A 56,729-nucleotide genomic window follows, 5' to 3' on the forward strand; every position below is an offset into this window, starting at 1 on the left:
GAACCGGCATCTCCCACCCGGCAAAATCAACCATCTTGCCGCCCAACTCAACGTGAAGCCCAAAAAGCGGCGTGCGTCTAATCTCGGTCATCTTGGATACCTTTTCGTATCTTTCGGTTTGGAACGCATTCCCGTCAGTCTGCCTCAAGTAGTCAATATTGCAACGATTCCGGTCAACTTGCGAACCGGCGCGCCGCCTGTGGGGCAAGTCTGTATACGGGCGTATGCATCCATTTCGTTCCTATAGGAAACTTTTTTCCGTTAGGCAACATTTGTCATTTGGCCTCCGCAAGGGTTTGCCGGTCAAAGCTTTGAACGCGACGATAACACCAGGCAAGCCGACTGCAATGGCCTGAAAAAACGGTATTTTGCCTGCACCTTATCGCGCCTGTCCGTCAAGTGACTGCACTGCGAGATCCAGCACCCTCAGCCCGGCGACAAGATCGCTTTCGGCGGTATCTTCGGCAAAATCGTGGCTGATACCGTTGATTGAGGGCACGAACAGCATCGCAACGGGCATCAGGCGCGACACGTTTGTGGCATCGTGCAACGCGCCCGACGGCATCCTGCGCCATTTGCCGGGGGCCACCTGTTCGGCCCCATGTTCCAGCGCCGCGCGCAGCGTCTGATCCATCGTGACGGGTTCCAACCCGAGCAAAGGGCCGTAGGTCAGCACCAAGTCCTGTTCGCTGGCTATTTCCTGCGCTGTGGTACGGATAATCTCCTCCATCCGCGACAGCCGATCCGGATCGCCATCGCGCCACTGCATCGAGAACCGCGCCCGACCCGGCACGATGGACGACGCATTGGGGTGAAGATCGACCCGCCCGATGGTCCAGACGGTTTGTGGTGTCACCACGTTGCGAAACCGTTCGTTGAGGCGCGTGTTGAACAGTGACAACGCCTGAAACGCATCCCGGCGCAAATGCATCGGTGTGGTGCCCGCGTGATTCTGCTGCCCTTCGAAAGTGACCGACATGTCCCGGATGCCGACGATATCGGTCACGACGCCGATCTGCTCGTTCGCTGCGTCCAGTGAGGGGCCCTGTTCGATATGCATCTCGACAAAGCCGCTGAACCGCGCGGGATCGACAAAACCCTGCGACAGATCCGCCAAGGAAGATCGGGCCTCGCCAAAGCTGACGCCAGAACCGTCGGTCAACACATCGGCCTTGTCCAGCGGCAGACCGCCGGACCAGACCGCCGAGCCCGTGGTCACACCGAACCGGCCTTCTTCGTCCTGAAAACTGACGACCGAGATCGGCTGGTCGCTGGACCGCGCGATTTCCAGCGCGGCAATCACGCCGAGCGCACCGTCCAGCCAGCCGCCTTCGGGCTGGCTGTCGGAATGCGACCCCATGAGCAGAGAGCGGCCAGGCGCCAGCCCGAAGAGGTTGCCGACCGGGTCGAAAAGCGGTGTCAGACCCGCATCGGCCATACGGTCCGCCAGCCATTGGCGCGCCGCGATATCCGCTTGGGAATAGGCCGGGCGGATGACCCCTTTGCCCACACCTGAGGCACCGAATTCACGCAGCTTGTGCAGATCCTCCAGAAAACGCGTGTGGTCGACGGCCATGAATCCCTCCGGGCGTGGTTGGTCAGGGCGACCATAGCCAGAAACCGGACAGCTGCGAATGTTTTTCCGGTGAGATCAAGAAACCCCTCTGGTCCCGGCAGGGAACCTGCCCTAAGACTTCGGCGCAAGAGGGAGCGACATGTCACATATCACATTGGTGCGCCACGGGCAGGCAAACACGACGGCGCGCGACGAAGCAAGCTATGACAAGCTGAGCGATCTGGGCCATCAACAGGCCCGCTGGCTGGGCGCGCATCTGCGTGACACCCGCAGCCACTATACACGCGTCTATTGTGGCACCCTGACCCGCCACACCGAGACGGTGACCAGCATGGGATTGACCGATCCTGTCAGCGACGCACGGCTGAACGAGATCGAGTATTTCACCCTTGCACAGTTGTTCGAAGAACAGCACGGCGTCGAAATCCCGACCGATCGCGAGGGATTTGTCGAACACCTGCCCAAAACCTTCGCGGCCTGGGCCAGCGGAAAGATCGAGAACGCGCCGGAATCCTTCGACGCGTTTGAAGCCCGCGTCCGCGATGCATTGCACGAGATCGGGACCGAGGGCGGACCGGCCATTGTCGTGACCTCGGGCGGGTTGATCTCGATGGTGGTGCGGCAGGCGATGGGGTTGGACATCCCGTCGATGGCGCGGGTGGCCCTTGCCATCATGAACACGTCGATGCATCGTCTGCACCCGATTGGCGCACAGCTGAGCCCGGTCCTGTTCAATGCGGTGCCGCATCTGGAAGCACCCGACCGGCAGTTCGCGCAAACCCACCTCTAACCAGATCGGAGATCCCTGATGCAGCTTTATTATGCACCCCGAACCATCTCGGTCGCTGTTGCGATTGCTCTGGAAGAGGCCGGGCTGGACTATGAAGCAATCAAGCTGGACTTTGCCGATGGGGAACAGACAAAACCGGCCTACAAGCAGATCAATCCCAAGGGGCGCGTTCCGGCGCTGGTGGTCGATGGCGGCATCCTGACCGAGACCGGCGCGTTGCTGGAATATATTGCGGTCAAGGCACCCGAGGCCGGGTTGGTACCAGCTGATCCGGTCATGGCCGCCCGCATGCGTGAGGTAATGTTCTATCTGGCCTCGACCATGCATGTGAACCACGCCCACAAGCTGCGCGGGCATCGCTGGGCCGACAAGAAGTCCAGCTGGAAAGACATGACGGACAAGGTCGCGCAAACGATGACTGCATCTTGCGACTATATCTCGTCAAACGGGTTGCGCGGGCCGTTTGTTCTGGGGGACGCGTTCTCTCTGGCCGATGCCTATCTTTATGTGGTTTGCAGCTGGCTGGAAGGCGACGGCGTCGATGTCTCGGCCTTCCCCAGGATCATCGCCTTCCGCGAGGCGATGGAGGCACGGCCTTCGGTTCAGGCGGTGCGCGCTGCCGGGATGCTCTGACAAAAGGAAGTAAGATGACACATCTCTGGGTCAGGGCGGAACAGCGCCCGAACGAGGAACGGGTGGGGCTGACACCCGAAGGGGCCGCGGCACTGATCGCCGCAGGTCTCCGCGTGACAGTCGAAGAAAGCCATGTCCGCGCCATTCCGATTGATGGCTACAAGGACGCTGGCTGTGCAATCGCGGCTGAGAATTCGTGGCCCGAAGCCCCGCTGGATGCGATCATCTTTGGCCTCAAGGAACTGCCCGAAGATGGCACCCCCCTGCCCCATCGCCACATCATGTTCGGCCATGCCTATAAGGGCCAGCATTCGGGTCGCGCGCTGCTGGAGCGGTTCAAGGCCGGGGGCGGTACGCTTTATGATCTGGAATACCTGGTGGGTGAGGATGGCCGCCGGGTTGCCGCCTTTGGCTATTGGGCTGGGTATGCAGGCGCTGCGGTAACGCTCAAGACATGGGCGGCGCAACAACGGGGCGAGGAATGCCCGCCGGTAGGGGTGTATGCAGGCAAAGACGTTCTGAACGCAGAATTGCTGGCCGAGTTGGACGCCACCGGAGCCCCACGCCCCCGCGCCATCGTCATCGGCGCTTTGGGCCGCGTGGGTACGGGGGCCGCAGACCTGTGCGACGCGATGGGCGTCTACGTCACCAAATGGGACATGGCGGAAACCGTCAGCGGCGGGCCGTTTCCCGAAATTCTGGACCACGACCTGTTCCTGAACTGCATTTTCGCGCGCCCCGGAACCCCGGTCTTTGTTCCGCGTGAGGCGTTGACTGCCCCGCGCAACCTGACCGCCATCGGCGATGTCGCCTGCGACCCGGACAGTGATTACAACCCGGTGCCGGTCTATGACCGTGCAACCACATGGGACGCGCCTGCTTTGCGCGTGGCAACCGATCCGGTGATGGACGTGATGGCCATCGATAACCTGCCGTCGATGCTGCCGGTCGAAAGTTCGGAAGATTATGCGGCACAGCTTCTGCCGTCGCTTCTGACCCTGACCGATCTGGACAGCGGCGTCTGGGGTCGGGCAGAAGCGATTTACAAAACACATATCGAAGGGATCTGAGCGATGACGATTCACTGGTGTGGCACCGGCCTGTCGGCCATCCCCGGCCTGCGCCGTCTGATCGAGGGTGGTCGCAAGGTCACCGTCTGGAACCGGACGATCGAAAAAGCCAAGGCCGAGGTTGGGGACCTGACCGACGATATCCGCGCCTTCGACATCGACGCACTGGGTGATGTGCTTGAGAAGGGCGACGTGATCGTGTCCATGCTGCCGGGCGACTGGCACGTACCACTGGCGGAACTGGCGATTGCCAAGCAGGCCAATTTCGTGTCGTCGTCTTACATCGCGCCCGAAATGCGCGCACTGGACGACAAGGCGCGCGAGGCCGGTGTGGCGCTGGTCAACGAAGTTGGTCTGGACCCGGGCATCGACCACCTGATGGCGCATGCGCTGGTCGATGACTATCGCGCCTCGGATGTGTTCGATCCGCAAAACCACCTGAGCTTTATTTCGTATTGCGGTGGCATTCCCAAGATCCCGAACCCGTTCCGCTACAAGTTCAGCTGGTCGCCGTTGGGTGTGCTCAAGGCGCTTCGGTCGCCATCGAAGTCGATCCGCGACTATGCCCCGCTGGGCGTTGCCCGCCCGTGGGATGCGATCAGCAGCTATATCGCGCCGCTGCCAACGCCGGAAAGTTTCGAGGTCTATCCCAACCGCGACTCGATCCCGTTCAAGGCGCAGTACCAGTTCGAGGATCACTGGCCCGTCAGGAAATTCGTTCGCGGCACCCTGCGCCTGAACGGTTGGGCGGATGCGTGGTCGGACGTGTTCCGTGAAATCGAAACCCTGTCGGGCCCGGAAGGGGATGCGCGTCTGAAAGAGATGTCCGACCAGTTCTGGAGCGAAAACGCCTATGACGAAGGTGAGCCCGACCGCGTGGTGCTGTGTGTTGGATTGAAAGCCGAGAAAGACGGCGTCGAAGTCTGGCACAAGACCTATGTCATGGACGCCTGGGGCGACGAGCGCGGCACAGCAATGGCGCGTCTGGTTTCGATCCCGGTTTCACTTGCCGTCGAGGCCGTTATGAACCGCGCCATCCCGGCAGGTGTTCACGCAGCCCCAAGCGACCCAAAACTGGTACAAGGCTGGATGGCCGAGATCGACCGACTGGCCCAGCACTTACAGATCGTGGATCATACGGCCTGATCGCACCCAAAAAGCCATTCCAGAGTTTCTGGAATGGCTTTTTGAACAACATGATCGAGTGGGATCACAGGTTTTCAAACAGCGGGTGCGGAACTACCGATGTTGCCCTGCTCGCCACTTACCTGGGCCAGTTAACGGCGGGCAGGATTTGCCCGACGCAATCGCCAAAGCCGATCTGGAAGCCTTCGCCCTTGGCCGCACCGCGCAGGGTCAGGGTGTCTCCGTCTTCGATGAAAGTCCGGGTTTCGCCGGTATCGAGCGTGAAGGGCTCGCGACCAGCCCAGCTCATCTCCATCAGAGAACCGTATTCCGTCTTGGTTGGGCCTGAGATCGTGCCAGACCCCAGAAGGTCGCCCACATTCATCGCACAGCCGCCGATGGCGTGGTGGCAGAGCTGTTCGGCGGCCGAGTAATACATGCGGGAGTAGTTGGTTTCGCCAACGACGCTCGCCTTCTCGGCTCCATCAGGCTGCATCAGCACCTGAAGCTCAATGTCGTAAAGGCCGTCCTTTGAGCCGTCGAGGTAGGGCAGAAGCTTTCTCTCGCGTTCGGGCGTTGGCACACGGAACGTTTCCAACGCGGCGGCGGTCACGATCCAGGGGCTGATCGAGGTGCCAAACGCCTTGCCCTGAAACGGTCCAAGCGGCTGGTATTCCCAGCCTTGGATGTCACGCGCGGACCAGTCGTTCAGCAGCACATAGCCGAAGATCATGTCGTCGGCTTCATCCACGGTGATCGGCTGGCCTAACTCGGACGGTTTGCCAACAATGGCGCCCATTTCCAGCTCGATATCCAGACGCATCGAGGGGCCAAAGCTGGGCATCTCGGCGTCGGGCGCTTTGCGCTGACCGTTCGGGCGGTGAATCGGCGTACCCGAGATCACAACCGAGGACGCGCGACCATTATAACCGATCGGAATGTGCAGCCAGTTGGCCGGCAGTTCGGGCGAGCCGCGCAGGATCGCGCCCATGTTCGCGGCGTGCTGACGACCGGCATAAAAGTCGGTGTATTCGGACACAAGGAACGGCATGTGCAGCTCGGCATCGGCTTGGGCGACCAACAGAGGCTCAACAGTGTCACGTTCGGTCGAAGCCTCGCCCAGCAGCTGTTCCAGACGGGCGCGCAGGGCGGCCCATGCGTCCGATCCCTGCTCCATCAATTCATTCCAGAAGGGCACGTCGAAAACGGGTTCATCACCAATCTCGATCAGGCCAGCTTCTTCGGCAGCGTGCATATCAAGGATCATATCCCCGATGGCCACGCCACAGCGCGGTGCGCTGTCTGAGGTCGAAAACACACCATAAGGCAGGTTGTTCAGGGGAAAGGGGGTCTCGGCAGAGTTCGCGCTGTCCACCCATGACTTTTTCAGTTGGCTCATGTGATCCTCACTCGGCATCCGGCTGTACCTCGGGTCGCGCATCGGCGAAGGCGGACAGGGCCAGACAGGTTTCTTCGATTTCGGTCAGACGCGCAAAGGGCGTCATGTCCACACCCCAGCGATGCCCGTTGTAAAGCTGCGATACAAGGCAGATATCCGCAAGCGATGGCATGTCGCCAAAGGCAAAGCGGGTGCCTTGGGGCAGCATAGCCTGAAACGCGGTCAGACCTTCGTTCATCCAGTGGACCATCCAGTCCACACTTTCCGCTTTGCTGTGCCCCATCCCGTCCAAATGTTGAACAACGCGCAGGTTGTTCACCGGATGGATGTCCAGCGCAATCACATGCGCCGCCGCCATCACCTTGGCCCGCGCAATCGGGTCGTCCGGCAGAAGCGCCGGGTCGGGATAGGCGCGGTCAAGATAATCAAGGATAGCCAGAGATTGGGTCAACTTGGTGCCATCCTCAAGCTCTAACACAGGGACGCCCTTGCCGGGGTTCATCGCTTGATAGGCTGCGCTTCTTTGCTCGCCTTTCACCAGATTGACCGGGCAGCTTTCGAACGGCACACCCTTCAGGTTTAATGCAATACGCACCCGATAGGATGTGGTCGATCTCCAATAGGTATATAACTTAAGACCCATCATTTCTTACCCGGAGTCCCGTCGAACTTCTTCTCAAGGCTGTCCCAGCAGTCGCTCTGTCCGTCGTCAGGGTTTTTGGGACCAAAGGCTGCCTAAACTAGAGGAGGGTTTGGCTCATCTGGTTGGTTTGATTATGCGGCCTGTTTGCGATGATGCAAGCGCCGGGCTTCGAATGTGTTTTGTTTGATCCTTTCGCTTTTTTAGAGAATGGCTTTGTCTCGGCCGAAGTAGACGTCGGCGGGCGTGACGTTGTTGATACTCTCGTGGAAGCGCTGATGATTGTAGTGATCGACGAAGGCCGTGATCTGGGCTTCAAGATCACCGGGTAGGAAGTAGTTTTCCAGCAAGATGCGGTTCTTGAGGGTCTGGTGCCAGCGTTCGATCTTGCCTTGAGTCTGCGGATGATACGGCGCACCGCGAGAGTGCTTCATCCCTTTGTCCTGCAACCATTCAGCCAAGTCACCGGACACTTAACTTGAGCCGTTGTCGCTGAGCAGACGTGGCTTGTGAACGACATGAACTTGATCGCAACCCGAAGCCTGCAACGCCAGATTCAGAGTATCCGTCACATCCTGCGCCCGCATGTTCGTGCAAAGCTTCCAAGAGACGATATAGCGGCTGTAATCATCCAGAACCGTGCTGAGATAAAACCAGCCTCATCCCAGCACCTTGATGTAAGTGAAGTCCGTCTGCCAGAGTTGGTTGATGGCCGTCGTCTTATGCTGGAACTCATCTGCTGCCTTGAGCACGATGAACGCCGGGCTGGTGATCAGGTCATGCGCCTTGAGCGTGCGATAGACCGTGGATTCCGACACAAAATAGCGTTCCTGATCGGTGAAGGTCACCGCCAACTCGCGTGGCGACAGCTCTGTCTCCTTTAGCGCAAGATCCACAACCTTACGCTTCACGTCGGTGGGAACGCGGTTCCAGACGTGCTTTGGCTTGGGAGATTGATCCGCGAGACCAGCTTCGCCACGTTGCAGGTACCGGTCATACCAGCGGTAAAATGTGGTGCGGGGAATGCTCAGTTTGGCCAGTGTCCGACGCGCCGACAGATGACTTTCTTCCACCAGCCTAATGATCTCCAACTTCTCTGATGCGGCATACCTCATTCGTGGTCGTCCCCATCCCCGAGCATGCTTTTTTTGAGAAGACGCAGCTCAAGCGTCTGTTCAGCGACCACTTCCTTGAGGTCTTTTACCTCACGGCGCAACTCTTTGACCTCGTCCGTGTTCGCAGCCCGGGCTGTATCGCCAGCCAAGCGCTTCTTCCCGGCCTCCATGAAGTCCTTGGACCATTTGTAATACAGGCCCTGGGATATACCCTCGCGACGGCACAGCTCCGCGATACTGTCCTCGCCACGCAGCCCATCAAGCACGATCCTGATCTTCTCTTCGCTGGAATACTGCTTGCGTGTTGCCCGCTTGATATCTTTGACGATCTTCTCGCCAGGGCTCCTCGTTGTCTTTCTCATCGTCCACTCCTTGGTGGTTACGATGACCCAGAAACTCTCTCTTATCAAATTGGCCTAAATGGTCCCATATGCGCTGACGTTAGACACATGGCCCCGACGGTTGTAACGGGGGTTCACCCCACCGATCGGCTGGCAACGGATGAAGTGTTTGGCCCGGTTCTTGCGGTCATTCCCTTTGACACCGAAGAAGAGGCAATCAAAATTGCCAATGGAACCGATTACGGTCTGGCATCCGCAGTATGGACGTCGAACTTGTCGCGCGCCCACCGCATGATCCGGGCCATTCAGGCAGGGGTTGTCCATGTAAACACCTATGGAGGGGCCGACACAACGGTTCCATTGGGTGGCGTCAAGCAGTCAGGCAACGGTCATGACAAATCGCTGCACGCCTTTGACAAGTATTTCGAGCTGAAAACAGCTTGGATCAAACTTTGAACCTGAAAGGCGGCCTATGACCAATCGAACTATTCTTGTCGTTGGGACCTATGACACCAAAGATGATGAACTGAACTTCATCTCTGACGTGATCCGTGAACAGGGTGGATTGGTGAAAACCATGGACATCAGTGTGCTTGGCGACCCCAGTCACCCCACTGATTACTCCAAGCATCAGGTGGCAGAGGAGGGTGGCCACACAATACAGGAAGCCATTGATGGCGGTGACGAAAACCTTGCGATGCAGATCATGGCCAAAGGTGCAGCCCTGCTGGTTGCACGGCTGCACCATGAGGGCGTGTTCGATGGCGTTTTGGTTTTGGGCGGTTCAATGGGGACCGATCTGGCCCTTGATCTGTGCTGTGCCTTGCCCATTGGTGTGCCTAAATACATCGTCTCAACTGTCTCTTTCTCGCCGATGATCCCGCCCGAGCGGCTGCCGGCAGACGTTCAGATGATCCTTTGGGCTGGTGGTCTTTACGGGCTTAACTCGGTCTGCGAAGCCTCTCTCCGGCAAGCTGCTGGCGCGGTTCTGGGAGCCGCACGCGCTGCCCGTCCGATGAAGAAAGACCGCCCTCTAATCGGGATGACATCCTTCGGCAAAACAGTCTTGCGCTATATGGTGCACCTGAAGCCCGCCCTTGAGGCGCGCGGGTTTGAACTGGCCGTTTTCCATGCTACGGGCATGGGAGGGCGCGCATTTGAAAGCCTTGCTTCAAAAGGTGAATTCGCCGCCGTTTTGGACTTTGCACCGCAAGAAGTCGGCAACCACATGTTGGGATCAGCCATCAGCGCCGGCGAAGATCGCATAACCAATGCGGGCAAGGCCGGTGTGCCGCAGATTGTTTCGATTGGGTGTTATGATCTAGTCGATTTGGTAGGCTGGCATCCCGTTCCTCCAGCGTTGGCGGATCATGACCTTCATAACCACAACCGACTAATTACTGCGGTCAGCATGAGCGCCGAGCAAAGGCGCGAGATGGCACGCACCATGTGCGCAAAACTTTCTGAAGCAACCGGCCCGACTGTTCTGCTTGTGCCGCTCAGAGGCGGTAACGAATGGGACAGGGCCGGGGCGATTTTGGAAGATGTAGAGGGACTTGCAGGATTCATCGAAGAGCTGAGAAAAAACTGTCCGGAAAACGTAACACTTGTGGAAATTGACAGCCACATCAACGATGTCGAGTTTTCAGACAAGACCTTGGAGATTCTGGATACCTGGCGCTCTGATCATGTGATCTGATTGGGTTGCCCGACTATTCAACGTGAACGTCACAATCTGAACGAGCGCCCCAGCAAAAGCTGCGATATCCGCGCTCGGAGAGAGTTCGTTGTTTTGAAGGATCGCAACAAGATTTGCGTAAAACCGCTCTTCAACTTGCTCGACAAAGCTGCGCGCAATGTTACATGCCGCCCCAAACGCTGTTTTAGTCACACCGACAATTGAAAGGACCGCATGACTTTGCCTTGCCCGCCTGCCATTAGGCTGGCGATTGCGCCGTCACGAACTTCCAGTTCAACCTGAATCAAACTGGGCGAAGGGGTGTCCATGAACATGCCCTGTTCAATCAGAAACCCGTGCTGACGGCGGTGACCCAGGTCGTGCAGGACACAGGCCAGCGGCCCTGCGGCCATTCCCGTCGCGGCCTCTTCATCAATGGCATATCGGGGGGCGAACATGCGTGTAGTAGCGTCGCGCCCGTCCGAGCATTGGGCCGTTGTGAACACATAATATCCTATCAGGTCCAGACGGTCGCTGATCGTTTTGATCTGCTCGAAATCGGGTTTGATCGAAGCCAGAGTTTCCCTGTCGGCTACTCCGATCACGATAAAACTGTTGCCGGTATTGACCAGAGCGGGCGGCATTTCGTGATCCAGATTGCTCGGGGACAACCCCAAAGAGCCCAAAACGTCCTGCAAACTGACACCCTGAGAGGTCCAATCTTCTGGCGTTTCATATCTAGGGGCCAACTGTTCCATAAACGCGGCACCATCCTTGATCAGAATCCGGCGCGGGCCGTCCACAGTTTCTTTTGAAGTTTCAGGATCAGGAATACGGCCAAGTGCATCCAGATGGGAAAAAGCGGCAATGGTCGCATGGCCGCAATGCGCGATCCTGCGGTTCGGGGTGAAAAAGTCCAGTTTGAAACCCTCGGTCGCGGATTGCGAGACAAAAGCGGTTTCGGACAGGCCAACCTGTGACGCGATCTTCAGCATCTGCGCCTCGGTTAACCCGTCGGCATCCAGAACAACCCCAGCAGGGTTGCCCCCTAGCCCGTTGTCCACAAAACCGTGCACGATCTGGACAGTCACGTTTTGGCCGATGGCTTGGCTTACATTCACGGCATTTCTCCCATTTCCTGCGGGCGCTTTTGCCTTAGCGGAGTGATTGTGTCTTTGCCTGAGACATAGTGTGTTTCAATTGTTGGCAGAATATTATTAAGCTTGAATTTATTATTCACTATTTTGGAATAATTACATGGACAAGTTTCGCGCGCTTCTGGTCTTTTCGAAGGTGGCCGACCTGGGTGGCTTTGCTGCTGCTGCGCGCAACCTGAACATGTCGCCACCGGCTGTGACGCGCACCATTTCGATACTGGAGGGCGAGTTGGGCGTCCGTTTATTCGTAAGAACGACACGATCTGTCATGTTGACCGAGAGCGGGCGCAGATTTCTGGAAGATGCCAAGCGGATTCTCGTTGATCTGGAACAGGCAGAAAACGCTGCGGTCGGGACCTATGCGGAACCCAAAGGGTTGCTCAACCTCACTTCGTCTGTGTTGTTTGGCAGATTGTTCATCACACCAATTCTTGCTGATTTTCTGGGGCACTATCCCAAAATCGAGGCGCGAACGCTGTACGTGGACCGGATCGTGAATTTAATAGACGAAGGTGTGGATGTTGGCGTCAGGATAGGTCCGCTTGCGGATTCCAGCCTTATGGCCGTGCGTTGCGGTTCTGTCAGACAGGTTGTTTTTGCAGCACCCGAATACCTTGAAAGAGCAGGCAAACCCGAAAGCCCGGATGACCTGAACAGACATGTCCTGATCAATTCCCTAGCCCTGTCGCCTTCAGGCCAGTGGCAGTTTGACCACCTGGGCAACCCGAAACTTGTGCGTGTTCATCCACGGATCAGCATGAATACCAACGATGCTGTAATCGAAATGGCACTTCGCGGTCAGGGTCTGGCCCGGCTTTTGTCCTATCAAGTCGCACCATATCTGGCGGACGGACGGCTAAAGGCTGTGTTATCTGATTTTGAACCGGCTCCTGCACCGGTTCACATCGTGCACCACGAAGGGCGGATGGTGTCCGCAAAGATTCGCGCATTTGTCGATTTTGCCGCAAGCCGCCTGAAACGTGAGGCAGCACTGGAATACTGAAGCGTCGAACTTCGACCTGCCACTCTTACTGCAGCTTGGGGAGGTTTCTGTGTCGGCAGGCGGCCGAGGGCGTCGCACTTTTCCTAAGACGTATATGCAATCGTAGGAACGACTTAGGAATAACAGCGAGAGGAACTGAGGAGTTGGTGTCTGACGCCTAAATACTCGAACTACTCAAATACAAGCCGGTGAGTTTCGATTGAAAGCTGGAATGGCGAAATCATTCCGGCCGGTGAACGCTATCCCAACAACACAATGCAAACGAAACGAACAAAAGGCACGTATGTCCTTGCTCTGGTGGTTTGAGCTTCATTTGCCCACGCAGGATCACGTCAAATCACCCAGTGGGGCCAAAACTTTCGGTGTGAATATGTTCCGGAGAGATGCCGCGGCGTTCCAGATCGGCCTGGATCTCGGCCATGAAACTGACAGGGCCGCACAGAAAGTAATGCGCGCTGGCATCGTTGATCAGTTGCTCCAGAAGCGCCCCATCGACACGGCCATGCGAGTCATAGTCCATTCCGAACTCATCCTCTGGCGTTGGTTGGCTATAGGCCACATGCGTCGTGATCCCCGGCCGCCTGGAGGCCAGATCGTGAACTTCACCGGCCATTGGATGGTGCTGACCGTCCCGAGCACCGTGGATGAACCAGACAGGGCGGTTGCCGCGCTCGTCTGCGACCTTATTCAGAATGCTCAACATCGGTGTGATACCAACACCTGCGCTGACCAGAACCAATGGGCACCGGTCGCAAGTCATTGTGAAATCACCCGCAGGCCGACGGCTGTTGATGATTGCGCCTGGCTCCAAATGATTGTGCAGAAACTGCGATGCGATCCCTTTTGGCTCACGCTTGACTGTAATCCGATAGCGATGATTGTTCGGTCCGTTGCTGAGCGAATAGGTCCGGCGCACCGGTTCGGCGATCCCTGGAATTTCAAGCTCGATTGGCAGGTATTGCCCGGGCTCGAACCCAGCCAAGTGGCCACCGTCGCGAGCTTCGAAAACAAACGAGGTGACATCGACGCTTTCACGGATCTTTTCGATCAGGCGGAGCGACCGGACAGAATCTGCATCCGAAGTCCATCTAAGGCTGACTGCCGCGCGGATTTCCACGACCTCGTCAATCTCCAGTGTCACCAGCCGCCGCGCCCCGGGGAAATTTGTGATCTCATCGCTGGCCCAGTCGATCGAGGCGACGCCGGTCAGTTGCAGCAAGCTGCCGCTTTCGAAATCGATGAACAGAAATCCCGCCCTTGGGTCGAGCAACAGGTTGCCGATAGTGTTGAAGTGGTTATTGCCGGCATAGTCGGGAAACCGCAGCCGCCGGTTGTCCAGAACCTGCACGAAACCACGGTCGCCACCGCGATGGGACGCATCCATCCCGTAAGTCGGGCTTTCGCCCTCTTCGCGATAGCCGCTGGCGATAAAGAAAGTATCGGCTGTTTCGATCCACCGGACCTGATCCGACGTCAAGTATTGGCCGCGTGTTGTCGGTCCGGGCCTCGAGTCATCAACCCGGTGCCACGCGCGTTCACGGATATACTGCGGGCAGTTGCCAAAGGTCTGGTCAACATGAAAATCAAAACCGGTCGGAGTAACGTGTCCGGCGCGGCCATTGATGCGGTTGCGCCGACGCGTGGCCAGTTCAATACCAAGGATGCCAACATCACTTTTGGGGTGAAGGGCACCGTGCAATGCATCGCCTTGGGCTGGCAAGGCAGTAATGGAAAGCGTTTTGTTATCTGGTGCAGAGACGAACCCGTCTGGCCCTTCCAATAACGTAACCCAGGGCCGACCTTGCGCATCGCGCGCAGCCATCACGAGAAACGGCAGGGCGGTATGAAAATCCCGATGCTGTTCGGGCATGTGGTCGCGGACAACTTTCCGTGCCCAGTGTTCGATGTCGCGGACACCCAGCCGCGCCTGCGCCATGTGTTCACCCCGATGAAAAGGGGAAGTGCTGCTGTCGCTGGGTTCGATGGAAATCATGGGGTCTCTCCTGGGGCGGCACGGTTTGGACGCATGCGCCCGGTCCTGACGGCCGGGCGCGCTCTGGTGTCAGGCGGCGAGGCCGACCTTGGTGCTTTGCATGGCCACAAAGCCGGGCAACGCCTCAACCCGGGCCAGCAGGGCGCGGATATTGGGATAATCATCCAGTGAAACGTTTCCCTCAGGCGCATGGGCCGTATAGCTGTAGATCGCGACATCAGCGATGGATGGGCTGGTTCCGACCAGCCAGTCGCGTCCGTTCAAATGCGCCTCAAGCCGGTCAAAGGCGGATTTGGCGATGGCCTTGGCACGTTCTGCATCCAGTTGAGCGCCAAAAACGGTGATCAATCGTGCTGCCGCAGGGCCGTGGGCGATGTCGCCGGCGGCCAGCGACAAGAACTTCTGAACTTCCGCCTCGCGCACCGGATCAGTCGGCAGCCAATCAGGCGCGTATTTCCGCGCAAGGTACACGAGGATAGAGTTGGAGTCGGCGATCGCGATTTCACCGTCCTCAATCACCGGCACCTGCCCGGCAGGGTTCAGGGAAAGAAACGGCTCTTTCTTGTGTTCGCCAGACAGCAGGTCGACATCGATCAGCTCGTGATTGATGCCGCCAAGCTTGGCGAATAGTTCCACCCGGTGTGAATGCCCGGACAAGGGATGACGGTGGATACGGATTGCGTTTGGCATGTCTGTTTCCTTTCGGAGGAGTTTCTTGGGAGCGAGCTGGCGATGTTCGTCAGCGGTCACTGGCTAGAACATGGCAAAACCTTTCTTAGTTATAATCCTGCGTTTTATTCAGTAACTATGAACAAATTGGGTATAATTGACCAAACACCAACCTGACGAAGGAGCGCTGCGTTGGATACAATTGACACGATGCGGGCATTTATGGCGGTTGCTCATGAGGGATCGTTCACTGCCGCGGGGCGGCGGCTGGGCCTGTCTACCAAACTGGTCAGCAAGTATGTTGCCCAGTTGGAGGCCAAGCTATCGACGCAGCTGTTCAACCGGACAACCAGAAGCGTTTCGTTGACGGACGTCGGCATCGCGTACCTTGAACGCTGCCGCCCGATCGTGGAACAAATCGACGAGCTGGAAGACCTTGTTCAGGAGCGGCAATCGGCACTGGCCGGGCCAATCCGAATAACCGCACCAACCGGGTTCGGCAGCATCAACCTGACTCAGGCTTTGGCTTCGTTTCTGCGGGCGCATCCGAAGGTCGATATCGACCTTAAACTGTCGGACTCGCGCGTGGCGCTTGTTGAAGAGGGGTTCGATCTTGCCATACGGATCGGGGTGTTGCGGGATTCGACCCTGATTGCGCGGAAGCTGTCCGATATGCCGCTGATCGTCTGCGCGTCGCCTGATTATCTAGCGGAAAGGGGGCGTCCGGGTGATCCGATGGCACTGGCCACACATAACTGCCTGATTGACGAAAATCCGGCCGACGCAACAGCATGGAGGTTTCGAGCCGGGACAAGGGATATTGTGGTCAAGGTGGCGGGAATGTTTCATGCCAATGCCCCGGCGGCGATTGCCAACATGGCGATCGCCGGGCTGGGTATTGCGCGTTGCCCGCACTATGTGATTGCCCGCAGTCTGGAAGAGGGTACCCTAGAGCACCTGTTTCAGGACTATGAAACGGAAAACTTCGGCCTCTATGCGCTCTATCCACCCAATCGTCACCTGACGACCCGGGTGCGCGCGTTGATTGATTTTCTGGCGCAGCATTTTCGATCAGGCTGACATCCAGCAACTGAAACGGATCCACAGTCCAGCCACAACCGTGGCGGTTGTTCCGCAAATTCTTGAGAACGTTAGGCAGAACTTTCGTTTTGGTGCATGAGATGAAGAGTATTTCCTGCTTTGTCGAAAGCGCGGTAGAGATACATCCACTTTCCATGGACATGCACACGGACCTATATGGCGTCCATGCGCCAAGAATTCAGTGTAGGACGCTTCATCGATTGCGCGCGGTACGATCACCGGTGAAAACCGCTTGACCCACATGTTCTATGTAGCATGGTCCACGCGCAATCCCCGTTCAGCAATGATTTCCTCAAGGCCGCGACAGAAAACTGTCTACCTCAGTAGAAATACACGGCTTACAAAGCCGCACCTTTGGGAAAGTGGCGGCTTTTCAAGAGGATCACATAGAAACCTATTCGCAGCGGCTTCGAAGGCAAAGAGAAACCGAATACAGACTTTCACCAACCTCGCTCGAAAGCTTGACACCCCCGTCGCTGTTAGTCTGCCTTGGCGGGCAATATCCGGCGCCGCCAGACGCAGGCACCGGGCAGCGATGATGTCGCGCGGTCTACATCAGATCGTTTTCCACGTCTTCCGCAGATATCCCCAGTGCGTCCAGACCATTCTCAAGGTGGTCAGACATGTGCGGTGTTCCGATCAGGTAGTCTGCACAAGGGGTCGATGCCTCAGACTTGGCGGTGGCGATGGCCTCGGCCAGATCTTCCGCAAAAAAGCTCTCGCGCCCGATCCACATGATGGCGACCAGTTCGGCCTGCTCGTCTTCGCTCATGCGGTCGATGAACGCCCGCAATTCGCCCTCGGCCCGGTTCAGCTCGCGGCCCATCATGGCGACCTGGGCGACTTTTCTTGCCGAGATTTCCAACATCTCTTCGACTCCTCGTGTTCGCGGTTGTTACGCCATCACAACCACTGGCAGGCGCCTGCGTCTTTGATCTTGAACAAACAGGCTGGTCACTGCCCCACACGCGATACTGGATGATCAGGCACAGGTTCCTTGCGAAACGGACGGAAGGCAGCTTTTTTCAGCCACAACCTGAAGGCCTGCCATAAGATCAGCGCAAAAGTGCGCCGCGAACCGAATGGGCGACGCAGAAAAGACCAAAGGATCACCCGGCTGGTCAATGGCTGGCGCGGTCCGGTCAGTGTCGCGATCAACCCGCCACCCGCGCGCGTGTAGTCGATCCACACACCAACCCGATCCGGGCTGTAGTCGAAGCGGAACGTATAGCTGCCTTCAATCTTCTGGAAGGGCGAGACATGCATCACCTTTTCGGCCGCCAATCGGTCGGTTGGTTCGATGGTTGAAAAATCCGGCTTATGGCACAGATAACTGTGGCGCGTTCCAAAGGTGTTCGTCACCTCGGCCACCACGGCGTAAAGCTGATCATCGCGGTCAAAGCAAAACCAAAAACTGACGGGATTAAAAACGTGGCCCAGCACCCTTGGCTGGGTCAGCAGCATGACCTGCGCGGGTTGCGGAATGTCCATCTCGGCAAATCGCGCGCGCAGCCAGGCGGCACCATGGCCTTGACCTGGCTCTCCTCCGTGATCGCGGGTTCGCCAGTTGGTGACATTTGTCCGGTCCATTGAAAACAGAAAAGGCGTGGTCAACCGGGCTTCGGGATCAAACAGGATGTAATCGACAGAATACCGGAAGGCGTTGTCGATTGCCCCCTTGCGGCCGTGATAGGTGTGGCCTGCAACATGATCTATCGTTTTTACCATCCGATATCTTCTGGTCCTTGCACAACCGCCAGAGCAGTCGTGATTTCTTTTTTGCCGCTGGTGTTCATATTACGAGACTTGGCCGGGAGCGGATCAAAATGTTCCGATAAAGTGATCCGGCTTGGGACATGCGCCGTAATATGGTTATGTTTACCGAGACCAACACAGCGACCTTGGACGGACCAGCGGTTGAAACACCCGCCCCTCAACCTTGGCGCGTCCACAAACGCATCAAGGGTAGGCGGGTGAACGAAATCAACAGCAAGCGCGAGACCAGGGCCGAATGGGTGGACCACGTCAGACGCATCCGGGATGCGCAGGATCAGGCGGCATTTGCCGAGCTGTTCCAGCACTTCGCGCCGCGTATCAAGGCGTTCCTGATGAAGTCAGGGGCTGATGCCACCATGGCAGAAGAATGCGCGCAAGAAGTGATGGCGACCTTGTGGCACAAGGCCCACCTGTTCGACCCGACGCGTGCCACCGTGGCCACATGGGTGTTCACCATCGCTCGGAACAAGCGCATTGACGTGCTGCGCAAGCAACGCCGCCCTGAACCCGAAGATCTGGGTTGGGGGCCCGAGGCTGAGCCTGATCAGGATGACGTCATCGCGCTGCAACAGGAAACTGCGCAACTGCGCACCGCCTTGAAAGCGTTGCCGGATGCACAGCGGGACCTGATTGAGAAGGCATATTTCGGCGACCTGAGTCACCGGGAAATTGCGTCACAAACCGGGTTGCCGCTGGGAACGATCAAATCACGCATACGGCTGGCGCTGGACCGCTTGCGCCACGCGATGAACTGAGATGAGTAAGATGAGCAAGTTGATCAAACATCACCTGACAGATGACCTGCTGATGGCCTATGCCGCAGGCGGTCTGCCCGAAGCCTTCGATCTGATGGTCGCCACGCATCTGTCCCTGTGCGACCACTGCCGCGCGCGCGCAGAAAGCTATGACGCCGTTGGCGGGCATGTTCTGGACGAGCAGAGTGAGGGTGTCAGCATGAGTGAAACTTCACTGGCGGCCACGATGGCTTTGATCTCCCAAGGTGCTCCGGCGCCCAAGCCCGTTCGCCCGGGATGTGCAGTTCTGCCGGCCCCGTTGCAGGATTACGTGGGCGGAACAGTCAAGGACATCCGCTGGAGGTCGATAGGTATGGGCGTCAAACAGGCGATCCTGCCGACCACCAAAGACGCCACCGCCCGCTTGCTTTTCATTCCGGCCGGTGCTGCCGTGCCGGATCACGGCCACAACGGCATGGAGCTGACAATGGTTCTGCAAGGGGCTTTCTCGGACGAGGTTGACCATTTTGCCCGTGGCGATGTTGAAATCGCCGACGAGGATCTGGAACACACACCTGTCGCGGATATCTCGGAAGACTGCATATGCCTAGCGGTTACGGATGCGCCGCTGAAGTTCAACAAGCTGATGCCGCGCCTGTTCCAGCCCTTTCTGCGTATCTGAACCCTTGCAGGCGCTGGCCCATCAAAACCGGCCCGGTGCCGGTTCAGTTCTTCAACAGGATGTTCAGCCTTCGTGACGTGCCAGCGGCACAACCTCTGTTTCAGTATCGGGCGCGATTTCTTCGAAGTCGAAATTATCCAGCCGCTGCGCCCGGCGGCCGGCCTTTTCGGCACTAATCTTGATTTCCGAGATATCCTTGGCCGCCTGACCGAAGTGACGGTCGAGGTTTGAAACGCGGTCGCCCAGACGGTCCACATCCTTGTGCAGCAATCCCAGTTCTTTGCGGATCGCACCGGCCTGTTCACGCATGCGCGCATCTTTCAGGATCGCCCGCATCGTGTTCAGCGTGGCCATACAGGTGGTGGGCGAGACGATCCAGACCCGGGCAGCAAACCCTTCGCGCACCACATCGGGCAGGCGGGCGTGCAGCTCGGCATAGATCGCTTCGGACGGGACGAACATCAGGGCACCGTCAGCGGTTTCCCCGTCGAGGATGTATTTCTCGGAAATCGCCTTGATATGCACTTTCACGGCAGCGCCAAAAGCCCTCAGGCATCTTTCAACATCTGCCTTGCTCTGCGCGGCGGCAAGTGCCTCGAAATCCTCAAGCGGGAATTTCGCGTCAATCACGATCGGGCCGGGCGGGTTCGGCAGATGCACCAGGCAATCCGCGCGCCTGCCGTTCGACAAGGTGGCTTGCAGCGAATAGCTGTCCGCGGGCAGCGCCTTGGACACGATATCGTTCAGCTGAATCTCACCAAACATCCCGCGCCGCTGCTTGTTCGACAGGATATCCTGAAGGCTGAGAACATCGCCCGACAGTTTCGTGATATTGTCCTGCGCCTTGTCGATGGCGGCCAGACGTTCCTGCAGCTGCGTCAGTGATGTCGCCGTCTGTTTTGACGAACCGTGCAGGGTTTCCTTCATCCGTTCCTGCATCTCGGCCAGCGCGCGAGCCGATTTCATCGCGTTATCCGCTAGCCGGTCATTCATCTGCTGCTGAACCGAGGACAAGCGTGCCTCGACCGTCTGGATCACCTGCACCTGCGCGTTGGCCTGCGTGTCCGAGACATGCTGCAAGCCGCCGCGCAACTGTTCCTGCCCCTGCCCCAGCTGCTGCACATGCTGACCCAGAAGCGCCATCTGCCGCGCCAGCGGTTCCGCCATCCGGGCCGAGCGATTGGCTGCGCGCAACGACAGGAACAGCAGCAGCAGGATCAGCGCGACTGTTCCGCCCGCAACCAGAATCACGGGATCATTCAGCGCTATTTCAATACCTGCAATCTGGATCATGGGGTTCAGTATGTTCTCGTTTTGTTTCTGTCTTCTTAAGGCCTGTTTGACACCAAATCAACTGCGCCCGAACAGGCGTTCGATATCGCTTAGCTTCAGTTCCACATATGTGGGTCGCCCGTGATTGCACTGGCCGGAATGCGGCGTCGCCTCCATCTCGCGCAGCAGGGCGTTCATTTCCTCGGCCCGCATCCGGCGGCCGGACCGGACCGAGCCGTGGCAGGCAACCCGGCTGAGGATCGCCTCGATCCTTGCCTGCACCATCTGTGTTTCGCCCTGATCGGCCAGTTCGTCGAGGATATCCAGGATCATCGCGCGCGCATCGACCTCGCCCAGAATGGCCGGGGTTTCGCGCACGGCAATTGCGCCTCCGCCAAAGGGTTCGATGGTCAGCCCCAAACGGGACAGATCATCACAGACCGCCATCAGACGGGCGCAGTCGCCTTCGGACAACTCAACAATCTCAGGGATCAAAAGTGCCTGCGCCGCGACGCCTGTCTCGGCCATCTGTGTTTTCAGCTTTTCATAGACCAGCCGTTCATGCGCGGCGTGCTGATCAACGATCACCATTCCATCGGCAGTCTGGGCGATGATGTAGTTTTCATGCACCTGCCCGCGCGCAGCGCCCAGCGGAAGGTTTTGCGCATCAGGCTCCTGACCCTGTGATACGGGTGCAACCGGGGTCGGATCGACAATGCTGCCGCTGTAATCATGCGCCAGTTCCGCAAAACCCGGAGCCTGCGCCCGGTACGCGGCCTGGCGCGCTGCGGGCGACGGGCGATCCATCTGATAGACCCGCGCTGGTGCAGACTGCGCAGGCTCCGGTCTCATTGCACCCAGGGTCGCATTGGCCACGGTCGATGACGCACGATGCCCTGCCTCGGCCAAAGCGTGGCGCAGGCTGGACACGATAAGCCCGCGCGCAACGCCGGGATCGCGGAACCGGACCTCGGACTTGGCAGGGTGAACGTTCACGTCAACCAATGTCGGGTCGCAGTCGATGAACAATGCCGCGGCCGGGTGACGGTCCCGGCTGAGGAAATCGAAATAGGCCGCCCGCAAAGCGCCGGTCAGCATCTTGTCGCGCACGGGACGCCCGTTGACGAAAAGGTACTGCGCCACCGCAGCGCCACGGGAATAGGTCGGCAGGGCCGCATAACCAAAAAGCCTGAGACCGTCGCGCGTGGCATCGATCCGCAGCGCATTCTCGGCAAACTCGCGCCCTATCACACGGGCAAGACGGGCGTGCAGGGCATCAAACAGGTCGCCATTCTCGCGATCCGCGCGGAAGATAACACGGCCTTCGCCACCGCCCGAGACATCGCGCAGGGTAAATGTGACGGATGGTTCGGCCATAGCCAGCCGTTTCACCATGTCCGTGATCGCCTGCGCCTCGGCCCGGTCGGTGCGCATGAATTTCAGCCGTGCGGGGGTGGCGAAAAACAGATCGCGCAGTTCGACCACCGTGCCCGCGCGCAGGGCGGCAGGCTTGACCGAACCCATCTTGCCACCCGCAACATGGATCTGCGCCGCGTCCGCACCGGGCACGCGACTGGTTATGGTCAGGCGTCCGACAGCCCCCAACGAGGGCAAAGCTTCGCCTCGAAACCCGAAGGTGTGGATATTCAGCAGGTCCGATCCGTCGATCTTTGATGTGGCATGGCGCGACAGGGCAAGCGGCAAATCTTGGGCCGGGATGCCGCACCCATCGTCGGTCACGCGGATCAGTGTCTTTCCCCCGTCGGCGATTTCGACGGCTACACGCGCGGCCCCAGCATCAAGCGCATTCTCGACCAGTTCCTTGACCGCCGAGGCCGGGCGTTCCACCACTTCACCCGCCGCAATACGGTTGATGGCAGCATCGTCAAGCTGTCTGATCACGGGGCGATTTTCGCTGATATTGGGGTTTGTCTGCGCCATACCCCTAGACCTAGCACAACCGCGCACGATTCTGCCACCGGTTTGAGCATGTCTTCTGATCGGAAAGGGGCGCCCGGATGGCCGTGAATGAATCCCCATTCCGTACCATCCGGGCCTACCAGAGTGAGTGGTGTGTTCAGCTAATCAATGGGCAGCCTCTAGCACGAGACTTCCCAAAAATCTGCTTAAGATTAACCTTAACGGCATCTGGGCAGAGTTTGGCCGATGACGCATGGGCATCTGCGGCAGGAAAATGCCGTCTCAGGCTGATGTCTGAACACCAACACGTGTGCGGCATGGGCCAAACATGGCCGCCAGTGCCAGGATCAGCCCGGACATCGTTGCGATCATCCCCGCCGCACTGACCGCATCCGCTGCACCCAGCCACAGGGGTCCGTAGCCTGCCAGCACATACCCTGTCACGGCAGAGGTTATAGCGATCACGACACTCCAGCCAATCTGCGCCTCAAGCCGGTTGGTCAGCATCCGCGCGGCTGCCGGAGGGCAAATAAACATCGCGATCACGATGATCGAGCCCACAGCGTCAAAAGCGGCAACCGCCGCGATGGCTGCAGTGATGACGAGCGCCATACCCAGAAGTCCCGTGCGAATACCAATCGTGCGGGCGAAACCTTCGTCAAAGGTGGAAATTTTCAGCGGCCGCCAGAACAGCCATGTGAACAGCATCACTCCGACCAGTGTCAGCGCTATACGGGGCAGTTCCGGGGGCAATCCGGCAAGGGCCTGAGCGTCCAGCACCGAGGACCACCCGGTCGCGTCCAGCCAGATCAGGCTTTCGAGATTGCCGTAAAGCGCGTGTTCCACATCCAGATGCACGGTTGACGTATCCGTCTGCTCTAGCAGCAGGACGCCTGCCGCGAACATGGTGGTAAAGACCACGCCCATGGCGGCCCCGGGTTCGATCTGCCCCAGTCGGCGAATGGCCTCGATCAGGACAACAGCCAGAACCGCGGCCCCTGCCGCGCCCAACATCATCGGCCAAGTGGATATGGCCCCTGTCAGCAGAAACGCAACAACGATACCCGGCAGCACCACATGGCTAATCGCATCGCCGATCAGCGCCTGTTTTCGCAACACAAGAAAGTTGCCGGGCAAGGCACAGGCGATGGCCGCACATGTTCCGATCAGCAGCGGCGTCAGAGACAGCGGGACGAATTCTTCACCACTCATGCCGGTATCCCCTGCGGCCCGCCAATCTGGCGGTCGATCTCATCAATCTGGTCCCGTGTCAGAACAGACTCGATATCGCGCAATCCGTCATAGAGCGCAGCTGTCGCCTCGTGCGCCTGATCGGCACGCACGATTTCCCATCGCTTTTCATCCCGCAGGGCTTTGGCCGCGCGGGCCTTGCCGGTGTCCGTCGCCACGCCATCCGCCCGGACCAGCCCGGCACGCCGCAGCAAACGCAAGGTCAGGGGCTCATAGATCTTCTGCCCTTGCGCCATCGCCAGAAGTCCCTGACGAATATGCACCCGGCGCTGAAACCGCAGATGCCGCAGCACCGCCGCCAGAACGCCGCGCACTGGGGCGAAGAAGAGGGAGGCGAGGAAAAAGGCAAAGCTGACCAGTACGATGATCGGGCCGGTTGGAAGATTGGGCGCAGATGCGGATATGGCAGCGCCGATATATCCGGCCAGCCCACCGGCCAGCCCGGCCAACAGAACAACGCGTTCCGAGCGGTCAGACCAGAACCGGGCGGTCACTGCCGGAATGATCAGCAAAGCCACGATCAGGATCAGGCCGACGATTTTCAGGCCGACCACGGTCACGGCCATGACCAGCCCCATCATGGCCAGGTCGATACGATGCACTGGCAACCCGCGCGCCGCTGCGTATTCGGGGTCGAATGCGACAAGGGTCATCGGACGACGGATGATCAGCACCAGAGCCAAGGTCAAGGCGCCACCAAGTGCGATGATCACCGCATCGGCCCACAGCATTCCAGCGGTCGAACCCAACAGGAAACCTTCCAGCCCGGCCTGACGGCCAACCCCCATGGTTTGGATGACCGTCAGCAGCACGATCCCAAAGCCGAAGAACACAGACAGGACCGCACCGATCGCGGCGTCCTCGGCCAGTCGGGTGCGCCGTGTCAGCCAGTTCATGCACAACAGACCAACCCAGGCTGAAATGGCGGACCCCACCAACAGGCCCGGCAGGTTGCGCCCGTCCCCACCCAGCGCGACCAGCACCATGAAAGCGATACAGACGCCCGGCAGGGTTGCATGGCTGATTGCGTCGCTGACAAGGGCGCGCTTGCGCAGAAACAGGAAGGTCCCTGTCACGCCCGCCGACACGCCAAGCAATGTCGCACCGATGGCAACCAGCGTGGCGTTATAGCCAAGCTGAAGGGTCAGAGCATCCCAAAGCATGAACTATCCCAGCGCGCGTGAAATCTGATCGATCTGGGCCGTTGCCAACCTGCCACCATAGGCCGATTGCAGCGTTTCCGCCGTGAAGGCCTCGGCCACCGGCCCTTCGGCCACCTTGCGAGTGTTGATCAGGAAAACGTGGTCGAAATAGTCGGTCACGGTGGCCAGATCATGATGCACGACAACGACTGTCTTACCGGCCTCTTTCAGGGATTTCAGCACCGCGATGATGGCTTTTTCGGTAGCAGCGTCGACACCGGCAAACGGCTCGTCCAGCAGGTACAGATCTGCATCCTGAGCCAGAGCACGCGCCAGAAACACACGCTGTTGCTGGCCACCGGACAGCTGGCCAATCTGGCGATCCGCGAAATCGCGCATTCCGACACGGTTCAGGCAATCCATCGCACGGGCCTTGTGGCGCGCGCGCAAGCGGCCCAACAGGCCCAGTTCACGCGACAGACCCATCAGAACCACGTCGATCACCCGTGTCGGGAAATCCCAGTCCACGCTGGCACGCTGGGGAACATAGGCGACACGTGCGCGTTGTGAATTCAGCGGCTGACCAAATACGGTCACCTGCCCCGACAATGGCGTAACGATGCCCAGCGCCGCCTTGAGCAGCGTTGACTTTCCAGCACCGTTCGGCCCGATAATGGCGGTCATCGCGCCGGGCGTTACTGTCATATCAACCGAAAAGACCGCTGGCTTCTGCCCGTAGGAAACCGTCAGGCCCCGCACAGCCAGAGGGCTGTCATCCAGATTATGTTCCTGGATCGTCACACCTTCGTTGCTGATCAGCCCCAGCATCTTTCAGAACCCCGCTGACAGTTTGCCGTCCATGCCGCGATCGGGAACATCCCCGCCCAATGCGCCTGCGATGACGGTGACATTGTGATCAAGCATCCCGATGTAAGTGCCTTCGTAGGTGCCATCCTCGCCCATGGCGTCCGAGAACAACTCGCCCCCGACCTTCACCTCGTGCCCTTTGGCTGTGGCCCCTTCGATCAGCGCGCGGATCGACCGGTCAGAAACCGAGCTTTCGACGAAGACCGCCGTGATCCGGCGATCAACCAACAGGTCAACCAACTCTCCGATCCGGTTCAGGCCCGCCTCGGATTGGGTCGAGATGCCCTGAATGCCCAGTACCTCGAACCCGAAACTTTCGCCGAAATAGCCAAAGGCGTCGTGGGCGGTGACCAGAACCTTGTTGTGGTCCGGTACCGAAGACAGGGTTTTCTCGGCATAGGCCGTCAGACGGTCTATGTCGGCCAGATGGGCTTGTGCATTGGCCGCAAAAACCTCGGCTGCTTCGGGGCGGGCTTCGGTCAGCGCACGCTGCACTTCCACAACAACTTCGCGCCACAGCGCGGGTGTCATCCAGACATGCGGATCATACTTGTCGGCATAATCATCATGCGCACGCAGCATGGACTTATCTACGCCCTCTGCAACCGCAATGACGGTCCGTTTCCGCTCGAGATCATGAAAGAAGTCTTCCATTTGCGCTTCGAGATACAGGCCGTGCCACAGAACCAGATCTGCCCGAGTCATCGCCACGATATCGCTGCGCGTCTGGCGATAGGCATGGGGATCAACGCCGGGGCCCATAAGCCCTCTGACCTCAACCAGATCACCGCCGACCTGACGCGCTGCATCTGCAATCATGCCCGTCGTGGCGACCACTTTCAGCGGTGCCCCGGCAAAAGCCATAGCTGGCACCGAAAGGGCCAGAGCCAATAGTGCAAGGCAATGCCGACGAATCATTTCCAACCTCGACTTGGATACGTGTTGGATCAAATATGAGAACCATTCGCAACTAAGTCAACGCTAATGAGAATTATTCGCAAGAAAACCTCGATTATTTGTCCAAATGGTCAAAAATATTCGATCGTTGCGCCGGAACACCTTCCATTCCCGGCCCACCCGTGCGATTTTGTCGCAAACCTCCCAAAGGACGTAACCATGGATACGCAGAGCTCAGAAAGCCCCGTGCGCACCGCGCATCTGCCGCAAGTGACCGAACCCCGGAACCCCGGAATGGAACTGGATCTGGACTGGGTGCGCGCCATTCAGGCCAATACTTCCGCGATTGAACGGCGTGCGGCCACATTGCCGGGCCGCCGTTCGGTCAAGAAGGAATATCAGGCTGCGTGGCTGCTGAAAGCCATCACGATGATCGACCTGACCACGCTGTCGGGCGACGATACAGTGGGCCGGGTGCGCCGTCTGTGTGCAAAGGCCCGTCAGCCGGTTGCACCTTCGGTCCTTCAGGCGCTGGACATGCCACCGATCACGACCGGGGCGGTTTGCGTCTATCACGACATGATCGAAACCGCTGTAGACGCCCTGAAAGGCACTGGAATTCCGGTCGCTGCCGTGTCCACCGGCTTTCCCGCCGGACTGTCCCCGTTCCATCTGCGCGTGGCCGAGATCGAGGAAAGCGTGAAGGCCGGGGCCGAGGAAATCGACATCGTAATCTCGCGCCGTCACGTGCTGTCGGGGGACTGGCAGGCCCTTTATGATGAGATGAAGGCGTTCCGCGTGGCTTGTGGCGATGCCCATGTCAAAGCCATTCTTGCGACCGGAGAATTGGGTAGCCTGCGCAATGTCGCGCGCGCCTCGCTGGTGTGCATGATGGCCGGGGCGGATTTCATCAAGACCTCGACCGGCAAGGAAAGCGTCAACGCCACCCTGCCCGTGTCGTTGGTGATGATCCGCGCGATCCGCGACTATTATGACCGCACCGGATATCGGGTCGGCTACAAGCCTGCGGGTGGTATTTCGAAAGCCAAGGACGCGCTGGTTTATCTGTCGCTGATCAAGGACGAGCTGGGTGACCGCTGGCTGGAACCGGATCTGTTCCGCTTTGGCGCCTCATCGTTGCTGGGCGATATCGAACGGCAGTTGGAACACTATGTCACCGGGGCTTACTCGGCTGGTTACAGGCATTCGATGGGCTGAGCCCGCGGATATGTCTGGACAGTGAGTATTTGGGAAAAGATGAAGTCATGACAGTCAAAGAGATTTTTGAGACCATGGAATACGGCCCCGCCCCCGAAAGCGCCGCCGAGGTGCTGGCCTGGCTGGTCGATCAGGGCGACAAGTTCGGACACTATATCGACGGTGCTTTCACCAAGCCGGGCAAAGGGTTTGACAGCCGCAACCCGGCGACCGGGGAGGTTCTGGCCAAGCTGACGCAGGCCAAGCAGGCCGACGTGGACGCCGCTGTTGCCGCCGCGCGCAAGGCTCAGCCGAAATGGGAGAAACTGGGCGGCGCGGGCCGTGCGCGGTATCTCTATGCAATTGCGCGACTGCTGCAAAAGCATTCGCGTCTGTTTGCGGTGCTGGAAAGCCTCGACAACGGCAAACCGATCCGGGAATCGCGCGACATCGATATTCCGCTGGCGCAGCGGCATTTCTATTACCACGCCGGTATGGCGCAGCTGATGGAAAGCGAGCTGCCCGACGCTGAAGCGTTGGGTGTGTGCGGTCAGATCATTCCGTGGAACTTCCCCCTGCTGATGTTGGCGTGGAAGATCGCGCCTGCGCTGGCAATGGGAAATACGGTGGTTCTGAAACCCGCTGAGTATACCTCGCTGACGGCGCTGTTATTTGCCGATATCTGCACACAGGCCGGTCTGCCGAAAGGTGTCGTCAACATCGTCACCGGAGACGGTGCCGTGGGCGAGATGATCGTGGCCTCGGACGTGGACAAGATTGCCTTTACCGGCTCGACTGTTGTGGGCCGCCGCATCCGTGAGGCCACTGCCGGATCTGGTAAGGAACTGACATTGGAGCTGGGTGGCAAATCCGCGTACATCGTGTTTGATGACGCCGATATCGACTCGGCCATCGAAGGGCTGGTGGATGCGATCTGGTTCAATCAGGGTCAGGTCTGCTGTGCAGGTTCGCGCCTGCTGGTGCAGGAAGGCATCGCCGACCGTTTCCACGACAAGCTGCGCGCCCGGATGGACACGCTGCGCGTCGGCAATCCGCTGGACAAATGTATCGACGTGGGCGCGGTTGTGGACCCGGTTCAGTTGCAGACCATCAAAGGAATGGTCGAAAGCAACACAGCGGGCCATGTGCATCAAGCTGCCTGCGATCTTCCCGCAAACGGCTGCTACTACCCGCCGACACTGATCTCGGGGCTCGAGACCTCGGACCCGTTGATGCAGGAAGAGATCTTTGGTCCGGTGCTGGTGTCTTCGACTTTCCGCACACCAGAAGAGGCCGTCGAGCTGGCCAACAACACCCGGTATGGTCTGGCGGCGACCGTCTGGACCGAGAATGTGAACCTTGCGCTGGATATCGCGCCCAAGCTGGTTGCGGGCGTCGTCTGGGTGAATGCCACCAATCTGTTTGACGCTGCTGCCGGGTTCGGCGGGGTCCGCGAAAGCGGCTTTGGCCGCGAAGGTGGTTGGGAAGGGCTGACCGCCTATACCAGACCCAAGGGTAAGGCCAAGCCGCTGGCAAAGGTCGAGGCAGCCATGGGCGAAGGGGCACCGGTCGACCCGATTGACCGCACTGCCAAGTTGTATGTCGGCGGCAAGCAGGCGCGACCCGATGGTGGTTATTCGAAACCGGTTTGGGGCAAGTCCGGCCTGCTGGGCCATGTGGGTCTTGCCAACCGCAAGGACGTGCGCAACGCGGTCGAGGCTGCGGCAGGTGCCAAAAGCTGGTCCAGAACCACCGGCCATCTGCGGGCCCAGATCCTGTATTACATCGGCGAAAACCTCTCGGCCCGCGCCGGTGAATTCGCGGCGCGGATCGACGCCATGACCGGCAGGAAAGACGGCGCGAAAGAAGTCGAGGCTTCGATCCAACGCCTGTTCACTGCCGCCGCCTGGGCCGATAAGTATGACGGCCAGGTCCATGGTGTTCCGATCCGGGGCGTGGCCATCGCCATGAAGGAACCCGTTGGCGTGATCGGTGCGCTTTGCGCGGATGAGGCACCGCTGCTGGGTCTGGTCTCGGCCATGGCGCCTGCGATTGCGATGGGCAACCGGACGGTTCTGGTGGCTTCTGAGCCCTACCCGCTGGCGGCGACGGATTTCTACCAGATCCTTGAGACTTCGGACGTCCCTGCCGGTGTGGTCAACATCCTGACGGGCAGCCATGCGGAACTGGCGAAACCGCTGGCCTCGCATCTGAATGTCGACGCGGTCTGGTCGTTTTCGTCCACCGACCTGTCGAAAGAGATCGAGGTCGTTTCAGCCGGGAACCTGAAGCGGACCTGGGTCAATAACGCGACGGCATTTGACTGGAGCATGGACCATTCCCGCCGCTTCCTTCAGGCTGCAACAGAAGTGAAAAACATCTGGGTGCCCTACGGCGAGTAGGGCTCCCGCCAAGGGAGCGTTTACTTTGGTACTACCGACTGAGAAAACCAATCGGACTTCTATCGCTCGTTTGGTGATTTTTTCTTTGGTCGGCGCATTTGCGTGCTTGGTATTCTTACTCGCAAATCGCGAAACTCTTGTGCTTCCGATGATTGAGGAGATGCGCAACGAACTCAGTCAAGAGAATGGCGCTCACCCAGTAGATCAAAGATAAAGGGCGTTACATGGATTTTTCAGGACAAACCGTCATCGTGATTGGCGGAACCAGCGGTATCAATCGCGGCATTGCCGAGGCTTTTGCGGCCTCGGGTGCCAAACTGGCCGTGGCCAGCCGGTCGCGGGAAAAGGTCGATGACACCATCGCCGCGCTGAAAGCCGCAGGCGCACAGGATGCGATTGGGGCTGCGTTTGATGTGCGTGATGCCGACGCTGTGGCGGCGGGACTGAAGCAATTCCATGACGCCTTTGGGGATTTCGATGTGCTGATCTCGGGCGCGGCGGGCAACTTCCCGGCGCTGGCGTCCGAGATGTCGGTCAACGCGTTCAAGACCGTGATCGATATCGACCTGATGGGCACGATCCACGTGATGAAGGGGGCGTATCCGTTCCTCAAACGCCCCGGTGCCAGCATCATCAATATCTCGGCCCCGCAGTCCTACCTGCCGTACGAAGGCCAGTCGCATGTTTGCGCCGCCAAGGCGGGGGTGGATCAGATCACCCGCACGCTGTCGATGGAATGGGGTGTCGAAGGGATCAGGGTGAATTCGGTTGTGCCGGGGTTCATCGAAGGCACCGAGGGTGCGAAACGCCTTGCGCCCACCAAAAACGCCCACGAAGAACTGCGCCGCGACGTGCCGTTGGGCCGCTGGGGCCAGCCGCAGGACGTGGCCAACGCCTGCCTGTTCCTCAGCTCGGATCTGGCCAGCTATATCAGCGGCACGGTTCTGGCCGTGGATGGGGCACTTTATCAGCGCGGATCGGGCAAGTTCGGCCAGATGATGGGCGATATGCTGCGGAGTATGAAAAAGGGGTGAGTCGCATCTCACCCCTTGCAGTTCAGTTGGTAGTTTCCAGCCCAACCGGCTTTCCAACGACAGTGAAATGCAGGCCGTCCGGGTCCAAAAGTTCGGATGCAACGCGGTTCACGTCTTCCAGTGTGACCGCGTTCACCTTGTCATTGCGGGTGGCGATATAATCGATGGGCAATCCTTCCATCTGCATCCCCACCATGATCCCGGCAATCTGCCCGTTGCCATCAAAGCGCAGCGGATAAGCGCCAGTCAGATAGGTCTTGGCATCGTCCAGTTCCTTCTGCGTCACCCCTTCGGTGGCGGCATGCGCCCATTCGTTGCGAATAACCTCTATCGCCTCGGCAATGCGGTCATTGGCCGATGACACCGACCCCAGGTAAACCGAGGCCAGATCCTTGGGCACAAGATAGGTTCCAACCCCATAGGTCAGGCCACGCTTTTCACGCACCTCTTGCATCAGACGGCTTTCGAACCCGCCACCGCCAAGGATGTGGTTCAGGATATAGGCGGCAAAGAAATCAGGATCGTCCCGATCTATTCCGGCATGGCCAAACAGCGCCACGGATTGCGGGGTGTCAAACTCGACAACACTGATCCCGCCGGAGATGGTCACGTTGGCCTTGCCCGGGATGGGCTTGCCCGTTTCCGGCAGGTCGGCGAGCAATGTGTCAAGCAATGCGCCCAGTTCTTCGGCCGTGATATCGCCGACGGCCCCCACATAAAGTCGATCCTTGGCAAAAACGCTTTCATACGCCGCTACCACATCATCCCGTGTCAGCGCCGAGACGCTTTCGATCGTGCCCTTGCCTTCGGAACCATAAGGGTGATCGCCATAGGCCATCTGGGCAAAGCTGCGGCCTGCAATCTCGTTCGGGTCGGTTTGATCTGATCGCAGCCCGGACAGGATTTGTGCGCGCACACGGTCAACCGCGTCCTGATCAAAGCGTGGTTCGTGAATCGTCTCACGCAGCAGGTCGGCAACCTCATCCCGGTTTTCGGTCAGAAAACGTGCGGAAATCGAAACCGTGTCGTCACCGGCGTTATAGCGGAACGATGCGGCCAGCGCCTCAAGCTCGCGCGCATAGGTCCGCGCGTCCATTTCACCGGACCCTTCCTCGATCAGCCCGCTCATCAGATAGACGGCGCCGCGCTTGTCCGGGTCGTCCAGCGACGTACCGCCACGAAAGCGCAGCTCGAGCGCGGTGAAAGGGATCGAGTGATCCTCGACCAGCCATGCGGTGATCCCGCCGGGTGAGGTCACTTCTTCAATCTCGATCTCGGCCAAGGCAGGCAGAGCAACCAGACAGGCAATCAGCGTTGCGAGAAACCGTTTCATTGCGTTACCTCATCATCGCGCATCAGCCAGCCGGTGACCGACGCCTCGGGTTGCAGAACATCGCGGGCGGCGGCGATGATTTCGTCGCCGGTCACAGCCTGAAGAATATCAGGCCATGCCTGCACGTCCTGTATTGTCAGGCCGCTGGTCAGGGCGCGCCCATAGCGGTTGCCGATCCCGTCCACATTGTCGCGCGCATAGGTCTGCGCGGCCCGCAACTGCATCTTGATGCGGTTCAGATCGTCCTCGTCGACACCTTCGGCAATGAAATCGGCCACGGCCTGGTCCATGGCATCTTCGGCCTCTTGCAGGGAAACCCCTTCGGCGGGAACCACCAGCAGATCGAATGTTGTGTCATCCAGCGAGACGTCACGATAGAACGCCCCGGTATAAACAGCCATTTTCTGATCGAATTGCAGCTTTTCGTTCAGGTAAGAGGTCGTGCTGCCCCCCAGCAGTTCCGCCAACAGAAACAGGGCTGCCGCCTTTTCCTGATCGCCCGGATCGCGTTCGGGCGCCAGGTAACTGCGCTGGACATAGGGCTGCGCCACGCGAGGGTCCTTGAAAGTCAGACGGCGTTCGGCGGTTTGCGGGGGCTCCTGCGACCGGACCCGTTCCGGCAAATCCGCATTGGCCGGGATCACACCGTAATACTGATCGGCCAGAGTGCGGACCTTGGCGGGATCAACGTCTCCGGTGACAACCAGAATAGCGTTATTGGGCGCATAGTGGGTCTGGTAGAAAGACAACGCGTCTTCCAGTTCCAGTTCTTCCATCTCGTGCTTCCAGCCGATGATCGGCACGCCATAACGGTGATTGAGGTATTGTGCCGCGCTCATCTGTTCGCCGAACAGAGCGCGCGGGTTGTTTTCGGTGCGCTGGTTGCGTTCCTCAAGGATCACATCGCGCTCGGTCACGATATCCTCATCGCTCAGGCGTATGTTCCGCATACGGTCCGATTCCATGCGCATCATCAACTCAAGCCGGTCGGCGGCGACGCGCTGGAAATAGGCAGTGTAATCATACGAGGTGAACGCGTTGTCGTTGCCGCCATTGGCCGCGACGGTAGCCGAGAATTCACCTGGCGCCAAAGTATCTGTGCCCTTGAACAACAGGTGTTCAAGAAAATGCGCGACACCCGACGATCCGATCGGCTCATCCGCCGATCCGGCGCGGTACCAGACCATGTGCTGCACGACAGGCGCGCGGTGATCTTCGACCACGACGACATCCATGCCGTTGTCCAAAGTGAATGTGGTGACCGCTTCTTTCCCACCCCCGGCAAAAGCCGGTGTGGTGGCGATCAGGGCAGCCGACAAGGCAAGGGCCCGAACCATGGGGCATCCTCCGTTTCGTTTCTGTCATTCAAACTACGGTGGTGCGGCCCGGGTTCAAGCCCGATGACGGAAAGTTAAGAATTATTCATTCGGGGGCGAGGTCGGGGTTTCGACCCCGGCCCGGCGGGCGGCATCGGTTTCCGAATACGGATCAATCGACTGGCGTTCGTAGACCTGATTATAGCGGTCGACGGGGAACAGGCGCAGACCGGTCCAGCGGCCCCGGCGTTTGCGGAACGCGGCATCCTCGGCTTCGACCACTTGCCGTGCATCGGCTGGCACGCCATAACGGCTGGACGCCGTCACAAGCGCTGCATCCGACGACGGCACACCGGCATTGGGGTTCAGGGCGGCGGCATTACCGCCCAGCGCGATCACCGCATCGGCCTGAGGGGTCGGGTCTGTCAGATTTCCACCACCCGGCGTCGGTGCCGGCAGGAACGCGTAATCCTGAGGCTGGGTCAGCGGCTTGACCGGCAATACCGAAAACTCATCCGGACCCTGTCCCGGAGGCGCCAGATCCCGCAGTCCGGGATTCGAACATGCCGCAACCGCAGCGGCAACTGTCAGAACAAATATGGCGCGCGGCATCCGCATTGGTGTCTCCAGCCTGTTTCAGGCGCTTTTATCGCATATCATTCCGCGCGTCACGAGGGCTTTTTGCCGTCAAACAAAACCAGCCCCAGCGCTCCGGCGAATATGAACACATCCGCCAAGTTGAACACAAACGGGTTGTTGATGCCACAGCAGGACATGTTCAGGAAATCCAGAACAAACCCATAAAGAAGCCGGTCGACCACATTCCCAAGCGCTCCGCCGATCAGCAGGCCGCCACAGAACAACATGAATTTCGAACGCGTCGAACGACCAAGCCAGACAAGAACACCGATGCAGATCACCACGGACACACCGATCAAAAACCAGCGCGCAGCCTCAGAGTCGCCCTGAAACAGACCGAAATTGATGCCCCGATTCTCGCCGTATTTGAACACCAGCAGCGGTGGCAGAACATCGATACCGTCGGGCCGTTCAGCCACGCGCAGGACGTGAACGACCAGATATTTGCTGATCTGGTCGATCGCGAAGGCGGCCAAGGCCGCCCAGAGAAGCAGGCGTGACCGCATCAGTGACGGAAATGACGCATGCCGGTGAAGACCATCGCCAGTCCTGCCTCATCGGCTGCGGCGATCACTTCATCGTCGCGCATGGACCCGCCCGGCTGAATGACGCAGGTCGCGCCCGCTTCGGCGGCTTCCATCAACCCGTCGGGGAAGGGGAAAAACGCATCCGATGCCACGGCGGAACCGATGGTCAGCGGTTGCGGCAAGCCCAGCGTTTCGGCCATACGTTCGGCTTTCTTGGCCGCGATCAGGGCCGAATCCACGCGGCTCATCTGCCCCGCGCCAACACCCACGGTTGCGCCATCCTTGACGTAGACGATGGCGTTGGATTTGACGTGTTTGGCCACTTTCCACGCGAACAACAGGTCACGCATCTGCGCGTCGGTCGGGGCTTTCTTGGTCACGACCTTGAGGTCGTCCATGCCGATAAACCCGTTGTCCTTATCCTGCACCAACAGCCCGCCTGCCACCTGACGGACGGTTTTGCCACCTTCGGTTACATCCGGCAGCGCCTCGGTTGTCAGCAGACGCAGGTTTTTCTTGGCGGCAAAAATCGCCTTGGCCTCGTCCGAGGCACCGGGGGCAATTACAACCTCGGTGAAGATGCCCGTAATCTCTTGCGCTGTTTCTGCATCCAGCGGCTGGTTCAGCGCAACAATGCCACCAAAAGCCGAGGTGCGGTCGCAGTCAAATGCCGCCTTGTACGCCTCAAGAAGGGTTGCACCTGTGGCTACACCGCAAGGGTTGGCGTGTTTGATGATGGCGCATGCCGCGCCTTTCACCGGATCAAACTCGGCCACCAGCTCAAAAGCCGCGTCCGTGTCGTTGATGTTGTTATAGCTCAGTTCCTTGCCCTGATGCTGAACGGCGGTGGCGACGCCGGGGCGGTTGGTGCCGTCCGTATAGAACGCTGCCTGCTGGTGGCTGTTTTCGCCATACCGCAGGGTCTGCTTCAACTCACCGGCAAATGCGCGGCGCTTTGGGGCGTCCAGTTGCAGCGCATCGGCCATCCAGTTCGACACGGCGGCGTCATAAGCCGCTGTTCGTGCATAGGCCTTTTGCGCCAGCCACTGGCGGAAGCCATAGGATGTCTTGCCGTAGTTTTCTTCCAGCTGATCCAGCAGCGAGGAATAATCCTCGACATCCACCACCACGTTCACGAAGGCATGGTTTTTTGAGGCCGCGCGGATCATCGCCGGGCCGCCGATGTCGATATTCTCGATACATTCGTCATAACTCGCGCCCTTGGCGACGGTTGCCTCGAACGGGTAGAGATTCACGACCAGCAGGTCGATGGCACCGATGCCATGTTCCTCCATCGCCGCGACGTGGGTGTCATTGTCGCGCAGCGCCAGCAACCCGCCATGCACCATCGGGTGCAGCGTCTTGACCCGGCCATCCATCATCTCGGGGAACCCGGTAATTTCGCTGACATCGCGCACCTCAAGCCCTGCATCGCGCAGCGCCTTGGCAGTGCCGCCGGTCGACAACAGTTCGATCCCGCGCTCGGACAGCGCCTTGCCCAGCTCGATCAGCCCGGTCTTGTCGGAAACGGAAAGCAACGCGCGGCGCACGGGGTGAAGGTCGGTCATGGGTCCAAAGGTCCTTTTGGCGTCAGTCAAACTTGGGCTCGTCCCGGTGCGTATCGCGCACGGCATAGGCTGTATCCTGCGCCTTGCTCAGCGTCCACCGGATGCGCGTCGCATACTCCATTGCGCGGCCAGATAGAACGATCTGTTTTGTCGCGCGTGGCTTTAAACGGCCTTTTTCAAGGTAAACACTTGGTTCGACAGATAATTTTCCCACACCATCATGGCGGAAAACCCAGATCTCGCCGCTTTTGAGCGCCATCGACACTGCCGCCCCGCCCAGATCCAGCGCAGCATCAACGTCAGGATGCAGATGAAAACGGATGTCATAGCCAATGCCCTTGAGGCCCGAGGCGTCCATCGCCCTGTCGAACTGACGCTTGGCCTTGTCGGTTGCGGTCAGCAGAATATCCTCGACCGTCAGCTCACGCCCGTCAAAACGCAATTCGAATGTGCGCGCGTGGGTCAGCCCGAAGACTTTGACATACCCATCATGCCCGGCCATGAAACGGATGCCTTCGAACGCATCTTCAAAATCGACCGGAACGTCCCGCGGCGCGTCGACCAGCGCCTGACTTTCGCGGCCCGGCAACGGGTTGGCCAACCGCGCGCTCGAGAACCCGTCCAGACACAGGGTTGAGTGAGAAGGCGTCGCACGCCCGGCACGGCGCCAATCCAGCCCGAAACTGGCCCCCGATCCACAATTCACGATCAAAGGGCGGCGCCCCGAGGTCAGCTCGAACGCCAGCGTGGATGCGTGCGCGTTGAATGAAGCCGCTCCGGACGGCGGCGCGCTGGCATCCACGATCACTGTGGTGCGCGCTGCGGACAGGCGGGCATAGCCCATTGGCAGTTCGGTCGCCGCCTTGTGCTTGACGCCACTTTGCGCAAGCGCCTGTTCCAGCCGCCCTTCGACCCCGCGCCCGCCACCGTGAAACCGCGCCAGCGCGCCATCCGCATGGCGCAGACTGCGCAAGGTCGGTGCGATCCGCTTGATCGCCTTGGCCTGCGCAACGGGTGTGCCGCGTCCAAGGTCGCTGAGCGCCGCCGACGTCCAGCTGAGCAGCATGAACACTTCAAGCAGCTCTTCCGGGTTGCGTGTTGGAATACCGCCCTGTGCGTCCACCTGCCGGTCACACTCGCCAGCCAAAGCCCGCAGGGCCGGATCGGCCATCTGCTCCAACCCCTCCAGCGCCAATCCGGCTTGCACAAGACCGGCCAGCGCCTCGAAACGCGGCAACCCGGGTGTCGCGGCCTGCCAGCGTTTGGACAGGAACCATGTTTGCTGCGCCAAAGACCGAAAGAACAGCTTGCTTTGCTTTTCATCTGCCCCGCGCAGCAGAAAGAGTGCATGGTTGATCCAGCGCATCACTCGCCGCCCGGTCAGGTCAGGCACCCAGCCGGGGCCCTGCCCGCGGCCATGCGCCTCGATCCAGCCCCAGACCCAGCGCTGCGCTTTTTCCCGTGCACGCATATCACCGACGGCGGCCAGATCATCCAGCCATGCAAAACCATGGCGTTCCTCGTCAAAGCCGGCGCTGGGGGCAATGACATCCCACAACGCTGTATCGTCTGCCTCGACCAAATAGCCGGCGAACAAGAGATTCCCCGCAACCAGCTGCCGCCCGCGCGCAAACGAACCAACGGTGCGCGGCTGGGGCTGCGCAACAAACCCCGTAGCTGCCTTTTGCCGTTGGCTGAGACGCGCGTAGAAACGGTTTTGAAACCGCATCCACCGACTGGCCATGGTGTCCGAATTTGACATGCGCGTGTTACTCTGCCCCTTGCGCTCTGCTGGCGCTTGAGACCCAACGATAGACCGCGCCGATCGTCAAGTCATCGAAAAGCGTGCACTCAGGCGGATTTGTTCAGGCAGGCGATATAGAACCCGTCCATACCCCCTCGATCGGGCCAGTAGTCGGGCCGCAGACGCAGGCCGCCTTCCTCGGTGATCCAATTGTCTTCGATGCCGGAGAGCTTCAGTGCCTCGCGATCAACACGCATGTCCGGATACATGCCCAGCGCGTCTTCGATCTGAACCTCGCCCTCATCCGGCAAAAGCGAACAGGTGCAATAGACCAGCCGCCCGCCAGGTTTCAGCAGCGTCCATGCGTGGGCCAGCATCTGCGCCTGCAATTCGATCAATCCGCCAAATTCCGAGCCATCCTTGGCAAAGGGCAAGTCAGGATGCCTGCGGATCGTACCCGTGGCCGAGCAGGGCGCGTCCAGCAAAATCGCGTCGTACTGACCCTGATGGTCCAGCGCGTCACCCACGATGACTTCTGCCGTCAATCCGGTTCGCGCTAGGTTTTCGCGCACGCGTTCTGTGCGCGCCGCGGATACATCCAGCGCCGTCACATCCGAGCCCGCCGCAGCCAGTTGCATGGTTTTACCGCCCGGTGCCGCGCAAAGGTCCAACACCTTTTCGCCCGCCTTCGGTGCCAGAACACGCACCGGCAGCGCGGCTGCTGCGTCCTGCACCCACCAATCCCCAGCCTTGTATCCCGGCAAGGCCGAGACCTGACCCGCATCCTGAATGCGCACAGACCCGGTAGGCAGCTTTTCGCCCGAAGGGATTTCCGCCCCCGGCTTCAGGGTAAGGTCCAGCGGTGCGCCCGCGAAATGCGCCTGTTCCATTCCGGCCACCGCTTCGGCACCCCACGCCGCGATCAGCGGATCTCGCAACCACTCCGGCAGGCGCGGGACACGCATTTTCGGCCATGCTTCGGGACCCTCGGACGCGACCTTGCGTAAAACGGCATTCACCAAGCCTTTCAGACGCCCGTGCTTGCGCGAGCGGCTGATGATTTCAACCATGGAGTTCACCACCCCATGCGCAGCTTCCCCGTTGCACAGTTCGACCGCGCCCAGCCGCAGCGCGTTGTGTACGGTCAGGGCGGGTGTTCGGTTCAGGTGGTTGTCCAGCAGACGGTCGGCGCGCTCCAGCCCGCGCAGGGTTTCCGAGGCCAGCCGCTGGGCACGCGCGCGATCCTCTGGCCCCAACCGATCCAAAGCGCCCGCAGCGAGGCATTCAGACAACAGGCGGCCTTCGCCCAGAACCTGATCCAACAGATAGATTGCGCTGCGCCGTGCTGCTGTCGCGCTGTTTGTCATGGTACCGCCTTCATGTGACCTGTGCCCGCATTGCCATTGGCGGACGCGGGCGTATATCAAGGCTATGCACGGAAAGGAACCCGATGTCATGAGTGACGACCGCAAAGACCTGCCCCCCGCCGCCCAACGCGCGCTGGCCGAAGCGGAAGAACGCCGCCAAAAAGCCCAGGCCGAAGCCAGGGAAATGCCCAAGGAACTGGGCGGGCGCGATGGGCTGGACCCCGCCCGTTACGGTGATTGGGAAAAGAAAGGCATCGCCATCGATTTCTAGGCCCTCAGCCGCGCAGCGCCTTCAGAAAATCATCGATCAGGGCGCGCTGTTTTCTGGACTGCGCCCGATCTTCGGGCCATGTCAGCCAATATCCGTCCTTGGTCTGCAGCTCTGGCAGCTCTAACCTGCGCAACCGGCCATCCTTTAGATCACCGGACGCCAGCGGAACCGAGCCCAGCACAATCCCCATTCCGCGCCTTGCCGCCGAAACGGCGTGTTCCATCGAATCGAAACTGACATGTGATGGCGCGACGTCCCCGTGCCCGTATTTCCGGTTCCACTCGCGCCAGCCCGGACGCTCGCCGCGCAGATCGATCAGGGGGGCACCCCATTCAACGCCCGGCGCGGCCATCGGCACCAGCACCTCATGCGCGATCAACGCCGCGTCGCGCCCGGCCCACACTCCGCGACCATAGCGGATTTGCAGCCAGGTGCGTTCCTCATCCAGCGACGACCGGCGCGCAACCGAGTCGGTCATCACCCGCACCTCGGGGCGCAGATTTCGGAACACAGGCAGGGCTGGCACAACAAGGGCGTGGATGTTTGATGACAACCCGGCGACCCTGAGTTCGCGTGGCGATTTTCCAAACAGATCCTCAGTGTTGCGTTCCAACGCCAGCAGGCTGTCCTGCACCAGCGGCAGATAGCTTTCGCCTTCGACCGTCAGCGACACGCCGCGCGCCTCGCGCACAAACAGGGACCGGCCCAGCCACGCCTCAAGATTGCCGATCCTTTGACTGACAGCGGCCTGCGTCAACCCGAACTCTTTCGCAGCCGCCGAAAACCCGCCAAGCCGCCCAGCGGCTTCGAACACACGCAACCAATCCAGTGGCGGTAATCCAGTCTTATTTTTAGCCATTAGTTTTTCCAAGCCTCAGCCGAAATAAGGATTAATTGTCGTAATGCCACGAACGGCGTATCTGCTCAACCAAAGCTCGCGCCGAACAGGAGACCCCCAATGCTGCGCACCGCCACCCACGACACCTCGATTGTTACAGTCGCGTTTGACACCGGGGCCAAGGCCCGTTTCCACGCCATCTGGCTGCGCGACAACGCGCTGGACGCTGATACCCGCGCGCCGGGCAACGGTCAGCGCCTGATCACCATCGGCGATATTCCTGCCGACATCTCGGTCAGTTCAGCCGAGGTGGTCGCAGGTGACCTGCAAGTCACGTTCCAGCCTGAGAGCAAAACCGTCACCTTCCCGGCGGACTGGTTGGCCGAAAACAGCTACGACCGCGATCATGACATTGCGCTGGGTCGCATCGCCCCCGGCATCACGACCTGGGAAAGTGGCATCGCCGCGCCCAGCGGCGATTGGAACGAGGTCCATGCCAGCCCGGCGGCCAAGCGCAATTGGCTGGCCGCTGTGGCCGAGTTCGGCTTTGCCAAGCTGACCGGCGGCCCGACCGAGCCTGAATCATTGCTGAAGGTCGCTGACCTGTTCGGCTATGTCCGCGAAACCAATTATGGCCCCTATTTCGAGGTGCGGACCGAGGTGAACCCGACCAACCTTGCCTATACCGGGCTTGGCCTTCAGGCGCATACCGACAACCCCTATCGCGACCCGGTGCCGACCTTGCAAATCCTCTATTGTCTGGAAAACTCGGCTGAAGGTGGAGAGTCCATCGTTGTTGACGGCTTCCGCGCCATCGAAAAACTGCGTGACGCAAACCCCGAAGGCTTTGCCCTGCTGGCTGGATATCCGGCGCGGTTCGAGTACAAGGGCTCGGACGGGGTCTGCCTGCGGTCGCGCCGCCCGATGATCGAGTTGTCGCCGGATGGCGAGTTGATCGGCATCCGCTTCAACAACCGCTCTTCCGCCCCCTTTGTGGATGTGCCGTTTGACAAGATGGAGGCTTATTACGCCGCCTATCGCCAACTGGGAGATATCATCGACGATCCGGCGATGGGCGTGTCGTTCAAACTGGAACCGGGGGAAAGCTTTATCGTCGACAACACCCGCGTCCTGCACGCGCGGCTTGGCTATTCCGGGGCCGGATCGCGCTGGTTGCAGGGATGTTACGCCGACAAGGACGGGTTGCTGTCCACACTGGCGGCGATGGAGATGGCGCAACCGGAGGCGGCGGAATGAAACCTGATTTCTCGACCCTGAACCGGGACAATATCGTCGCCTTCATCGGCGACATCTTTGCGCGCCGCGGCGGTGAAGAATATCTGGGCGAGCCTGTCACCATGGCCCAGCACATGCTGCAAGGTGCAACCATTGCCGAGCAGAACGGGTTGCCCGAGGAAATTATCGTGGGCGCCTTGCTGCACGACATCGGCCATTTCACATCCGAGTTCGGCACCTACCACCCCGACGACACCGAAGACCGTCATCATGAGGACGCGGGCGCCGAGGTGCTGGAGCAGTTCTTCCCCTCGGTCATCACCGATTGCTGCCGCTATCACGTGGCAGCCAAGCGGTATCTTTGTGCCACCAAACCCGAGTATTTCAATCGCCTGTCCGCGGCGTCGGTTCACACGTTGGAACTGCAAGGTGGTCCGATGAGCGCCGAAGAAGTTGCCGCGTTCGAAGCCAACCCGAACCTGAAAGAGATCATTCAGGTCCGCTATCTGGATGAGGCCGGCAAACGCGCGGATATGGAAACCCCGGACTTTGCACATTTTGCGCCGATGGTGCAGCGTATGGTCGACAAGCACATGGAGGCCGCATGAACGCCCCGGAATACATCTTTGAAGCCAGCACCAAACCCTCGCTGCCCTGGCACGAGGTTCCCCTGATCCGCGCGACGGACGCCTCGGTCAAAGGCTATGGGTGTCTGGTCGATGATCCCGAAGGGTTCGAGATCGAGATCACCCGCTGGCCACAACAGGGGTGGCGGCCGATCGATGAAGGCACCGGCGACGAAGGCGGCTGGGTCGAAGGCACCTTTCGCGGTGAGTGGAAGGGCGACGTGCTTTATGGCGAGAACGAAGCGGTCAATGGCCACTATGTCCTCGGCTGGTCCACCGATCCGCAGCAGGCACAGACAAGCCGCCAAACAGCGCCCCGCGATCAGGTGCTGCTGTGGCACATGAACTACCACCCGGATGGCGGGCAGATGTTCTGGCCGCTCGACAACAAGCCCTTCATCATTCCTGCCGCGTTGCCCGGCGACAACCTGACACCAGAAAAGGTGGTGGCGTTCTGGTGCGACGGTTCGCGCGGGCTGTATATCCATCCCGGTATCTGGCACGAGGGGATATTCCCGGTTGAAGACAACCAGCGGTTCCTCGATCGGCAGGGTGCGGTGCACGCCCGCGTCAGCGCTGATATCGGTCAGGAATTTGGCGTCTACCTCGCCTGCCCGCTGCGCGCCGACAAGATCAGGGATTTGTGATCAGAGCCCCCCGATGAGCAGATCGGCAACGCGCGATCCAAATCTGCGTAGCCAGCAGGTATGGTACGAAGAACGCGAAGTTCTGAACCTGATCGAAAGGGCCCGAGAAATCAGGCTCTGACCCCAACCCGCCGGTCAACAGATACCAAACCGTATAATGCACACGGTAGAGCCACGACCCCAGCGCCAGCCAGAACAGACGCAGACCCCATGCCCAATGGCCAGCACGATCCGCGAATATAGCCATGCGCGCCACCATCAGAGCTGCAGTGAACAGGCAGAGCCCATACAAGAAAAACGCTGCAGACATCATCGGTCCACCGATCGTTCCCCGCAGGGGGATATAGGTCATTCCTGCCAGTCCGGTGATCAAAGCCGACGCAATCAGAGCCACACCCAAGCCGCGGTGAAACCGATTGTATTTCAGCCGAAGCCCTTTCAGCAGCTGCAGCGGCACAAGAGCCACCAACACCGTTCCGGCAAGGATATGCAACATCATCGCCGCATTAGCGACACTCTGGTCATAGGCAAACAAGTAGCTTTTCTGTGCCGCGCTCTCAGACAGCCCGACGCCGATCATGTCAAACCCCTGCGCGACGAAGGGCAGCAGGGTCAGATAGAACAGGACCAGCACCAATCCGGTCATCACACGTGATGTCAGGTTCCCCATACGCCCGAGTGTAACGCCGTCGAGCGGCCCGTCTATGGCTTACAGCCCAAGCACATCCACCATGTCATATTGACCGGGGGATTTGCCCTGCCCCCACAGCGCCGCTTTCAACGCGCCGCGGGCAAAGATGGCGCGGTCGGTGGCCAGATGGCGCAGGACGATGCGTTCTCCAGGGGCGGCGAACAGGACATCATGTTCCCCCACGATGTCGCCGCCGCGAATAGCGTGAAAACCGATATCTCCACGCTTGCGCGCACCGGTGATGCCGTCCCGACCCCGGTCGGACACGTCCGACAACTCAACGCCACGCCCTTCGGCTGCGGCCTCTCCCAGCATCAAGGCGGTGCCCGAAGGTGCATCTACCTTGTGATGGTGGTGACCTTCGATGATCTCGATATCGAAATCCTCATCCAGCGCAGCTGCGACCTTTTTGGTCAATTGCACCAGAAGGTTGACGCCAAGGCTCATGTTTCCGGCTCGTACGATCACCGCATGGCGCGACGCGGGTTCCAGTGCTGCGATCTGTTCGTCGGACATGCCGGTGGTGCCGATCACATGCACACAGCGCGCCTGCGCGGCCAGCGCGGCGAAGTCCAGTGTCGCCTCGGGCGCGGTGAAGTCGATCACTGCCTGCGCCTGCGCAAAGGCCTCCAGCGGGTCGTCGGTGACGGTAACGCCCAGCGCCTGCCCGCCCATGACCGTGCCCACATCCTGACCGATCCAGTCATGGCCCTTGCGTTCGACCACGCCGACCAGACGCGCCTGATCGCTGTCCGACACGGTCTTGATCAGCATCTGCCCCATACGGCCCGAAGCCCCTGTGATGACGATCCCCGGAATATGGGTCATTGCGCTGGTCCTTTTCGTTAAGTCGGCTCAAAGCCTCCTACCCGGTTCGCGCCCGCTTGGCAAAGCCCCGCTTTGCGCTTAGATCGGGGATTATGGCAAAGAACAAATTCCATGATGGCCCCGGCCCGTCCCAACGGCAGCTGCGTGTCGGCGAACTGATCCGCCGCACCCTGTCCGAAGTTCTGGCGCGCGGAGATGTCCACGACCCCGACCTGAATCGCATGTCGATCACCGTGGGTGAGGTGCGTACCTCGCCCGATCTGAAGATCGCCACCGCCTATGTGCTGCCCCTTGGCGGCAGAGGGCAGGAGGACGTGATCGAACTTCTGGCCCGCAACAAGGGTGAGCTGCGGCGCATGGTCGGCAAGAAAGTCGGCCTGAAGTTCGCGCCCGATCTGCGCTTTCGGCTGGATGACACATTTGACCGTCTGGACGATACCCGCCGCATGTTCGAACAGGACGCGGTGCGCCGCGATCTGGACGAGTGATCCGCACGCTTGTCACATTGGCGACGCTTCTTTGGGCCGCGCAGGCAGGCGCGGTCACTTGTGAAAAGCTGACCCACGAGGACAAACGTTATACGGTTTGCAACGTCGATGCAGCCAATGAAGATCTGAGGCTTTTTCTGAACGGCGAAGACGGTCAGGTATTGGGGCATTTTTCGTCGGTCAACGAAGTGCTGGCCCCGGAAGGCGAACGGCTGGCCTTTGCGATGAACGCGGGCATGTATCACGACGACCGTTCACCCGTTGGCCATTATGTCGAGGACGGCCAGGAGCAGATGCGTGTGATCACCAACCCCGGCCCCGGCAACTTCGGTTTGCTGCCCAATGGCGTGTTCTGCATCCGCGAAGGCCGGGCAGATGTGTTTGAAACGCTTGATTACGTGGATCAGGCCCCCACCTGCCGCTTTGCCACCCAATCCGGCCCCATGCTGGTGATCGACGGAGAACTGCACCCGCGTTTCCTGCCCGATTCGACCTCGCTTTATGTTCGCAATGGGGTCGGCACCAGTTCCGATGGTACGCGGGCGGTGTTTGCGATCTCGGAAGATTATGTCACCTTCCACGAGTTCGGACGTCTGTTCCGCGATGTGCTTGGCACGCCAAACGCGCTGTTTTTCGACGGCAATATCTCGCGGATGTATGAACGGGCCAGCAACCGCTCGGATTTGGGATTCTCGCTGGGGCCGATTGTCGGCGTCGTCGAAGAAACGCCCGCAAATTGACAGCGGCAGAGTGATCCGTTAACTCGCGCGCCTTAGCAAGATTCAAGGTGCAAGATGGGACGCAAACGCAAGGGTCGCGACATTTCCGGCTGGCTGGTGGTGGACAAGCCCGCGGGCATGACCTCGACCGCCGTGGTCAACAAGGTGCGTTGGGCGATGGATGCCAAAAAGGCGGGCCATGCGGGCACACTGGATCCCGAGGCGACCGGCGTTCTGGCAATTGCCTTGGGCGAGGCGACCAAGACCGTTCCCTATATCACCGATGCGTTGAAAGCCTATACTTTTACCGTGCGACTGGGGCAGGCCACCAACACGGACGATGCCGAGGGCGAAGTGATCGCGCAAAGCGACGCGCGCCCCTCGGATGACGATATCAAACAGGCGCTGACCCCGTTTCTGGGCGATATCATGCAGGTACCGCCCAAATTCTCGGCGGTTAAGATCGACGGCCAGCGCGCCTATAAACTGGCCCGTGATGGGGAGGATGTGGAGCTGAACGCTCGCCCCCTCTGGGTCGAGGAACTGATCCTTGTCGACCGCCCCGACGAAGATCACGTGGTGCTGGAGATGACCTGCGGCAAAGGCGGCTATGTGCGGTCTATCGCCCGCGATCTGGGCGAGGCGCTGGGGTGCCACGGCCACGTCAAGGAACTGCGCCGCATCTGGTCCGGCCCGTTCGAGGCCGAGGACGGGTTGAGCATCGAGCAGATTGACGAGATGGCGAAAACAACCGCGTTGGACGAATATCTGCACCCGCTGGAAACCGGCCTGTCCGACCTGCCCGAGCTGAAATGCACCGCCGAGGGGGCAACCCGTCTGCGCAATGGCAATCCGGGCATGGTGCTGGCCTCAGACATTGAATACGGCGACGAGGCCTGGGCATCATTCGACGGCAAGGCCGTGGCCGTTGGCATCTATAAATCCGGTGAATTGCACCCCAGCCGGGTGTTCGTCGACTGAGAGCCGTGTTAGGCGAAGGGCATGATCACCCGTTCCCATACCAAGGGCGACGCGCCCTCGACCGCCATCTATTCCGATTGCGAGAAATACCGCTATGGCCTGACCCGCATCTGGGACCCTGAAGGTCGCAAGGCGCTGTTTGTGATGCTGAACCCGTCAACCGCGACCGAGGTGCAGAACGACCCGACGGTGGAACGCTGTGAACGGCGCGCACGCGCGCTTGGGTTCGGCGCGTTTCAGGTCACGAACATCTTTGCGTGGCGCGATACCGACCCGCGCAAGATGCGGGCTGCCGCCGATCCGGTCGGGCCCGAGAATGACGCGGCCATTCTGGACGGTGTGCAATGGGCCGATCAGGTCATCGCGGCCTGGGGCACGCACGGCGCGCATCTGGGGCGCGGCCCTGCGGTGGAAACCCTGTTGCGCGGAACCGGCCAATCGCTGTTCCATCTTGGCCTGACCAAGGACGGACACCCCAAACATCCGCTTTATATCGCCTATACGCAGCAGCCTGAGCTCTGGTGACAAGGGTTAACCATTTCAAAGGTTTACCTTTGACCCTGTGACGGGCGATATGGGATATTCCACCCTCGGAGCATCATGCTTTCGGAGGGGTTCCATGTTTCTGGCCGGATTGCTTGGACTGGCCGCCATTGGCGGCGCTGCTTACGCGATGAGCGATTTTCTGATCGAAGAGGACGACACGCCGGATGAAAACCCCGAAGGTGAACCATCAGCCGAGGATGATACCGGTGAGTTTCTGGTCATCGGCGAGGGTGTCGAAGATCCGGAAAGCACCGACACCGAACCTTCGCCGGACAGCGACGAGGCACCCTCCACCGGGACTGTGATCTCGGAATTTGAAGGCGATCTGGTGATTGCCGGTGGCGATGGTTCGGACGTGATTACCGGGCAGGACGGTGTCGATCAGATCAACGGCTATGGCGGGGACGACACGATAAACGGTGCCAAGGGCAACGACGTTCTGCACGGGGGCGACGGCGCGGATGAGATATCGGGCGGGCAGGGAAATGACATCCTGCACGGTGAGGCGGATGACGACCTCTTGTTCGGAGATGACGGGGATGACGCCCTTTACGGTCATTTTGGGGACGACACACTGGATGGCGGTGCGGGTGAGGACGAACTGTTTGGCGGTCAGGGCGACGACCAGCTGGACGGTGGCGCAGGGGATGATGCGTTGCAGGGCGGGTTCGGGGACGATGTTCTGAACGGGGGCGAAGGTGAGGATACCGTCTTTGGCGGGGATGGAGACGACTTTGTTTTCGGGATCGAAGAGGGGGCCGCCGAAAGGGATTTCCTGAACGGCGGTGCGGGTTACGATACCATTCTGGCAGGCGGCAAAGACGTGGTAACGGGCGGAGACGGGGCCGATGATATCGTGTTGAACCCAGGCGACGATCAGGTGACCGTGATGGGGTTTCAACCCGGTGAAGACAAGCTGCTGGTGACGTGGGAGGATGAGACCGACCCGGCAATCGAGGTTGAGGCCGACGCCGAAAACGCCAACCTGACAAGGGTTTTCATCGATGGTCAGGAAGTTGCGCAGGTATATGGTGCCGAAGGGATGACTGCGGCCGATATTCAGCTGATCACCGAAGCGCAGCTGGCACAATACGGGCAGATGGTCTGAGCCCGCAGAAACCCTTTGCCATTTGGGTCAATTGCGCTTATACGCGCCCATCCGCATCGGAATCGGTGCGGTTTTCTCCATGGGCCTGTGCTGGACGACATCCCGGCCTGCGCCATCAACTCTAACCTTTCAAAGGAGACCCCGATGTCGATCACTGCCGCTGAAAAAGCACGCGTCATGCAAGAATTCGCAACCAAAGAAGGCGACACCGGTTCGCCTGAAGTACAGGTTGCTATCCTGACCTCGCGCATCAACACCCTGACCGAGCACTTCAAGACCCACAAGAAAGACAACCACGGTCGTCGTGGTCTGCTGAAAATGGTTGCTCAGCGCCGTAAGCTGCTGGACTACCTGAAGGGCAAGGAAGAGGCGCGTTACCAGGACCTGATCAAAAAGCTGGGCATCCGCCGCTAAACGTATTTGTTACGTTTTGTACCGGTTCTGAACCCCGGTCTGTAAGATTTGTACGCCCGCCCAAATGGCGGGCGTCTTTGATTTCGGGTCAGATCGCCTGCCACTTTTTGTAGGTATCGACCGCCAAGGCGGTGTCGATCACGAACATCGCAACTGCGGATACCATCGCCAGCATCGACACCCAGAACGACCCGCTTGCCGAGGCGACGGCCAGAGTCATGCCGCCGACGCAGGTGGCAATCGCGGCGGCTTTTTCCAGGCCGCTCATGTCGGTCAGAACGATGCCCGCAAGTTTGGTGAACCCGACAGACGCCTTGGCGACGCCCAGCATGGCCTTCATCATGGCCAGATCGCTGCCCGCCGTTCCGGCCTTGGCGATTGCACCGGCGTGGCGGCTGATCGGTCCGCTGCATTTGACGGCAATCCCGGCCCCGGCCCGCGTGACCGTCTTGGTTCCGAGCGCCTGATAAACCCCCAGTGCCGCCATGGCCATCGTGATGATATCGGCAAAGGCCTTGGCGGCGGCCCCGATAAAGGTGTTCAGCGCGGCCTTCTTGCGCTTTTTCCTGCTGGTGCCCAGCGGTGCCCCCAAAAGCGGCGTGTCCCCCTGCATCAGGATCAGGCTGTCTGCAGTTTCCTGCACCGAAAACGGCGCGGCATCGACGGGAACCGTGGCGGCTTCGGCCTCGGGTATCGGGTCGGGGGACAGGAACCGCGCCTTGATCTGCGCCTGCTGGTCCGCCGGTAGCGCCCGGATATCGGCCCCTTCGTCTGAGGCATAAAGCTCTTGCCATGCGCTTTCCATGATCGCGGCCACGTCCGCCGCACTTGGTTCGGCGGCGGGGGCTGTCATCAGCGGCATCTTCGGGCCTGCATCAAGGTCGATGTCCTCGACCGCGTCCTCGGGGAGCTTGTCGAGCATTTCGATGAATGACTCGTCGAACACATCAGGGTTGAATGAAATGCCAGAGGCGGAATGGAGCTTCATGGGTAAACCTACTTTCATTAACTTTGACACAATAAGCCTGCACAATAGACGAGTTTTAAATTCCCTCTGTGGTGAACATCACACTTGAACATCCGGACGTCGCCAGCCGGGGCGCGCGGAGTTTCGTGGCCGCAGCAGAACGCGTATCTGTAGACCAGCCGTTATTCGGGAAGACCGGCCTTTTTCCACCCTTCGCGCCAGCTTTCCGCACAGGCCGGAACGGTAAAGACCGGCAGGCTGGTCTGATCCGAGGAAGCGGTGATATCGGGGCGCAGCGCTTGCAGGTCGCTTATCGCCGCCTGCGCCGCTGCGGCATCCGACATCTGGCCCAAGGCGGCAACAAGCATCAGGTGGCTCATGACAAATCCTGACCGAACGGCCAGAGCGTCACGCGCGGCGGCGGCGGCCTCGTCATACCGGCGCAGCTGAAAAAGCGCACTTGCCCGGGCGATATGCGCCGCATGGCGCATCGGGTCTTTCGGGCTGAGTTCAATGGCATGTGTTGCGTGTTCCAATGCCTCGTCCGACCGGTTCAACATGCACAGGTTGATAGAGGCGAGCATGTGAACACTTGCAGCATTGGGGTTTTCGGCCAGAGCCTGTTTGAACGCCGCCCGCGCGCGCGGCAAGTCGCGGGCCAGCATCGAGATTGAATGCGCCGCATAAGCCATGGCAATGCCGTCGGCGCGGTCGCTCATGAGAACGCGTTCTGCCGCGCTGATGGCGGCCCTGGGCCCTTCGCCGATGGGATCGAGCCCCTGCACAAGGCGTTGAATATGCAGCCATGCCAGCAGCCCTGCGGCTGCGGCGTAATCCGGGTCGCGGTCCAGCGCCAGCGTTGTCAGCCGGATGGCTTCGCGATTGGCGTCATCTGTCAGCAGATGAAATTGCGACTGCGCCTGAAGATAGAGTTCATAGGCTTCGAGGCTTTCGGTCGGCTTGGCGCGGGATCGGTTCGTTTCGGCTTGGCGCAGCGAAGGTTCGATCGCCGTGACGACCTCTTGCGTGACCTTGTCCTGAAGCTCGAAGATATCGTCCAGCACCCCGTCAAAGCGATCGGCCCACAGGTGGCTGCCATTTTCCGCATCGATCAACTGCCCGGTGATCCGGACACGCTGTCCCGCGCGGCGGACGGATCCTTCCAGCACATACCGAACCCCGAGCGTCAGGCCGACCTGGCGGATATCCGTCGTTTTTCCCTTGAAGATGAAGGACGAGTTGCGGGCCACGACCATCAGCCAGCGAAAGCGCGACAGTTCCGTGATGATGTCTTCGGTTATGCCGTCGGCAAAGAACTCTTGCTCGGGGTCGCCGGACATGTTGTCGAAGGGCAGAACGGCGATCCCCGGACGAGTGTCGGCGGGTGTAGCAAGATGGGCGGTTGAACCCTTTGGCCAGCACCAGACACCAACGCGGCGCGTGATGTTCTTCAGCTCGGCCTGCCCGCCGCCGTCGAACAGGGCCGCATCGCCCCGGTCAAGGCTGTGATGCGCCGTGTCCGAGATCAGGATCTGGTCGGGTTTGGCCAATGCTTCGAGCCGGGCAGCGACATTGATGCCATCACCGAAAATGTCTTCGCCTTCCGTGATGACCTCACCCGTGTGAATACCGATGCGCAGCCGCAGCCCTTCGGGCTTGTCGCAGGATTGCAGGGCAATCGCAAAATCCGACGCGTCGGACGTTGACCGGAATTCGGCGATCCAGCCATCCCCCATGCTTTTGATCAATGTGCCGTTGTGGGTTTCCAGCAGGGCAGTGAGCGTGTCGTCACGGAACGATTTCAGCGCTGCAAGTGTACCCTGCCGGTCCTGATCCATAAGCGCCGAGTACCCGACAACGTCAGCCGCCAGCACTGTCGTAAGCCGTCTTTTCATTCGCACCCCCAATGAAAGTGAGGTTAGCGCAGTGATCCGGTTCTGTCAGGCCATTTCCCGGACGGGGGGCAATGGCACGCATCGCACCATCATGCGGCCCCTGTGCCTTGTATCGCGCTGCGAGGGGTCAGGGCCTGCCTCAGCATGATCCGGCCAGCTTTTTCGGTTTCGCTTTCCTTCCAACGCATTCTCATGTATGCGCGCGGTATCTGAGACGTTGTGCCCTGACCCCGGCACTCGAACGGAAGATAAATGGGGTCGGCGGCAATGGGGCCGCCATGCAAAACCGGAGACCCGCAGGGGCGGGAGTGCTCCGTTCTAGGATACGCATATGTTTGATGTAACGAAGAAATCGATGCAGTGGGGCGAGGAGACGCTGACACTGGAAACCGGCAAGGTTGCCCGTCAGGCCGACGGCACCGTGATTGCCACGCTGGGCGAAACCAGCGTCATGGCCAACGTGACCTTTGCCAAGAGCCAAAAACCTGGTCAGGACTTTTTCCCGCTGACCGTACATTACCAAGAGAAATATTACGCCGCCGGTAAGGTTCCGGGTGGCTTCTTCAAGCGCGAAGCGCGCCCAACCGAGAAAGAGACGCTGACCGCGCGTCTGATCGACCGTCCGATCCGCCCGCTGTTCGTTGACGGTTTCAAAAACGAAGTGCTGGTGATGTGCACCGTGCTGAGCCACGATCTGGTCAATGATCCCGACATCGTTGCAATGATCGCCGCGTCGGCTGCGCTGACCATTTCCGGCGCGCCGTTCATGGGCCCGATCGCCGGTGCCCGCGTTGGATTCGTGGATGGCGAATACGTCCTGAACCCGACCGTGGATGACATGCAGGACCTGCGCCTGAACCCTGAACAGCGTCTGGATCTGGTTGTTGCCGGTACCAAAGACGCCGTGATGATGGTGGAATCGGAAGCCTATGAGCTGTCCGAGGCCGAAATGCTGGGTGCCGTGACCTTTGCGCATGAGCAGATCCAGCCGGTCATCGACCTGATCATTTCGCTGGCCGAAGACGCCGCGAAAGAGCCGTTCGAATTCGTCGCACCCGATTACTCGGAGCTTTATGCCGCCGTTTCGGCTGCCGGTGAAGAGCAGATGCGCGCCGCGTTCGCGATCACCGACAAGCAGGAGCGCACCGCCGCTGTTGCCGCTGCCCGTGAAGCGATCAAGGAAGCGCTGAGCGAGGAACAGCTGGAAGACGCCAACCTTGGCTCGGCGATGAAAAAGCTGGAAGCCGGTATTCTGCGCGGTGACGTCGTCAAGGGCGGCAAGCGCATCGACGGTCGTTCGACCACCGATGTGCGTGCCATCGAAGCCGAAACCTCGCTGCTGCCGCGCACACACGGCTCTGCCCTGTTCACCCGCGGTGAAACTCAGGCGCTGGCCGTGACCACGCTGGGCACCGGCGACGATGAGCAGTTCATCGACGCGCTGCACGGCAACTTCAAATCGAACTTCCTGCTGCATTACAACTTCCCCCCCTATTCGGTTGGTGAAGTGGGCCGTGTGGGTTCGCCCGGCCGTCGCGAAATCGGTCACGGTAAGCTGGCATGGCGCGCGCTGCAGGCGGTTCTGCCTGCGCCGACCGACTTCCCCTATACCATCCGCGTGGTGTCCGAGATCACTGAATCCAACGGCTCCAGCTCGATGGCGTCTGTCTGCGGCGGTTCGCTGTCGATGATGGATGCGGGTGTTCCGCTGAAAGCTCCGGTTGCCGGTGTGGCCATGGGTCTGATCCTGGAAGATGACGGGTCTTACGCAGTTCTGACCGACATTCTGGGTGACGAAGACCACCTGGGCGATATGGACTTCAAGGTTGCGGGTACTGCAAACGGCATCACCTCGCTTCAGATGGACATCAAGGTCGCGGGCATCACGCCTCAGATCATGGAAACCGCCCTGGCACAGGCCAAGGACGGCCGGATGCACATCCTGGGCGAGATGGGCAAAGCCCTGTCCGAGACCAACGAGTTCTCGGTCCACGCGCCGCGCATCGAGACCATGAACATCCCGACCGACAAGATCCGTGAAGTGATCGGTTCGGGCGGCAAGGTCATCCGCGAGATCGTCGAGGTTTCGGGTGCCAAGGTCGACATCAACGACGATGGCGTCATCAAGATCGCATCGCCCGATGGGGAATCGATCAAGAAAGCCTATGACATGATCTGGTCGATCGTGGCCGAGCCGGAAGAAGGTCAGGTCTATACCGGCAAGGTGGTCAAGATCGTCGATTTCGGTGCTTTCGTGAACTTCTTTGGCAAGCGCGACGGTCTGGTCCACGTGTCCCAGATCGAAAACCGCCGCCTGAACCATCCGTCGGATGTTCTGAAGGAAGGTCAGGAAGTGAAGGTCAAGCTGCTGGGCTTTGACGATCGCGGCAAGGTTCGCCTGTCGATGAAAGTGGTCGATCAGGAAACCGGCGAAGAGATCGTTCCCGAGAAGAAAGAAAAGAAAGAGGAAAGCGCAGAGTAATCTGCCCACCCTCTGATTGAATGCGAAAGGCCCCGGTTTCGACCGGGGCTATTTTTGTCCGCGCGGTCAGGAGTGTCGGGCGTCCCGTGGCTTGGTAAATCAATTATTAACACTTCATGCGTGTATTTACTCAACCATAAGGATGATCATGTTGCATTCAGGGATGCTTTTCGACCGTGGCCTCGATAACCGTTTTCGAAATCAGCGCAGACCCCTACAGCAATAAAAGCGTCGATATTACTGCCGCTTATTCCGTTGATATCACCGACAATGACGCCCTGTTGCAGGATCCCGACCCTGACAGCGCGCAGCTTGATCTGTCGGCCCTGCCCGGTTTTTCCGGGACAAGCCAGAATTTCAGCACTTTCGAAAGCTATTCGGGGACGGTGAACGGGGCGCCTGTCACCTTCATTCTGGTTCAGTTCTCGAACCCGCGCTACATCATCGTCACCTCGGGTCAGGCGCAGCTGAACGATACGATCACGGGGACCAGCTTTGGCGGGACGGCAGCGCCAACTACTTATCAGACCCTGCCGTCTTTCGTGTGCTTTACCGCCGGGTCCCTGATCCGGACACCCGCCGGGCTGCGCCGGGTCGAAACCCTGAACCCCGGCGACCCGGTTGTCACTGCCAAGGGCCATATCCGCCCGGTGCGCTGGGTCGGCAGGCGTCGCTTGTCAGCGCAGGAGTTGCAACAGGACCCTCATCTCTGTCCGGTTCGGATCATGGCGGGATGTTTCGGGCCAAACAGCCCCAACCGTGATCTGGTCGTCTCGCCACAACACCGGATCGCCGTCACCTCGGCGATGATGGAGCTGATGCATTGCGAGACCGCGATGCTGGCCCCGGCCAAGGGGCTGATCAACGGGCGGACAATCGTTCAGGAGCTGCCCGCGCAAGGGGTCGAGTATGTCCATATCCTTTTTGACCGGCATGAGTTGGTGAATGTCGAAGGGGTCTGGTCCGAATCCTTCTATCCCGGCGACACGACACTGGGCGCGATGGCTCCCGCCACAAGGCGCGAGCTGTTCACCCTGTTCCCGGATCTGGCCTGCGGTGCCGGTGGCTATGGGTCAACCGCGTTGCCGGTGCTGAAACCCTTTGAGGTTCGGGTGCTGAAGGCGGATCTGACGCTGCCCTGCTGGTCATCGGTCCCGAACACATCTGCGCACGCCGCCTGACAGGGGTGCCGATCAGTGGGTAACCCCGCCGGGCCCATGTTTCAGAAGATGCCACTGGCCATAGCTGTCCTTCAGGTCCAGCTTTATCGCGGCATCAGAGCGGGTCGAGGCGCTGCCAATCTCGGCAATGGAAAACTCGATCCCGCCGGGAATATCGATGCGGACCCTATGCGCGCCGCCACCATGCGGGGCCTGAATCGGCTGTCCGGTGGATTTCAGAATATCACCAACGGTAACGCTGGCCGTGCGCTCTTCAAGGTCCATCTCGAATTCGATCGGCAGGTAGAGCGTGTCATGAACCGTCTCGCACATTGCCCTGAACACGTACCAATGCGTCGCCATCTCTTCGGTTTCTTCACCGTGAAAGACCTTTTCCAGCGCGTCACGCTGTGCCGGGGTTGCTGCGGGATCAACGATCACCTGCATCTCGCCGCCGCCTTCAAAGATCGGCCCCGGCCAGGCATAGATCAGTGCGGCCCTAGTCCCGCTGAGGTCGGTGTCACCGAAATGCCCTTTGGTCACCTCCAGCACTTCGAACCCCCGGCAATCGCCATGGGTCGGCAACTCTTCGAACTGGCAGGGGCAAGAATAGCCGCAGTTGCAGTTCCCGAAACTCTCTCCTTCAACATACCAATCTGTAAAAGCCATGGTCTTCTCCCGCTAGGTACAGTCCGAAAGCCCGAGGTGATTGGTCGTATGCCTGAGTTTTGCCCCCCGCGCACCCTATCACAAATTGCCCGGAACCAGAACCTGAGGGCCATGAGACGGCAGATGAACGGTCCTGCCCAGCCCCGGATCTATTCATTCACGCGCGTCCAAAAACCTGTGAAACGAAGTGATAGCCCCGCGCCTT

General features: G+C 59.8%; 51 protein-coding genes and 2 pseudogenes. 25 read left to right on the plus strand and 28 right to left on the minus strand.

The genetic code is table 11. The features are described from left to right. Positions 1-379: 379 nt before the first annotated feature. A complete protein-coding gene (locus ACR0J7_RS17510; protein ID WP_480915119.1) occupies positions 380-1,576 on the minus strand; it encodes a Zn-dependent hydrolase in 1,197 nt (398 codons plus the stop codon). A 139-nt stretch (positions 1,577-1,715) separates the two neighbouring features. Between ACR0J7_RS17510 and ACR0J7_RS17515 the strand changes: the two genes are divergently transcribed. The 4 genes from ACR0J7_RS17515 to ACR0J7_RS17530 are packed head-to-tail and all read left to right on the plus strand — an operon-like array spanning position 1,716 to position 5,215. After that, positions 1,716-2,366, plus strand: coding sequence for a histidine phosphatase family protein (locus ACR0J7_RS17515; protein ID WP_480915120.1), 651 nt, complete (start codon positions 1,716-1,718; stop codon positions 2,364-2,366). An 18-nt stretch (positions 2,367-2,384) separates the two neighbouring features. Then, on the plus strand, positions 2,385-2,999 hold the full coding sequence (locus ACR0J7_RS17520) for a glutathione S-transferase family protein (RefSeq protein ID WP_480624885.1): 615 nt from the start codon (positions 2,385-2,387) through the stop codon (positions 2,997-2,999). A gap of 14 nt (positions 3,000-3,013) precedes the next feature. After that, complete coding sequence (locus tag ACR0J7_RS17525) at positions 3,014-4,069, plus strand: saccharopine dehydrogenase (protein ID WP_480915122.1); 1,056 nt, start codon at positions 3,014-3,016, stop codon at positions 4,067-4,069. Between the two features lie 3 nt (positions 4,070-4,072). Next, positions 4,073-5,215, plus strand: coding sequence for a saccharopine dehydrogenase family protein (locus tag ACR0J7_RS17530; protein ID WP_480900741.1), 1,143 nt, complete (start codon positions 4,073-4,075; stop codon positions 5,213-5,215). Positions 5,216-5,333: 118 nt separating this feature from the next. Here the strand turns inward: ACR0J7_RS17530 and fahA are convergent, their stop codons facing one another. The 3 genes and pseudogenes from fahA to ACR0J7_RS17545 form a co-directional block, all read right to left on the minus strand. After that, positions 5,334-6,593, minus strand: coding sequence for a fumarylacetoacetase (gene fahA / locus ACR0J7_RS17535; protein WP_480774250.1), 1,260 nt, complete (start codon positions 6,591-6,593; stop codon positions 5,334-5,336). Between the two features lie 7 nt (positions 6,594-6,600). After that, entirely contained in the window at positions 6,601-7,236 is a 636-nt protein-coding gene (gene maiA, locus ACR0J7_RS17540; protein WP_480774251.1) for a maleylacetoacetate isomerase, read from the minus strand. A 131-nt stretch (positions 7,237-7,367) separates the two neighbouring features. Continuing rightward, positions 7,368-8,710 (minus strand): annotated as a pseudogene (locus tag ACR0J7_RS17545) (IS3 family transposase). Between the two features lie 84 nt (positions 8,711-8,794). Here ACR0J7_RS17545 and ACR0J7_RS17550 point away from each other — a divergent pair. Next, positions 8,795-9,145, plus strand: a pseudogene (locus tag ACR0J7_RS17550) (aldehyde dehydrogenase family protein); the annotation flags it as partial. Positions 9,146-9,161: 16 nt separating this feature from the next. After that, positions 9,162-10,388: a Tm-1-like ATP-binding domain-containing protein gene (locus ACR0J7_RS17555; protein WP_480915124.1), complete on the plus strand. Its 1,227-nt coding sequence runs from the start codon at positions 9,162-9,164 to the stop codon at positions 10,386-10,388. 188 nt (positions 10,389-10,576) lie between these two features. Here the strand turns inward: ACR0J7_RS17555 and ACR0J7_RS17560 are convergent, their stop codons facing one another. Beyond that, complete coding sequence (locus ACR0J7_RS17560; protein ID WP_480560478.1) at positions 10,577-11,488, minus strand: PhzF family phenazine biosynthesis protein; 912 nt, start codon at positions 11,486-11,488, stop codon at positions 10,577-10,579. 136 nt (positions 11,489-11,624) lie between these two features. On the opposite strand from ACR0J7_RS17560, the gene ACR0J7_RS17565 reads away from it, so the two are divergent. After that, entirely contained in the window at positions 11,625-12,527 is a 903-nt protein-coding gene (locus tag ACR0J7_RS17565; protein ID WP_480915126.1) for a LysR family transcriptional regulator, read from the plus strand. A 337-nt stretch (positions 12,528-12,864) separates the two neighbouring features. Here the strand turns inward: ACR0J7_RS17565 and ACR0J7_RS17570 are convergent, their stop codons facing one another. Together ACR0J7_RS17570 and ACR0J7_RS17575 are read right to left on the minus strand one after the other, a co-directional pair. Further along, positions 12,865-14,520 carry an FAD-binding oxidoreductase gene (locus ACR0J7_RS17570; protein ID WP_480915128.1) on the minus strand — a complete coding sequence of 552 codons (1,656 nt, stop codon included), beginning with the start codon at positions 14,518-14,520 and terminating at the stop codon, positions 12,865-12,867. 69 nt (positions 14,521-14,589) lie between these two features. Next, positions 14,590-15,210 (minus strand): glutathione S-transferase family protein, encoded by a 621-nt coding sequence (locus ACR0J7_RS17575; protein WP_480774255.1) that lies wholly within the window; start codon positions 15,208-15,210, stop codon positions 14,590-14,592. 171 nt (positions 15,211-15,381) lie between these two features. Between ACR0J7_RS17575 and ACR0J7_RS17580 the strand changes: the two genes are divergently transcribed. Then, positions 15,382-16,269: a LysR family transcriptional regulator gene (locus ACR0J7_RS17580; RefSeq protein WP_480900746.1), complete on the plus strand. Its 888-nt coding sequence runs from the start codon at positions 15,382-15,384 to the stop codon at positions 16,267-16,269. A 571-nt stretch (positions 16,270-16,840) separates the two neighbouring features. Here the strand turns inward: ACR0J7_RS17580 and ACR0J7_RS17585 are convergent. Continuing rightward, entirely contained in the window at positions 16,841-17,158 is a 318-nt protein-coding gene (locus ACR0J7_RS17585) for a DUF3775 domain-containing protein (RefSeq protein ID WP_209505065.1), read from the minus strand. An 86-nt stretch (positions 17,159-17,244) separates the two neighbouring features. Continuing rightward, entirely contained in the window at positions 17,245-18,018 is a 774-nt protein-coding gene (locus tag ACR0J7_RS17590) for a DUF1365 domain-containing protein (RefSeq protein WP_480900750.1), read from the minus strand. Positions 18,019-18,164: 146 nt separating this feature from the next. Here ACR0J7_RS17590 and ACR0J7_RS17595 point away from each other — a divergent pair, with 146 nt between their 5' ends. Together ACR0J7_RS17595 and ACR0J7_RS17600 are read left to right on the plus strand one after the other, a co-directional pair. Continuing rightward, positions 18,165-18,821, plus strand: a complete 657-nt coding sequence (locus tag ACR0J7_RS17595) for a sigma-70 family RNA polymerase sigma factor (protein WP_209598534.1) — start codon at positions 18,165-18,167, stop codon at positions 18,819-18,821. 10 nt (positions 18,822-18,831) lie between these two features. After that, positions 18,832-19,482, plus strand: coding sequence for a ChrR family anti-sigma-E factor (locus tag ACR0J7_RS17600; RefSeq protein ID WP_480482874.1), 651 nt, complete (start codon positions 18,832-18,834; stop codon positions 19,480-19,482). Positions 19,483-19,545: 63 nt separating this feature from the next. Here the strand turns inward: ACR0J7_RS17600 and ACR0J7_RS17605 are convergent, their stop codons facing one another. The 6 genes from ACR0J7_RS17605 to ACR0J7_RS17630 form a co-directional block, all read right to left on the minus strand. Further along, positions 19,546-20,775, minus strand: a complete 1,230-nt coding sequence (locus ACR0J7_RS17605) for a DNA recombination protein RmuC (protein WP_480900752.1) — start codon at positions 20,773-20,775, stop codon at positions 19,546-19,548. Positions 20,776-20,832: 57 nt separating this feature from the next. Next, positions 20,833-22,695: a DNA mismatch repair endonuclease MutL gene (gene mutL, locus ACR0J7_RS17610; protein WP_480774259.1), complete on the minus strand. Its 1,863-nt coding sequence runs from the start codon at positions 22,693-22,695 to the stop codon at positions 20,833-20,835. A gap of 261 nt (positions 22,696-22,956) precedes the next feature. Beyond that, complete coding sequence (locus tag ACR0J7_RS17615; RefSeq protein ID WP_480915131.1) at positions 22,957-23,886, minus strand: metal ABC transporter permease; 930 nt, start codon at positions 23,884-23,886, stop codon at positions 22,957-22,959. Beyond that, positions 23,883-25,088 (minus strand): metal ABC transporter permease, encoded by a 1,206-nt coding sequence (locus ACR0J7_RS17620; RefSeq protein WP_480915133.1) that lies wholly within the window; start codon positions 25,086-25,088, stop codon positions 23,883-23,885. Before ACR0J7_RS17620 ends, ACR0J7_RS17615 begins: the two co-directional genes overlap by 4 nt. Before the next feature lie 3 nt (positions 25,089-25,091). Next, positions 25,092-25,895: a metal ABC transporter ATP-binding protein gene (locus ACR0J7_RS17625; RefSeq protein WP_480560493.1), complete on the minus strand. Its 804-nt coding sequence runs from the start codon at positions 25,893-25,895 to the stop codon at positions 25,092-25,094. Positions 25,896-25,898: 3 nt separating this feature from the next. Further along, entirely contained in the window at positions 25,899-26,852 is a 954-nt protein-coding gene (locus ACR0J7_RS17630; protein ID WP_480911778.1) for a metal ABC transporter solute-binding protein, Zn/Mn family, read from the minus strand. A gap of 198 nt (positions 26,853-27,050) precedes the next feature. Here ACR0J7_RS17630 and deoC point away from each other — a divergent pair, with 198 nt between their 5' ends. The 3 genes from deoC (at position 27,051) to ACR0J7_RS17645 (ending at position 31,464) form a co-directional block, all read left to right on the plus strand. Beyond that, positions 27,051-28,049, plus strand: a complete 999-nt coding sequence (gene deoC, locus ACR0J7_RS17635; RefSeq protein WP_480915135.1) for a deoxyribose-phosphate aldolase — start codon at positions 27,051-27,053, stop codon at positions 28,047-28,049. A gap of 47 nt (positions 28,050-28,096) precedes the next feature. Further along, positions 28,097-30,430, plus strand: coding sequence for an aldehyde dehydrogenase family protein (locus tag ACR0J7_RS17640; RefSeq protein ID WP_480833342.1), 2,334 nt, complete (start codon positions 28,097-28,099; stop codon positions 30,428-30,430). Positions 30,431-30,654: 224 nt separating this feature from the next. After that, entirely contained in the window at positions 30,655-31,464 is an 810-nt protein-coding gene (locus tag ACR0J7_RS17645; protein ID WP_480538540.1) for an SDR family oxidoreductase, read from the plus strand. Positions 31,465-31,486: 22 nt separating this feature from the next. Here the strand turns inward: ACR0J7_RS17645 and ACR0J7_RS17650 are convergent, their stop codons facing one another. From ACR0J7_RS17650 to ACR0J7_RS17680, 7 genes are all read right to left on the minus strand, one after another. Then, on the minus strand, positions 31,487-32,797 hold the full coding sequence (locus ACR0J7_RS17650) for a M16 family metallopeptidase (protein WP_480774265.1): 1,311 nt from the start codon (positions 32,795-32,797) through the stop codon (positions 31,487-31,489). Next, entirely contained in the window at positions 32,794-34,134 is a 1,341-nt protein-coding gene (locus ACR0J7_RS17655) for a M16 family metallopeptidase (protein ID WP_480911786.1), read from the minus strand. Before ACR0J7_RS17655 ends, ACR0J7_RS17650 begins: the two co-directional genes overlap by 4 nt. Positions 34,135-34,215: 81 nt before the next feature. Beyond that, complete coding sequence (locus ACR0J7_RS17660; RefSeq protein ID WP_480482853.1) at positions 34,216-34,731, minus strand: DUF3035 domain-containing protein; 516 nt, start codon at positions 34,729-34,731, stop codon at positions 34,216-34,218. A gap of 50 nt (positions 34,732-34,781) precedes the next feature. Next, a complete protein-coding gene (gene lspA / locus ACR0J7_RS17665; RefSeq protein WP_267363500.1) occupies positions 34,782-35,258 on the minus strand; it encodes a signal peptidase II in 477 nt (158 codons plus the stop codon). After that, positions 35,258-36,847, minus strand: coding sequence for a bifunctional phosphoribosylaminoimidazolecarboxamide formyltransferase/IMP cyclohydrolase (gene purH / locus ACR0J7_RS17670; protein WP_480915137.1), 1,590 nt, complete (start codon positions 36,845-36,847; stop codon positions 35,258-35,260). The genes lspA and purH overlap by 1 nt, the downstream gene beginning before the upstream one ends. Before the next feature lie 22 nt (positions 36,848-36,869). Further along, complete coding sequence (locus ACR0J7_RS17675) at positions 36,870-38,609, minus strand: heparinase II/III family protein (RefSeq protein WP_267363502.1); 1,740 nt, start codon at positions 38,607-38,609, stop codon at positions 36,870-36,872. 89 nt (positions 38,610-38,698) lie between these two features. Next, positions 38,699-39,958 (minus strand): RsmB/NOP family class I SAM-dependent RNA methyltransferase, encoded by a 1,260-nt coding sequence (locus ACR0J7_RS17680; RefSeq protein ID WP_480915139.1) that lies wholly within the window; start codon positions 39,956-39,958, stop codon positions 38,699-38,701. 88 nt (positions 39,959-40,046) lie between these two features. Here ACR0J7_RS17680 and ACR0J7_RS17685 point away from each other — a divergent pair, with 88 nt between their 5' ends. Beyond that, a complete protein-coding gene (locus ACR0J7_RS17685; protein WP_209505084.1) occupies positions 40,047-40,229 on the plus strand; it encodes a DUF1674 domain-containing protein in 183 nt (60 codons plus the stop codon). Between the two features lie 4 nt (positions 40,230-40,233). On the opposite strand, the gene ACR0J7_RS17690 is transcribed toward ACR0J7_RS17685, so the two are convergent. Continuing rightward, the gene (locus ACR0J7_RS17690; protein WP_480622587.1) at positions 40,234-41,088 is read right to left on the minus strand and encodes a LysR family transcriptional regulator; all 855 of its coding nucleotides are present in this window, start codon (positions 41,086-41,088) and stop codon (positions 40,234-40,236) included. Positions 41,089-41,187: 99 nt separating this feature from the next. On the opposite strand from ACR0J7_RS17690, the gene tmpA reads away from it, so the two are divergent. The 3 genes from tmpA to ACR0J7_RS17705 are packed head-to-tail and all read left to right on the plus strand — an operon-like array spanning position 41,188 to position 43,576. After that, positions 41,188-42,324, plus strand: a complete 1,137-nt coding sequence (gene tmpA / locus ACR0J7_RS17695) for a 2-trimethylaminoethylphosphonate dioxygenase (RefSeq protein ID WP_480915141.1) — start codon at positions 41,188-41,190, stop codon at positions 42,322-42,324. Continuing rightward, positions 42,321-42,911, plus strand: coding sequence for a (R)-1-hydroxy-2-trimethylaminoethylphosphonate oxygenase (tmpB, locus tag ACR0J7_RS17700; RefSeq protein ID WP_480560513.1), 591 nt, complete (start codon positions 42,321-42,323; stop codon positions 42,909-42,911). Before tmpA ends, tmpB begins: the two co-directional genes overlap by 4 nt. Next, entirely contained in the window at positions 42,908-43,576 is a 669-nt protein-coding gene (locus tag ACR0J7_RS17705; RefSeq protein ID WP_267363508.1) for an ureidoglycolate lyase, read from the plus strand. Before tmpB ends, ACR0J7_RS17705 begins: the two co-directional genes overlap by 4 nt. Here the strand turns inward: ACR0J7_RS17705 and ACR0J7_RS17710 are convergent. Beyond that, positions 43,563-44,246: a DUF2306 domain-containing protein gene (locus ACR0J7_RS17710; RefSeq protein WP_480482835.1), complete on the minus strand. Its 684-nt coding sequence runs from the start codon at positions 44,244-44,246 to the stop codon at positions 43,563-43,565. The two genes, ACR0J7_RS17705 and ACR0J7_RS17710, sit on opposite strands and share 14 nt — an antisense overlap. Before the next feature lie 39 nt (positions 44,247-44,285). Next, positions 44,286-45,095 (minus strand): 4-hydroxy-tetrahydrodipicolinate reductase, encoded by an 810-nt coding sequence (dapB, locus tag ACR0J7_RS17715; RefSeq protein ID WP_480482833.1) that lies wholly within the window; start codon positions 45,093-45,095, stop codon positions 44,286-44,288. 92 nt (positions 45,096-45,187) lie between these two features. Between dapB and rbfA the strand changes: the two genes are divergently transcribed. The 6 genes from rbfA (at position 45,188) to rpsO (ending at position 49,351) form a co-directional block, all read left to right on the plus strand. Beyond that, positions 45,188-45,583 (plus strand): 30S ribosome-binding factor RbfA, encoded by a 396-nt coding sequence (rbfA, locus tag ACR0J7_RS17720; protein WP_209505090.1) that lies wholly within the window; start codon positions 45,188-45,190, stop codon positions 45,581-45,583. Continuing rightward, a complete protein-coding gene (locus ACR0J7_RS17725) occupies positions 45,580-46,323 on the plus strand; it encodes a phosphodiester glycosidase family protein (RefSeq protein WP_480915144.1) in 744 nt (247 codons plus the stop codon). Before rbfA ends, ACR0J7_RS17725 begins: the two co-directional genes overlap by 4 nt. A 54-nt stretch (positions 46,324-46,377) precedes the next feature. Beyond that, positions 46,378-47,283 carry a tRNA pseudouridine(55) synthase TruB gene (truB, locus tag ACR0J7_RS17730; protein WP_480487926.1) on the plus strand — a complete coding sequence of 302 codons (906 nt, stop codon included), beginning with the start codon at positions 46,378-46,380 and terminating at the stop codon, positions 47,281-47,283. Positions 47,284-47,304: 21 nt separating this feature from the next. Next, the gene (locus ACR0J7_RS17735) at positions 47,305-47,808 is read left to right on the plus strand and encodes a DUF1643 domain-containing protein (RefSeq protein WP_480915146.1); all 504 of its coding nucleotides are present in this window, start codon (positions 47,305-47,307) and stop codon (positions 47,806-47,808) included. A gap of 94 nt (positions 47,809-47,902) precedes the next feature. Then, entirely contained in the window at positions 47,903-48,937 is a 1,035-nt protein-coding gene (locus tag ACR0J7_RS17740) for a calcium-binding protein (protein ID WP_480915148.1), read from the plus strand. 144 nt (positions 48,938-49,081) lie between these two features. Beyond that, positions 49,082-49,351 carry a 30S ribosomal protein S15 gene (rpsO, locus tag ACR0J7_RS17745; protein WP_170329634.1) on the plus strand — a complete coding sequence of 90 codons (270 nt, stop codon included), beginning with the start codon at positions 49,082-49,084 and terminating at the stop codon, positions 49,349-49,351. A gap of 88 nt (positions 49,352-49,439) precedes the next feature. Here the strand turns inward: rpsO and ACR0J7_RS17750 are convergent, their stop codons facing one another. Both ACR0J7_RS17750 and ACR0J7_RS17755 read right to left on the minus strand, forming a co-directional pair. Continuing rightward, positions 49,440-50,339, minus strand: a complete 900-nt coding sequence (locus tag ACR0J7_RS17750; protein ID WP_480915150.1) for a hypothetical protein — start codon at positions 50,337-50,339, stop codon at positions 49,440-49,442. 161 nt (positions 50,340-50,500) lie between these two features. Then, entirely contained in the window at positions 50,501-52,213 is a 1,713-nt protein-coding gene (locus ACR0J7_RS17755) for an adenylate/guanylate cyclase domain-containing protein (RefSeq protein WP_480915152.1), read from the minus strand. 331 nt (positions 52,214-52,544) lie between these two features. On the opposite strand from ACR0J7_RS17755, the gene pnp reads away from it, so the two are divergent. After that, positions 52,545-54,695, plus strand: a complete 2,151-nt coding sequence (pnp, locus tag ACR0J7_RS17760; protein ID WP_480482820.1) for a polyribonucleotide nucleotidyltransferase — start codon at positions 52,545-52,547, stop codon at positions 54,693-54,695. 176 nt (positions 54,696-54,871) lie between these two features. Further along, the gene (locus ACR0J7_RS17765; protein ID WP_480482815.1) at positions 54,872-55,876 is read left to right on the plus strand and encodes a Hint domain-containing protein; all 1,005 of its coding nucleotides are present in this window, start codon (positions 54,872-54,874) and stop codon (positions 55,874-55,876) included. A gap of 12 nt (positions 55,877-55,888) precedes the next feature. Here ACR0J7_RS17765 and ACR0J7_RS17770 read toward each other — a convergent pair whose 3' ends face one another. Next, complete coding sequence (locus tag ACR0J7_RS17770) at positions 55,889-56,524, minus strand: DUF1326 domain-containing protein (RefSeq protein ID WP_480915153.1); 636 nt, start codon at positions 56,522-56,524, stop codon at positions 55,889-55,891. Positions 56,525-56,729 lie beyond the last annotated feature (205 nt).

This window comes from Ruegeria sp. O4, assembly GCF_056535125.1.

Bases quoted from the DNA above. Each gene is read 5' to 3' on its own strand.
- fahA (WP_480774250.1), bottom strand. From the start codon at position 6,593: ATGAGCCAACTGAAAAAGTCATGGGTGGACAGCGCGAACTCTGCCGAG.
- ACR0J7_RS17675 (WP_267363502.1), bottom strand. From the start codon at position 38,609: ATGTCAAATTCGGACACCATGGCCAGTCGGTGGATGCGGTTTCAAAAC.
- truB (WP_480487926.1), top strand. From the start codon at position 46,378: ATGGGACGCAAACGCAAGGGTCGCGACATTTCCGGCTGGCTGGTGGTG.
- ACR0J7_RS17530 (WP_480900741.1), top strand. From the start codon at position 4,073: ATGACGATTCACTGGTGTGGCACCGGCCTGTCGGCCATCCCCGGCCTG.
- ACR0J7_RS17585 (WP_209505065.1), bottom strand. From the start codon at position 17,158: ATGTTGGAAATCTCGGCAAGAAAAGTCGCCCAGGTCGCCATGATGGGC.
- ACR0J7_RS17735 (WP_480915146.1), top strand. From the start codon at position 47,305: ATGATCACCCGTTCCCATACCAAGGGCGACGCGCCCTCGACCGCCATC.
- ACR0J7_RS17655 (WP_480911786.1), bottom strand. From the start codon at position 34,134: ATGGTTCGGGCCCTTGCCTTGTCGGCTGCCCTGATCGCCACCACACCG.
- ACR0J7_RS17575 (WP_480774255.1), bottom strand. From the start codon at position 15,210: ATGCCAAACGCAATCCGTATCCACCGTCATCCCTTGTCCGGGCATTCA.
- ACR0J7_RS17600 (WP_480482874.1), top strand. From the start codon at position 18,832: ATGAGCAAGTTGATCAAACATCACCTGACAGATGACCTGCTGATGGCC.
- ACR0J7_RS17590 (WP_480900750.1), bottom strand. From the start codon at position 18,018: ATGGTAAAAACGATAGATCATGTTGCAGGCCACACCTATCACGGCCGC.
- ACR0J7_RS17525 (WP_480915122.1), top strand. From the start codon at position 3,014: ATGACACATCTCTGGGTCAGGGCGGAACAGCGCCCGAACGAGGAACGG.
- ACR0J7_RS17570 (WP_480915128.1), bottom strand. From the start codon at position 14,520: ATGATTTCCATCGAACCCAGCGACAGCAGCACTTCCCCTTTTCATCGG.
- ACR0J7_RS17565 (WP_480915126.1), top strand. From the start codon at position 11,625: ATGGACAAGTTTCGCGCGCTTCTGGTCTTTTCGAAGGTGGCCGACCTG.
- ACR0J7_RS17685 (WP_209505084.1), top strand. From the start codon at position 40,047: ATGAGTGACGACCGCAAAGACCTGCCCCCCGCCGCCCAACGCGCGCTG.
- ACR0J7_RS17650 (WP_480774265.1), bottom strand. From the start codon at position 32,797: ATGAAACGGTTTCTCGCAACGCTGATTGCCTGTCTGGTTGCTCTGCCT.
- ACR0J7_RS17625 (WP_480560493.1), bottom strand. From the start codon at position 25,895: ATGCTGGGGCTGATCAGCAACGAAGGTGTGACGATCCAGGAACATAAT.
- ACR0J7_RS17710 (WP_480482835.1), bottom strand. From the start codon at position 44,246: ATGGGGAACCTGACATCACGTGTGATGACCGGATTGGTGCTGGTCCTG.
- rpsO (WP_170329634.1), top strand. From the start codon at position 49,082: ATGTCGATCACTGCCGCTGAAAAAGCACGCGTCATGCAAGAATTCGCA.
- ACR0J7_RS17615 (WP_480915131.1), bottom strand. From the start codon at position 23,886: ATGAGTGGTGAAGAATTCGTCCCGCTGTCTCTGACGCCGCTGCTGATC.
- purH (WP_480915137.1), bottom strand. From the start codon at position 36,847: ATGACCGACCTTCACCCCGTGCGCCGCGCGTTGCTTTCCGTTTCCGAC.
- pnp (WP_480482820.1), top strand. From the start codon at position 52,545: ATGTTTGATGTAACGAAGAAATCGATGCAGTGGGGCGAGGAGACGCTG.
- ACR0J7_RS17510 (WP_480915119.1), bottom strand. From the start codon at position 1,576: ATGGCCGTCGACCACACGCGTTTTCTGGAGGATCTGCACAAGCTGCGT.
- ACR0J7_RS17750 (WP_480915150.1), bottom strand. From the start codon at position 50,339: ATGAAGCTCCATTCCGCCTCTGGCATTTCATTCAACCCTGATGTGTTC.
- mutL (WP_480774259.1), bottom strand. From the start codon at position 22,695: ATGGCGCAGACAAACCCCAATATCAGCGAAAATCGCCCCGTGATCAGA.
- ACR0J7_RS17705 (WP_267363508.1), top strand. From the start codon at position 42,908: ATGAACGCCCCGGAATACATCTTTGAAGCCAGCACCAAACCCTCGCTG.
- ACR0J7_RS17680 (WP_480915139.1), bottom strand. From the start codon at position 39,958: ATGACAAACAGCGCGACAGCAGCACGGCGCAGCGCAATCTATCTGTTG.
- ACR0J7_RS17645 (WP_480538540.1), top strand. From the start codon at position 30,655: ATGGATTTTTCAGGACAAACCGTCATCGTGATTGGCGGAACCAGCGGT.
- rbfA (WP_209505090.1), top strand. From the start codon at position 45,188: ATGGCAAAGAACAAATTCCATGATGGCCCCGGCCCGTCCCAACGGCAG.
- deoC (WP_480915135.1), top strand. From the start codon at position 27,051: ATGGATACGCAGAGCTCAGAAAGCCCCGTGCGCACCGCGCATCTGCCG.
- ACR0J7_RS17690 (WP_480622587.1), bottom strand. From the start codon at position 41,088: ATGGCTAAAAATAAGACTGGATTACCGCCACTGGATTGGTTGCGTGTG.
- maiA (WP_480774251.1), bottom strand. From the start codon at position 7,236: ATGGGTCTTAAGTTATATACCTATTGGAGATCGACCACATCCTATCGG.
- ACR0J7_RS17770 (WP_480915153.1), bottom strand. From the start codon at position 56,524: ATGGCTTTTACAGATTGGTATGTTGAAGGAGAGAGTTTCGGGAACTGC.
- lspA (WP_267363500.1), bottom strand. From the start codon at position 35,258: ATGCGGTCACGCCTGCTTCTCTGGGCGGCCTTGGCCGCCTTCGCGATC.
- tmpA (WP_480915141.1), top strand. From the start codon at position 41,188: ATGCTGCGCACCGCCACCCACGACACCTCGATTGTTACAGTCGCGTTT.
- tmpB (WP_480560513.1), top strand. From the start codon at position 42,321: ATGAAACCTGATTTCTCGACCCTGAACCGGGACAATATCGTCGCCTTC.
- ACR0J7_RS17555 (WP_480915124.1), top strand. From the start codon at position 9,162: ATGACCAATCGAACTATTCTTGTCGTTGGGACCTATGACACCAAAGAT.
- ACR0J7_RS17595 (WP_209598534.1), top strand. From the start codon at position 18,165: ATGTTTACCGAGACCAACACAGCGACCTTGGACGGACCAGCGGTTGAA.
- ACR0J7_RS17620 (WP_480915133.1), bottom strand. From the start codon at position 25,088: ATGCTTTGGGATGCTCTGACCCTTCAGCTTGGCTATAACGCCACGCTG.
- ACR0J7_RS17660 (WP_480482853.1), bottom strand. From the start codon at position 34,731: ATGCGGATGCCGCGCGCCATATTTGTTCTGACAGTTGCCGCTGCGGTT.
- dapB (WP_480482833.1), bottom strand. From the start codon at position 45,095: ATGACCCATATTCCGGGGATCGTCATCACAGGGGCTTCGGGCCGTATG.
- ACR0J7_RS17755 (WP_480915152.1), bottom strand. From the start codon at position 52,213: ATGAAAAGACGGCTTACGACAGTGCTGGCGGCTGACGTTGTCGGGTAC.
- ACR0J7_RS17640 (WP_480833342.1), top strand. From the start codon at position 28,097: ATGACAGTCAAAGAGATTTTTGAGACCATGGAATACGGCCCCGCCCCC.
- ACR0J7_RS17605 (WP_480900752.1), bottom strand. From the start codon at position 20,775: ATGATCCAGATTGCAGGTATTGAAATAGCGCTGAATGATCCCGTGATT.
- ACR0J7_RS17630 (WP_480911778.1), bottom strand. From the start codon at position 26,852: ATGATTCGTCGGCATTGCCTTGCACTATTGGCTCTGGCCCTTTCGGTG.
- ACR0J7_RS17740 (WP_480915148.1), top strand. From the start codon at position 47,903: ATGTTTCTGGCCGGATTGCTTGGACTGGCCGCCATTGGCGGCGCTGCT.
- ACR0J7_RS17520 (WP_480624885.1), top strand. From the start codon at position 2,385: ATGCAGCTTTATTATGCACCCCGAACCATCTCGGTCGCTGTTGCGATT.
- ACR0J7_RS17515 (WP_480915120.1), top strand. From the start codon at position 1,716: ATGTCACATATCACATTGGTGCGCCACGGGCAGGCAAACACGACGGCG.